The organism is Bacillus cereus group sp. N6 (assembly GCF_016483705.1).
Lineage (GTDB): Bacteria > Bacillota > Bacilli > Bacillales > Bacillaceae_G > Bacillus_A > Bacillus_A wiedmannii.
Genome location: NZ_JAEHBI010000032.1, coordinates 1 through 57,671, shown reverse-complemented (window position 1 = coordinate 57,671; position 57,671 = coordinate 1). Strand labels below are relative to the sequence as shown.

Sequence of the window (57,671 nt, the reverse complement as noted above, 5' to 3'; positions counted from 1 at the left end):
GATTACTTCAGCGTGCATATCAGTTAAATGTTGACGAATTGCACTGGAATGCTCGTCATGTGCGTCAATTAATAAGCAGGTTGGATGATCGTTTAAAATATTTAATAAGTCTCCTGTAAAAATCTTTGGAGAACCGAATTCGAAAATATGTTTTTTATCTTCATCAATTTCACGAACATACACATCGTCCATTACTTCAGCATATATATTTTTTACACCAAAATCAAAGCAAGCTCGGACAATTTCTTGGGCTGTTGCTAGCTCAAGGGGAGAGTGATGTGTTCCCCACTTTGAATCAAGAGGATGATGTACGTAAGCACCATTAAAGTTTACGATTGGTGTATTAAGACCGAGTTCTTTGTAGTAATCAAAACTAGCACGGAAGGGACGTCCCGTTGAAATAACGACAATATGTCCTTGCTCCTTTGCTTTTGCAATTGTATGTTTTGTTCGAGTGGAAATTATTTTGTTGTCTGTTAATAAAGTGCCGTCTAAGTCTAATGCGATTAAATGCTGTTTATTCATAATTTCACCTCTTATAATATTTTTTTGTTTCTATCTGTATTTCCGTTTTTAATATGCAGAAATAAGAGGTTAAACTGGGTGAGAAAACCAAAGATGGAAAGTTCACTATATATCCATCTTACGTCGCAAAGTACTGCGGTGTCTACTATTTCTCGCTGGAAATTAAGAAAAGTCAACGTCTTTTTAGAAAGTTCAAACAATGTTTCTTTCATTATGTACAAATTGTGAAAAGGGTTACATTGCTCGTATGATGAGGCTTATAATGAACATGTAATCTTCTCGTATATGTTTGACTCTCCTTTGAAGCTAGCCTATAGTAGGTTGGTTTCTTTTTTTTCTACAAATAGGAAAGAAATCCCTTCCTAAGCTTGTGTCATTCATGTATATGTACAAGAACGAAATGTAGTACTTGTTTCCTAAACATGACAGAAAAGCTTTCTTTTAAAATGGATATACTAATGAGGCAAAGACGTCATGGAAGGAGAATGGAAATGGGACAAAATCGCAGGTTTCGTTCTGGACAAAAAGCGCCAAACGATGGTATTTACGTAGAAATTGGTGAAACAGGAAGTATGGTAAAAGATCCGCAAATGGTGAAATTAACTGCGGGTGAAAAATTTCCAGATAACGCGAATCATAACCGTCAGTGGACATATAAAAGAAAACCGTAACAGGAGCCGCAATCATTATTGCGGCTTTTTTGTCGTTACGCATTGCGTATATTTTTTCAGTTGTATAATGAATGTTCCCTTTTTCTTTTTCCAATAATAAGTTTGAAAATACATAAGCAAAATTATTGTATAAAAAAGTCAGTTGGCGTATAATCAAATCAAAGGTCAAAGAAAGTCAAACATTTGGAGGACTGTAAAGATGGACTTAAATCAAATGACAACAAAAACACAAGAGGCGATTATGAGTGCCCAATCTTTAGCGGTATCTCATCATCATCAAGAAGTAGATACTGTTCATCTCTTGTTTACATTATTAGAAGAGCAAGATGGATTAGCAGTGCGTATTTTTCAAAAAATGAATGTCGATATAGAAGCGTTAAAGCAAGGCGCCGAAAGTTTAATTAAGAAAAAACCTTCTGTAACGGGAAGCGGTGCAGAAGTAGGAAAATTATATATAACAGGTGCTCTGCAACAACTACTTGTAAGAGCAGGAAAAGAAGCAGAGAAATTGCAAGATGAATACATTTCAGTTGAACATGTATTGCTTGCTTTTTCAGAAGAAAAAGGCGATATAAATCAATTACTTACAAGATTTCACATTACGAAAGATAACTTATTACAGTCTTTAATGACAGTTCGGGGGAATCAAAGAGTGACTAGTCAAAATCCAGAAGCAACTTATGAAGCGTTGGAAAAATATGGTCGTGATTTAGTGGCGGAAGTGAGAGCAGGGAAAATTGATCCTGTTATCGGTCGCGATAGTGAAATTCGACGTGTAATCCGCATTCTTTCACGTAAAACGAAAAACAACCCGGTTTTAATTGGTGAACCCGGTGTTGGTAAAACAGCAATCGTTGAAGGATTAGCACAGCGTATTGTGAAGAAGGATGTACCAGAAGGATTAAAAGATAGAACAATCTTCGCATTAGATATGAGTGCGCTTGTAGCTGGAGCGAAATTCCGTGGTGAGTTTGAAGAGCGTCTGCAAGCTGTATTAAATGAAATTAAAAAGAGTGAAGGTCGCATTTTATTATTCATTGATGAACTTCACACAATCGTCGGCGCTGGTAAAACAGAAGGTGCGATGGACGCAGGAAATATGTTAAAACCGATGCTTGCGCGTGGTGAACTGCATTGTATCGGGGCGACAACGTTAGATGAGTATCGTAAATATATTGAGAAAGATCCAGCGCTAGAAAGACGTTTCCAACAAGTATTAGCAGAAGAACCAACTGTTGAAGATACAATTTCCATTTTACGTGGTTTAAAAGAGCGTTTTGAAATTTATCATGGTGTAAATATTCATGACCGCGCGATTGTAGCAGCATCCGTTTTATCAGATCGATATATTTCGGATCGTTTCTTACCAGATAAAGCGATCGATCTTGTTGACGAAGCGTGTGCAACAATTCGAACAGAGATTGATTCTATGCCAACAGAATTAGATGAAGTAACGCGCCGCATTATGCAGCTGGAAATTGAAGAAGCGGCTCTTGGAAAAGAGAAGGACTTTGGTAGCCAAGAACGCCTGAAAACGTTGCAACGTGAATTATCGGATTTAAAAGAAGTTGCAAGTGGTATGAGAGCGAAATGGGAAAAAGAAAAAGAAGATATTCATAAAGTGCGTGACTTACGTGAACATTTAGAGCGTCTGCGCCGTGAATTAGAAGAAGCAGAAGGTAATTACGATTTAAATAAAGCAGCGGAACTTCGTCACGGGAAAATTCCTGCAATTGAAAAAGAGTTAAAAGAAGCAGAAGAAATGGGTGCACATAATAAACAAGAGAATCGCTTATTACGTGAGGAAGTAAGTGAAGAAGAGATTGCTGATATTGTTTCACGCTGGACTGGTATTCCTGTCGCAAAACTCGTTGAAGGTGAACGCGAGAAATTATTACGCTTAGAGCAAATTTTATCAGAGCGTGTCATCGGACAAGAGGAAGCGGTAAGCTTAGTATCAGACGCAGTTCTTCGTGCACGCGCTGGTATTAAAGACCCGAACCGTCCAATTGGTTCCTTCATCTTCTTAGGACCGACAGGTGTTGGTAAAACAGAACTTGCAAAAACGTTAGCGCAGTCTTTATTCGATAGTGAAGAGCAAATGATTCGTATCGACATGTCTGAGTATATGGAGAAACATGCTGTGTCACGCTTAATTGGTGCGCCTCCTGGATATGTTGGATATGAAGAGGGCGGTCAATTAACAGAAGCGGTAAGACGTAAACCGTATTCAGTTATTTTGTTAGACGAAATTGAAAAAGCACATCCAGAAGTATTCAACATTTTATTACAAATGTTAGATGATGGACGCATTACAGATTCTCAAGGACGTACAGTAGACTTTAAAAACACGGTTATTATTATGACTTCAAATATTGGATCTGCTCATTTGTTAGATGGATTAGAAGCAGATGGCTCAATTAAAGAGGAATCAAGAGAACTTGTAATGGGGCAATTAAGAGGACATTTCCGACCAGAGTTTTTAAATCGTGTCGATGAAATTATTTTATTCAAACCTCTTACAACGAATGAAATTAAAGGTATTGTTGATAAAATTGTAAAAGAATTACAAGGTCGTTTAGCTGACCGTCATATTACAGTAGAATTAACAGACGCAGCGAGAGAATTTGTTGTAGAAGCTGGCTTTGATCCGATGTACGGAGCTCGTCCATTAAAACGATATGTACAGCGTCAAGTTGAGACGAAATTAGCGAGAGAATTAATTGCAGGAACAATTACTGATAACAGTCACGTAGTTGTTGATGTAGAAAATAACGAATTAGTCGTTCATGTAAAGTAAAATAAAAAAGAGTTCGGATAAAATCCGGACTCTTTTTTTAGTGTTGTTCTACTGGCTCGTTTGGAATTGTAGCTGAAATTGCTAGTACTAATACCGCAAGAACAACTGAGAAAATAGACGCTTGGTTAAAATCGTATGTACCGCCAGTCATAGAGCCGATTACGTAGCTCATCATATGTACAAGCGCGAACGACCAAATTAATGCCCAAATGAAACGCATATTTTACACCTCTATTCGTTCAATCTGTCCTTATTGTAACACAATTGAAAAAAGAATATAGAAAAATATTTGTAGATTTTTCAACGCAAATTTGCATTCCGTTCATACATTATAGAAGAGTACTTTTATACGTTTAGAAAATAAGGCGGGGGAAAAATGAGTATTACGGAACGTTTTTTTTATTTAGAAAAAGAACCATGTGTCATTTATTTACCGGAGAAGCCAAATGGATTTTCTGTTATGCTTCTCGGTGATTATAACTACTTTATTGAGAATGGTACAAGTTTATGGACACAGCATGCAGGTAGATCTTATTTTTTACATGGCCTTATTGAGGAAGGCTACACGGTCTTTTCCTCTAATTTATACGGAAGACATTGGGGAAACGACCAATCTGTTCGTCTAGCAAAACGTTTATATGACGTTGTTTTGAGAAAAGAGACATTAAATGCGAAAATGCACATTATGGCAGATGGTATGGGTGCACTTGTAGCACTTGAAATGATGAACAAATACCCTGAATGTATACGCTCTGTCATTATGTTAAATCCATGTTTAGATTTACCAGAATATGTGGAGTTTGAAAAAGAGCATAAGTTTTTTTACAAAAGATTAGTGAAGGAATTAAGTTTGGCGTATGATTCCAAAGAAGAAGAATTAGAATCCAAAATAAATAAGAAATCATTTACGCTTCTTCCGTCTTGTGTACCTGTTAAAGTTTTCGTATCAACACAAGAAAAAAGAGGAAGAAAACAGTTGTTACGTAAATATGAGAAAATGAGGCAATTCAATCAATGCGATACTTCTGTCTTATTCCATCTGCAAGATGTGAAATATAAAATGGTTAGGCAAACGACTGATTTCTTTAAAAAATATGAAGAAGAATTGTAAAGCTCCCATATACATAAATGAGGAGCTATTTGTTTCAAGGAGAAAGGGTTGGTGGTATGGAGCGCGTGCTAATTATAGGTGCACTTACGTTTGTAGGTTATCACCTTGTGAATAAAATGATTGCAGAAGAAGTAGAAGTGTACGGTCTTGATTTTGATGAATTCGAGAATATGAAAAAAATTAATGAAGAGAAGTTATTGTTGATTGGACGAAATGCGTTATTTACGTATTATTCGATAAGAGATGAAGATGGATGGAGATCAGTAGAAGGAGAGAAGTTCGATACGGTTTACTTTTGCTTGTATGAGCCAAATCAACAAAGTGGTTTTCGGAATGAAAGAGTTATATTACAGTATTTAAAGCGGATTATAAGACTGTGTGCAGAGCAGAAAGTGAAGTTAAATCTAATTTCTTCTATTGAAGTAGGAAACGCAGATGAATCTGAAAATAAACGTTTATTTTTGAAAGTGGAAGAAGGATTGAAAAAAGGAGAGGCACCATATAGTGTATTTCGAGTTCCTACATTATATGGGCCATGGCAACCATCTTTTATGATGTATCATCAGCTCATTTTATCAGAACTGGATGAGAAAGAGTGCTATTATGCGAGCGAGGAAAATGGAAGTGATCTATTGTACGTGGAAGATGTATGTGAATACTTATGGGAAAATGGAATGAACGAGGAGCATCTCGGCATATACAATTTACTTAGTGGTAAAAAGTCATTATGGAAAAAAGGTATGAGCCTTTTACGTGCAGCGGATAAAGTGAATAAAAAGAATGAGGAAGAACGAAATGATGCTGTCGAGGTTATTTCGATAAAAAGAAATACCCCGTTAGAATACGGTTTAAATAAACAATTGGCACATATGAAAAAATATAAAGAGTTATACGAAGGATAGCGAGCGTGTTACACTATGTATGTGAAAGTTTTAATGGAGAGGAAGAACATAATATGAATGAGAAAAGCATGCAATTTTTACAAATCGCAATGAAGCATTTACCAGAAGCAAAGGCCATCTTAGATTCGAATGGAATTGCGCTTGATATGGAGAAAGCACAACCAGTATTAGAGTTATTGATGAAAGTTATGAACGAAGCATATGAGCTTGGGAAAGCAGATAAAGAATAAAACCTTCTTTTTTGGAAGGGAAGAGAGGCTCGAACCGTGGATAGAAGCGGTTCGGGCCTTTTTATATTTCAAAAGAAACAGGAAAGGTATGTTTCTGTTTCTTTTAATAAACAATAAAGTGAATAATGCTGGATTTATGTTTTAGCTGAAATATATTCTAGACAAAAATACATTTATGTTTTAAAATTAGTACCAAGTCATAATAATTGATATAAAACGGAGGGCTGCGATGTGAACGTGGGCATTTTAGGGATCGGAAGATATGTGCCAGAAAAAGTAGTCACAAATCACGATTTAGAGAAAATCGTAGATACATCTGATGAATGGATTCGTACGAGAACGGGAATTGCAGAAAGACGCATTGCCGATGATACAATAGATACTTCATATATGGCGGTAGAGGCTTCTAAAAAAGCACTTGAAGATGCCGGGATTAGCGGAGAGGATATCGACCTGATTTTAGTGGCAACAGTAACACCAGATCGCGCATTTCCAGCAGTAGCTTGTGTCATTCAAGAAGCCATTGGCGCAAAACACGCAGCCGCAATGGATTTAAGTGCAGCGTGTGCTGGTTTTATGTACGGAATGATTACAGCGCAGCAATTTATTCAAACGGGAACTTATAAAAATGTATTAGTAGTTGGTAGTGATAAACTATCTAAAATTGTAGACTGGAATGATCGAAATACAGCAGTACTATTTGGAGACGGAGCTGGCGCTATTGTAATGGGGGCTGTTTCAGAAGGAAGAGGCGTTCTATCTTTCGAATTAGGAGCAGACGGAAGCGGCGGTAAGCATCTTTATCAAGACGAGTATGTTATGATGAACGGCAGAGAAGTCTTTAAATTTGCTGTTCGCCAACTTGGTGATTCCTGTCTTCGCGTGTTAGAAAAAGCGGGACTTACGAAAGAGGATGTGGATTTTTTAGTACCACATCAAGCGAATATTCGTATTATGGAATCTGCAAGAGAGAGATTAAATTTACCACAAGAAAAAATGAGTATGACAATTGAAAAGTTTGGTAATACATCAGCTTCTTCAATTCCAATTGCAATGGTAGAGGAATTGCAAAATGGACGTATTCAAGATGGTGATTTAATTATACTTGTTGGTTTCGGCGGCGGATTAACATGGGGAGCAGTTGCTCTTCGTTGGGGTAAATAAGGACTGAGAGAAAAAAAGGAGTGTATTTTGTATGGAGAAAAAGAGGGTCGTAATTACAGGACTAGGAGCTGTTACACCGATCGGAACAGATGTTGAAACAGCGTGGGAAAACATTAAAAAGGGTGTATCTGGAATCGGACGACTTACAAGAATTGATCCGGAACTGTTTCCAGCAAAAGTAGCAGCAGAAATTAACGACTTTGAAGTCGAGAAATATATTGATAAAAAAGAAGCGCGCCGTATGGATCGCTTTACACAATATGCAGTAGCAGCAGCGAAAATGGCAGTTGCAGATGCAAAGCTTGAAATTACAGAAGAAAACGGACCTCGAATTGGTGTATGGATTGGTTCTGGTATTGGCGGTATGGAAACATACGAAGAACAATTTAAGATTTTTACTGAGAAAGGTCCGCGCCGCGTGAGCCCATTCTTCGTACCAATGATGATCCCAGATATGGCAGCAGGTCAAGTATCGATCGCAACAGGAGCAAAAGGAATTAACACTTGTTCTGTAACGGCTTGTGCATCTGGTGCAAACTCAATTGGTGATGCATTTAAAGCAATTCAACGCGGTGATGCTGATGCAATGATAACAGGCGGAGCAGAAGCGCCGTTAACAAGTATGGCATTTGCAGGATTTAGTTCAGCGAAAGCATTAACATTTAATGAAGATCCAGCAACAGCTTGCCGTCCATTTGATAAAAACCGTAGTGGTTTCGTAATGGGTGAAGGTTCAGGTATTTTAATTCTCGAAGAATTAGAGCACGCATTAGCTCGTGGTGCTCACATTTATGCGGAAATCGCTGGTTACGGTGCAACTGGTGATGCATTCCATATTACAATGCCGGCTCCTGGCGGTGAAGGCGGCGTGCGTGCAATGCGTCAAGCTTTAGCAGATGCAGGTCTACAGCCAGAAGATATTGATTACATTAATGCGCACGGTACAAGTACGGATGCGAATGAAAAGTATGAAACGATGGCAATTAAAGAAACGTTCGGTGAGCATGCGTACAAAGTAGCAATTAGCTCAACGAAATCAATGACAGGTCACTTATTAGGAGCAGCTGGTGCTGTTGAAGCGATCTTTTCAATTAAATCAATTACAGACGGAGTAATCCCTCCAACAATTAACTATGAAACACCAGATCCAGAATGTGACTTAGATTACGTACCGAATAAAGCGAGACAACAAGAAGTAAATGCAGTATTAAGTAACTCACTAGGATTCGGTGGTCATAACGCAGTATTAGTATTTAAATCGTATAAATAATAGATGAGATAAGGAGTTTTTTCGCACTATATTGCGAAAAAACTCCTTATTTATTTTTACGCCTTTTTCTCCTTTTGCATATACATAAGAAAAAGGAGGGATAAAGATGGGGATTGTTGAAACTGCTGAGTGGTTACATCTATATTATGGACGGCCAGAAAAGCTGTGTGAAAAGTTTACGAAGTATATCCCGCTGCCAAAAGAAAGGTTGTATCGCTTTTTAATTTCTAAAGGTATGTACCGCCCAGTTATACGAGGAGAACAAGAAGTAAAAGAGTTAGAGGAAAAGGAAGTTTGGAAAGAGTTACGTACGGAGTATGAGAAACTGAAAACCTGGTTACAAGGTCCAGATGTCCCTGTCTTTATTTTATTATCAGATTCCTATAATCGAACTGTACAAGAAGAGTATAACGGTAGGGCGGGATTATCTATGCGTCACGTTATTTTCTTATTCGTATGTGGACGGAATTCGGTGGAAGAATTAAAGGTGTTATTGGCGCATGAATATCATCACATATGCAGGTTACATCAAATTGAGACGAAAGAAACAGAATATACATTACTTGATACGATGATTATGGAAGGGCTAGCTGAGCAAGCGGTAACGGAAAGATATTCAGAAAAAAACAATGCACCGTGGACGATGTATCTTTCAAAAGAAGAGGCTATTTATTATTGGAAAAATGTTGTACATGAAAGAATAAGTATAAAACGAGGAACAAGGGAGCACGACATCTTATTAAATGGATTTCACTCTTATCCAAAGATGCTGGGCTATGCGCTTGGATTTCATATTGTCAAAGATTGCGTAACATTGGAAGGAGAAGATACACTTTCTTTATTATCTATAGATGCAAAAGAAATATTGAATAAAGCAAATACATTTCATATATAAAAAACAGGAGCTCTATTTCCTGTTTTTTTTAGTATTAATAGAAGAAAAAATAATAATTAGAATATATTTCCTTAGGTGGAATAAAGTTAAGAAAAATTGAACATAATGATTGATACAAACAGTAGTGAAGTGAGGGGTAGTGAATGTTATATCTACATGATGTATGGGTAAATTGGTTTGAAGGTGAAGAGAATGGGTATAACGTTTGTCATTTTTACGAATGGCGGAAAGATGATACGATTGAGCTATTAGATCAAGTGCCATTATTAAAAGTAGATGCCACATTATATCATTACATCGAGGACGAATTGTTAGAGCTTCCGCAAAAATTGTTGGAAGACGTACATCATAAGGCATATATTCGTAAAAATCATGAACGTTTGCAGCAAGAGTATTGCTTTGTTGTTACAGATGGAAAAGGAATTATTGCGATTGACACAATTGGTTACAATGTACCAATTCGAAAGAGCAGACTTATACCGCGCCAAGAGCAGATGGTATATGAGATGGTAGAAAACGTACAAGCAGAAAAGTATGAGTTCCAAGTAGAAGAAATGGAAAAAGAACATCATATTTTATCACCATCACCTTTCATTATGAATGGCTTAACTCGTAAAGAAAGACAGCTGAAACAATTATTATTTATGGCGTTAGATCAATTACATACAACGAAAAACACAGCAGAAATTCGCTATTGGTTCACAGAGTGGGATCCATCAGCATACGGAATGGTTCAACATATGGAATTTGAAGATATTTGGGCTAAACTGTATGATGAAGCGAAAACAGGCTGGTCTGAGAAGCACGAACAATTATGCGAGCGTCTCGTAAAAGGACAGCCATTTTTTGAAAAGTTATGGGAAATGGAAAACGAGCAAAAGGTAAATTAAAAAAACCGCCAATTGGCGGTTTTTTTAATTTGTTGTAACTTAGCTCCAGCGGCAAGAATGTTCGGTGGCTTCGCGCCTTCCTGCGAGGCAAAAAGCGCCTCTACGTCAGGAGCTCCATCCCCTCACATTCTAAGCGAGCCGCTTCCGCTTTATAAGAAATCCAGCTCCGGCTCCTAGCCCTTCGCGTCTAAGAACCTTCCCCACGAGAAGGTAAAAAGCACCTTCTGTGGGAAAGAACCTTAGCCGTCAGGGCTAAACAGTCGCTTCCGCTTTATAAGTTACCTACGTTTTCTGCTTAGTCCCATTGCGTTTTCTACTTTGCGTAGTTGTTTGAATGCAACGCGGTTTGCTTTTTCTGCACCTTTGTCTAGAATTTCGTCTAGTTCTGGTGAGTTGATTAGTTCGTTATATTTGTCTTGGATTGGACGAATTGCTTCTACGACTACTGCTGCTAGGTTGCCTTTGAAGTCTCCGTATCCTTTTCCTTCGTACATTGCTTCTATTTCTTCAACTGTTTTTCCAGAGAATGAAGAGTAGATTGTTAATAAGTTAGAGATTCCAGGTTTGTTTTCTTTATCAAATTTCACGATACCTTCAGAATCAGTTACAGCACTTTTAATTTTCTTTTCAATTGTTTTTGGTTCATCAAGCATACTGATCATTGCTTTTGGATTCGGATCAGATTTACTCATTTTTTTCGTAGGTTCTGTTAATGACATAACGCGAGCTCCTACTTTTGGAATACGAATTTCAGGAACAGTGAACACTTCACGGAAGCGTTTGTTGAAACGCTCTGCTAGGTCGCGTGTTAATTCCATATGTTGTTTTTGATCATCACCAACAGGTACGATTTCAGTGTTGTAAAGTAAAATATCAGCCGCCATTAATGGTGGATACGTTAGTAATCCAGCTGGAACTGAATCTCTACCAGAAGATTTATCTTTATATTGCGTCATACGCTCTAATTCTCCAACGTAAGCAACTGATTGCATAATCCATCCTAGTTGAGCGTGTGCTGGTACTTCTGATTGTACAAATAAAGTAGCTTTTTCAGGATCGATGCCGCATGCTACATAAAGTGCAGCAAGACTGCGAATGTTTTTACGAAGTTGTACGGGATCTTGAGGTACTGTAATCGCATGTTGGTTTACAATACAGAAATAACAGTCGTGTTCATTTTGAAGCTCTGTAAATTGCTTCATAGCTCCTAAATAGTTTCCAAGTGTAATCGTTCCACTCGGCTGAATACCAGAAAAGATAACTGACATAAGTAATTCCTCCTAAATTTGAATGCGTGATGGGGAAGAGAAGGCAAACAAAAAAGCCCATTCATCCCAAAAACTATAGGGACGAATGGACCGCGGTACCACCCTAATTATTTCACTACTGTGAAATCTCTCTAATCCATAATAACGTTTGGATATAACGCCAAAGCCTACTACTTTCGGTTCGGTTTGGTGCTCAAAAGCCCATTCCATACTGCGCAATTACTTGTTCACACCAGCCACAAGCTCTCTGAAATTGCATCAATATGTACTCTTCTTTATCATCGCATACATATAAATTTATTTATTGTTACCTAAGCTCTTTTAATATGAAAGAACTAAAGTTTTATAACAAAATGTTTTGCTGATTATTATATCATATGGGATAGTGTTTGCAAACTACATCAAAATAGTAAAACTAATGAGGGTCGAGAACAACCCAAGAACGATACCGGTAATGCAAATTGGATACGTCCATTTGAATGAATATGTTTTATAAATACGTTCTTTCTTATCGACAGGTTCCTCTACTTCTTCAATTAAAGACTCAATTTTTTTGTTCGTACCAAATACTCTTTGGAAGGCGTAAATGGTTACGTTAAAAAATCCATTTTGAAATATGAATAAAAAACCGCCTATAAGAATAAAAAATAGTGCGACATAAAACGATATATTGACAAAATTCAACAAAAATTGCGATGAAACGAGGAATGCGCCAATACTAGAAGCGATTATCGCTATGAAAATTAGTATACAAGTATGAAAAAAAACTTTATTCAAAATGTTCCCCTCCGTCAAAATATTACTAGAATTATTATACTATAAAAGCTATAATATGTACTAGAATTAATTTTTTGAAAATTATACGCAATTAAAGGTCTGATTTTAAGATGATGGTAGCAATGTTAACGTATCCCTTTACAAAAAAATAAAAAAATAAACATTTTATTAAAAATTTTAACAAAAAAACAAAAAACTATATTCACAATTGTTATATTATATGTATAATGAAAATTGTAGAAACTTGGAGATTATTCTTTCAATTCTACTTTTTTACAAGTGAGGGTACAGGAAGTGCAATTAGGGGAGGCAACACAACATGAAGAAAAAGATACCGTTATTACTTGCATCGACGTTGACTGTCAGTATGTTAGGAGCTTGTAGTTACCAAAAAGAGGATAATAAAGCAGGCGCAAAAGAAAAATCCTCAAACAAGCAAGTGTTAAATCTAACCGAGACAGCTGAAATCCCAACTATGGATACGACGTTATCAACAGATGCAGCATCTTCTAACATCATGAATAACACAATGGAAGGATTATATCGTCTGGGGAAAGACGATAAGCTTGTTCCAGGTATCGCTAAATCTTATGAGAAATCAGAAGATGGCAAAAAATATGTATTTAAGTTACGTGAAGATGCGAAATGGTCTAATGGTGAACCTGTAACAGCGAAAGACTTCGTTTATTCTTGGCGAAGAGCTGTAGATTCAAACACGGGTGCCAAGTTTGCTTACATACTATTTGATGTTAAAAATGCGGAGAAAGTTAACAAAAAAGAATTACCAGTTGAAGAACTTGGTGTAAAGGCAATTGATGATCATACACTTGAAGTGGAATTAGATAACCCTGTTCCTTATTTTGTAAGTTTAACAGTCTATCCAACATTGTATCCTTTGAGTGAGAAGTTTGTAACAGAACAAGGAGCAAAATTTGGATTAGAATCCAATACGACACTTTATAATGGTCCATTCGTATTAAATGAATGGAAGCATGAACAAAGTTTCCAACTTAAGAAAAATCCAACGTATTGGGAAAATAAAGAAGTAAAACTTGAGGAAATAAACTTCAATATTGTTAAGGATCGTTCAACTGCTATAAATTTATATGAAACGAAAGCAATTGATCGTGTAGTCTTAACATCAGAGTTTGTAGACAAATACAAATCAGATGCTGACTTTAAAACGATTAAGAGACCATCTACACAATTTATTTGCTTAAATGAAAAGAATAAATTTTTAGCAAATAAAAATATCCGAAAAGCAATTGCAATGTCCTTTGAGCGTGAAAATATCGGGAAAGTTATCTTAAACGATGGTTCAGAGGGGATATATGGTTTTGTTCCGAAAGGCTTAGCAAAAGGTCCGAATGGAAAAGACTTCCGTGAAGAAAACGGAAAGCTTATAAAAGAGGATATTAAAGAAGCTCAAAAATACTGGGAAGCTGGTAAAAAAGAACTTGGTGTAGACAAAGTAGAGTTAGAGCTATTAAACTTTGATACTGATGATGCTAAAAAAATCGGAGAGTATTTAAAAGGCCAATTTGAAAAGAACTTACCAGGTTTAACAGTTTCAACAAAAATGCAGCCATTTGCACAAAAATTAAAACTTGAAGCAAGTGGAGATTACGCAATGTCATACGCGGGATGGAGTCCAGATTATATGGATCCAATGTCATTCCTTGAAATGTATACGACAGGTAATGCGCAAAACAAAGTAAATTATGCAAATGCAGCGTATGATGATTTAATTAAAAAAGCGAAAACAGAAGTTGATGTACAAGCTCGCTGGGATGCATTATTACAAGCAGAAAAACAACTGCTTGAAGATGCAGCGATTGCTCCAGTATATCAACCAGGAAAAGCTTATTTACAACGTGGCTCAATTACTGGCCTATTAGAACATAAATATGGCGGAGAATTTAGCTATAAGTGGGTTGAACTAAAAAACTAAAAATGGTTTCCATCATGAATAAGGGTATATGCCTATGATGGGCGTATGCTCTTATTTTAAAAAAATAAAAGTAAGAATATTTTAAACTATCTTATTGCTTTTGAGAAAAACGGGGAGGTGCTTGACTATGGGACGTTATGTATTAAAACGTTTCGTGTACATGGCTTTGACATTATTTTTAATTACTACACTGACTTTCTTTTTGATGAAATTACTTCCGGGTTCTCCGCTTAAAAACCAGGAGAAACTATCACCGGCACAAAAAGAAATCATTCTTGAAAAATATGGCTTAAATGATCCAGTACCAGTTCAATATGCACGTTACTTAGGTAACTTAGCAAAAGGTGATCTAGGGGTATCATTCCAATATGATAACCGTCCAGTAACAGATATGATTGTGGATCGCATTGGACCATCAGCACAACTTGGTTTACAAGCGATTATATTAGGAACATTTATCGGTTTAATTTTAGGAATCGTTGCGGCACTTCGTAACAATACGTGGGTCGATTATGGGGCGACAATTATTTCCGTACTCGGGATGTCGGTACCATCGTTCGTATTCGCCGCATTACTACAATATTTCGTAGGGGTAAAACTTGGGTGGTTCCCAGTAGCATTCTGGAAAGGACCAGAGTTTACCGTAATGCCTACAATCGCTTTATCGATGGCAGTTATCGCAACAATCGCACGTTTTGCTCGTGCAGAGTTAATTGAAGTTATGCAAGCTGATTACATTTTAACAGCGAAAGCGAAAGGAATTAGCCAAGGCGTTATCATTATTAAACACGCACTTCGTAACGCGTTAATTCCAGTAGTAACAATTTTAGGACCAATGGTTGCAGGTTTAATTACAGGGACATTAGTTATTGAGCAAATTTATGCTGTACCAGGACTAGGGGAACAGTTCGTTAAATCTATTACAGTGAATGACTATACAGTTATTATGGGAACTACAATTTTCTATAGTGCGATTTTCATCTTAGTTATTTTCATTGTCGATATTTTATACGGAATTATTGATCCTCGTATTCGTTTAGCGGGAGGGAAAAAATGATGAAAGATGTACAAAAATTATCTCCAGATTTATTTCAACAAGCCAATCAAAATAATGTTGATAATGAAGTCATTGCCCGTCCAAGCTTAACGTTTTGGCAAGATGTAAGAAGACGTTTGTTCCAACATAAAGGAGCAATGTTCGGTTTCGTTTTATTAGCGCTTATTATATTACTAGCAATCTTAGGACCGATGGTAAGTAAGCATTCTTATAAAGAGCAAGACTTAGGTCGTGCGAAATTACCACCGAAAATTCCTGTTATTGAAAATGTTCATTGGCTACCATTTGACGGTACGGATCAATATGGTGTTGACCAATATGAAAAACGTGATATTAAAGAGTATTTCTGGTTTGGTACAGATGATCTTGGCCGCGATTTATGGACAAGAACATGGGAAGGTACGCGTGTATCATTATATATCGCTCTTTTAGCAGCGGCGATTGACTTAGTAATTGGGGTTGCTTATGGAGGTATTTCAGCGTTCTATGGCGGTAGAGTAGATAATATTATGCAACGTGTTATGGAGATTATTAACGGTATTCCATACTTAATCATCGTTATTTTAATGGTAATCATTATGGGATCTGGTATATGGTCAATTACACTAGCAATGGCGATTACAGGTTGGATAGGGATGTCACGTATCGTTCGTGGACAAATCCTGAAATTAAAAAATCAAGAATATGTATTAGCATCTCGTACATTAGGTGCAACAAATACACAATTAATTGTAAAACACTTAATCCCGAACGTAATGGGACCAATTATCGTAATGACAATGTTTACAATTCCAACAGCAGTGTTTGGTGAGGCGTTCTTAAGCTTCATCGGTTTAGGTATTCAGCCACCATTCGCATCACTTGGTTCTCTTGTAAATGACGGCTATAAATCAATTCAAACGTATCCACATATGATGTTCATCCCAGCGGTTGTCATCAGTATGTTAATCTTAGCATTCAACTTAATGGCAGACGGATTACGCGACGCGTTAGATCCAAAAATGCGTAAGTAAAAGAGGGGAGAAGTAAAAATGAAAACATTGCTAGAGGTAAAAGATTTGCAAGTCTCCTTTGATACACATGCAGGTGAAGTACAAGCTGTACGCGGTGTTACTTTTGATTTAAAAAAAGGAGAAACATTAGCGATTGTAGGAGAATCTGGTTCTGGTAAATCAGTTACTTCTAAAGCGTTAATGGGATTAATTCCGAATCCTCCAGGGCGTATTAAAAACGGTGAAATCGTATTTGAAGGTCGTGACTTAACGAAACTGACAGAAAAAGAAATGCAGCAAGTGCGCGGGAAAGATATCGCGATGATTTTCCAAGATCCAATGACATCATTAAATCCAACGATGACAATTGGGAATCAAATTATGGAAGGTCTTATTAAACACCAAGGGATGAGTAAAGCAGACGCACGTAAAGTTGCGTTAGAATTAATCGACCTTGTAGGTATTCCGAATCCAGAAGCGCGTTTAAAACAATATCCTCACCAATTCTCAGGTGGTATGAGACAGCGTGTAGTTATTGCGATGGCGTTAGCTTGTAACCCGAAATTATTAATTGCCGATGAGCCGACAACAGCGCTAGACGTTACAATTCAGGCGCAAATTTTAGAGCTTATGAAGGACATTCAGCAAAAAACAGAAGCGGCAATCATTTTCATTACACATGACTTAGGTGTAGTGGCAAACGTTGCGGACCGCGTAGCAGTTATGTACGCAGGTAAAGTTGTTGAAATTGGAACGGTTGATGAAATTTTCTACAATCCAAAACATCCATACACTTGGGGCTTAATCGCATCTATGCCAAGTTTAGATGGTTCAGAAGAAGAGTTATACGCAATCCCTGGAACGCCTCCAGATTTATTAAAGCCGCCAAAGGGAGATGCTTTTGCACCACGTAATCCACAGGCATTGAAAATTGATTTTGAAATGGACCCACCTTTATTTAAAGTAAGTGATACACACTATGCGGCAACTTGGTTACTTCACGAGCAAGCTCCAGAAGTAAAACCACCGGCAGTCGTTGAAAAACGCATTCTTCAAATGAAAGCAGGTGAACAACATGACTAAACAACGTGAGAAATTAATTGAAGTAAAAAATGTAAAACAGCACTTCGACGTGAGTGGTGGTGTTGTCAAAGCGGTTAATGATATTTCATTTGATATTTACCGCGGAGAAACATTTGGTCTTGTAGGAGAATCAGGTTGTGGTAAATCGACAACTGGAAGAACGATTATTCGTTTATATGATGCAACTGCTGGTGAAGTGTTGTTCGATGGTGAAAATGTACATGGTAAAAAATCACGTGCAGAGCTGAAGAAATTCAACCGTAAAATGCAAATGATTTTCCAAGATCCATATGCATCATTAAACCCTCGTATGACAGTAGGGGATATTATTGCAGAAGGTATTGATATTCACGGACTAGCAAAAGGCAAAAAAGAGCGTATGGACCGTGTTCATGAATTATTAATCACAGTTGGTTTAAATAAAGAGCACGCAAACCGTTTCCCGCATGAATTCTCAGGGGGACAACGTCAACGTATCGGTATCGCTCGCGCACTTGCTGTAGAGCCTGAATTTATCATTGCCGATGAGCCAATCTCAGCACTTGACGTATCAATCCAGGCGCAAGTTGTAAACTTACTGAAAAAGTTACAAAAGGAAAAAGGTTTAACATACTTATTCATTGCCCATGATTTATCGATGGTAAAATACATTAGTGATCGCATCGGCGTAATGTACCGTGGTCAAATCGTTGAGCTAACAACAAGTGAAGAGTTATATGCGAATCCAATTCATCCATATACGAAATCACTATTATCAGCAATTCCGCTTCCAGATCCAGATTATGAGCGCAATCGTAAACGTATCGTATACGATCCATCTCAGCATGATTATGCTAGTGAAGCACCAACAATGCGTGAAATTCGCCCAGGACATTTCGTATTATGTTCTGAAGCAGAGTATAAGAAATATAAAGAGATTTATCAATAATAAAAAAGCCAATCTTCCGTTAAGAAGATTGGCTTTTTTCTACTATATAATAGATTTGTCAACATTTCTCGGTAAGTCGATATATTTAAAGAATCGCAGATATAAGTTTCCTTTACGAATGACTACACCTTAATTAAACGAGTGTTACTGTGCTTGAACAGAAACAATTTCCTCTTGTTCTTCAGGTTTAACGAGTGCATAACGTTCCCACGCCCTACTTTTCCAGCGGAAGAACATAATAATGGCACGTGTCCATTCATCAATAGCAATCGCTAACCAAATACCAACGAGCCCCATATCTAAATGGAAGGCGAAAAAGTAACCGAGTGGTAAACTCATTAACACCATAGAGAATGCTCCGATCAAAACTGGGTACTTTGCATCACCAGCTGCGCGAAGTGAATTGATAATGACGATATTCATCGTACGTCCCGTTTCAAGTAGCACACTTAGTAAAAGAACTGACGCACCTAACGTAATAATGTGCGGATTATCTGTAAATAGTCCCATTAATTGTGTACGGAATGTAACGACGAGAGCGACCATACATAAAGTGACGCCAATTGCCCATTTTACACTTTTCCATACGCGTTCATACGCTTCATCTTTTTCACCACCGCCAACGAGGCGTCCGATAATAATGGCTGTTCCCATACCGATCGCAATCGCGAATAAATAAGTGAACATAGAAATGTTCGTAGCGTATTGTCTAGCCGCTAATGATTCCGTTCCTAAGTATGTTGCATAGTATAAGAAGACAATTTGGCAAGCTTGATACATAACCTGCTCAAATGCAGATGGAATCCCGATTTTTAAAATTTTTCCGATGTATTCCTTTGATAAGGTGAAGTAATATTGTAATTTCACACGGTATTCCATAACGCGGTACAGTAACCAGAAGAAAACGATAAGTGCGATAAGTCGGCTGACAGCAGAAGAAATGGCAGCCCCTTGTACACCGAGTTCTGGGAAACCAAATTTCCCGAAAATGAGTACGTAGTTTCCAGCGATATGAATAATATTCATTCCAAGTGAAATAAACATCGCTTGCTTTGTGAAGCCGTGTACGCGGATAATTGCGGCTAATGAATTAATAATAGCTTGAAGGAAAATAGCGCCTCCGACGATGGATAAATAGTTTTGCGCATACATGAGTACATCGCCTTGTAAGTTCATTGCCATCATCACATGTTTTGAAAATAAAAGAAAACCAGCGCTTATAATGAGTCCGACCACTAAATTTAATGTGACGGCTAAAGCTGATATTTTAGATGCTTCCATAAAACGTTTGGAACCGAGGTATTGAGATACGACGATAGCTGCGCCGTTCCCGATGACTTCTAGTACCAAAATAGCGATATGGAGATATTGATTCGCTGCACCAACCCCAGATACAGCATCGTCTGATAATGCACTTAACATGAAAGTATCAGCGATCCCCATTAACATAAATAGAAAAACTTCTAGAAAAATAGGCCATGTTAATAAGAATAAACTTAATTTCTCTGTCGGCCCGTTTTTTGCCTGAATTGCTGCCATGTCCGTCCCCTCTTTACCGATATCTATTTTTAGCAAGGTGTATCGTAACATACTTTCTTATCCTTTGCACTCATTTTAACCTACATATCTTTATTATGAAGGGAGCGCTATTTTATGATAAAAAGAGAAGGATAATTATGCACAAAGTATTATGGGATATAAAAATTATTTTTCTCTGATAATTTAGAAAAATATAAAAACATTCATTTTCAACACTTTAGTAAGGATAATCAGCAATATGAAACGTTTACAAAGGTTTATTTTTAAACAGAAAATTTTAATAAAATAGAAATATAAATATACAAAAATATATTTGTGTGTATAATATGAATTGTTAGAACATATATATATTTCTTTTTGTTTGAAAATGAAAGGGCTAACATTTTTGTGGAGGGTGGAAGAATGAAAAAAAAGATGCCAGTTTTTGTAGTATCAACAGTAGCGATGAGCATGATGTTAGGGGCATGTAGCTACCAAAAAGATGAACCGCAAGCGAACGCAAAAGGGGATAGCGGGAAAAGCGGTGCGAAGCAAGTTATTAATCTAATTGAAACGCAAGAAATTCCAACGATGGATCCAGCGTTATCAGCTGATGCGGTTTCTTCAAGAGTAATGACTAATACGATGGAAGGCTTATACAGTTTAGGAAAAGATGATAAGCTAGTTCCTGGTGTAGCGAAGGAATTCCAAAAGTCAGAAGACGGTAAAAAATATACATTTAAATTACGTGAAGACGCAAAATGGTCAAATGGTGAGCCTGTGACGGCGAAAGATTTCGTATACGCATGGCAAAGAGCAATTAACCCAGATACAGCTGCGAAATCAGCGTACATTATGTATGATATAAAAAATGCAGAGAAAATTAATAAAAAAGAGATGAGTCCGGATCAATTAGGTGTAAAAGCGATTGATGATCATACATTAGAAGTGGAATTAGACAATTCAATTCCATACCTTGTAGATTTAATGGTATATCCAATCTTCTATCCTGTGAATGAAAAGTTTGTAAAAGAACAAGGTACGAAGTTTGGTTTGGAAGCGAATACAACACTTTATAACGGACCATTTACATTAAGTGATTGGCAACATGAACGTAGCTTTAAAATGACAAAGAGCGCGTCATATTGGGACAATAAAGAAGTGAAGATTGAGGAAGTAAACTTTAATATTGTTAAAGATACGTCTACACCAATTAATTTATATGAAACAAACGCAGTCGATCGAGCGACGTTATTAGCGGAGTTCATCGATAAATATAAAGGAAAACCAGATTTCCAAACAGTAGAAGATACATCTGTATTCTTCCTTCGTTTAAATCAAAAAGATCCAGCGTTAGCAAATAAAAATATTCGTAAAGCAATTTCACTTGCTTTTGAACGTAAACCGTTCGTTGATACATTATTAAATAACGGTTCTAAGCCAGCGACAGGATTAATTCCTGATAATTTCATTAAAGGGCCGGATAAAAAAGACTTCCGTGCTGTAAATGGAGATATTGTAAAACCAAACGTGAAAGAAGCGAAGAAATATTGGGAAGCTGGTAAAAAAGAGCTTGGTAAAAATGAAATTGAATTAGAGCTATTAAATGAAGATGTTGAATTATCGAAGAAAACAGGTGAATATTTAAAAGGTGAGTTAGAAAAGAATTTACCAGGTTTAACAGTGAAAATTAAACAACAACCATTTGCGCAAAAACTAAAACTAGAAGATGCAGGCGATTTTGTCATGTCATTCTCTGGATGGAGTGCAGACTTCCCAGATCCAGTTACATACCTTGATATGTTTGTGACGGACGGATCGCAAAATAAAATGAAATACTCTAATCCGAAATATGATGAAATTATCATGAAAGCGAAGAAAGATGGAAGTGATGTAAATGCCCGTTGGAAAAACTTACTAGAAGCAGAGAAAATGTTACTTGATGACGCTGCGATTGTTCCAGTATATCAACGTGGTAGAGCATATATACAAAGAGAATCAATTAAAAATATGTACAACCATAAATATGGCGGTGATTTAAGCTTTAAATGGGCGTCAGTAGAGAAATAAGAAAAAAGCAGGTGATTGCCTGCTTTTTTTTTAATACGTACGTTTCTTATAAATACCTTTCCCGCCAACTTGGTTCCAGCCGGATTGTACATCCAAACTTTTATTAACAAACTTCATCTTTTCTTTACCGCCAAAGAGTTTTTCACCAATGCTATTTGTAATGACACCAATCAATGCTGTGATTCCGATGATGAGGGCAGCAACAGTGACAAAATCAATAAAAAAAGCAATCATTTGCAAATTCCCCCCTTTGCCTGTCTGTATGTTTATTGTATGAGATAAAAGATAAAAAAGAAAGAAATGTCAGAAAAATTATTGATTTATTTTAGAAATCGTATAGACATGGATGAGGATGTTTGTTAAAATGAGAACAAATGTTCCTTTGGATTCTCACTTGTATAGTCTTACATTTCTTAATTGATTTATGAAGAAAAGGTAAGAAAACGTTCTCTTTTTCATAGAGAAGATTATGGGGAAATAACTGTATATCACATGAAAAATCTATGACAAGCCAGTATTAAGAGGGTTGAAGGTTATTGTTAAATTACAGCTGAAGTGAGTGTGATCATGTTACATAGCAGTGGAATACACGGAAGAGTTTTCTCAATTAGAAGGAAATTTACTGTATATTTCTTGCAAAATCTATTGTATAATGATTATAGAAGTTACTTATTAAAAGTAATTGTTGTTTGCTCAAAGTTGTTGCTTACATGAAATGAGATTTTTTGCACTTTGTTATAAGACAAGGTATCGTAAAAAATTGCTGAATTTAGAAATTTAAACTGTAATTAGTACAGAATTTGTACTCTTTAAGGAGAGTGAGCTTTGTATGGTAACATTATATAGTTCTCCAAGCTGTACGTCTTGTAGAAAGGCGAAATTATGGCTAGAGGAAAATCATATTCCTTATACAGAACGTAATATTTTCTCAGATCCATTAACGATTGAGGAAATTAAAGAGATTTTACGTATGACAGAAAGCGGAACGGATGAGATTATTTCTACTCGTTCGAAAGTTTTCCAAGAATTAAATGTAAACTTAGAGTCTTTACCACTTCAAGATTTATATAAGATGATTCGTGACTATCCAGGGATTTTACGTCGTCCAATTATGATTGACGAGAAGCGCCTTCAAGTAGGTTACAATGAAGACGAAATCCGCCGTTTCTTACCACGTACAGTAAGAACGTTTCAATTACGTGAAGCACAGCGTCTTGTAAATTAATTATAATAATATGAAAACCTTCTACCTATTATATAGTAGAAGGTTTTTTTTAATGTTTCACATTTCGTAATCGAACTTGTTGCACGATAATACCGATGCATAGAACAGTGAAAATGAATAAGAAAGGCATGCTTGTGGTGAAATTTGGATTATTATGAAAGAACGTTGCAAGCCTGTCTTCATGTGTAACCATTTTTCCTGCTGTATAGGCGAGAATCGCTGCTCCGCAATAAATGAGGAATGGAAAGCGTTCCATAAGTATTAAAATAAGTTTGCTGCCCCAAATTATAATCGGGATAGAAATGAGTAAGCCGATTATTACGAGTAAAAATCTTCCGTGAGCTGCACCTGCAATGGCAATAACGTTGTCAAACCCCATAACGAGATCCGCGAATACAATTGTACGCACAGCTTGAAATAAAGTTGTTTTCCCCTGAATAGCAGAAAGATCGTTGCTATTATCAGTTAGTAAATTTACTGCAATTAATGTAAGTAAAACGCCCCCGATAAGTTGTAGAAATGGAATGTCGAGTAAATAGACAGCTAGTATAGTAAGGATAATTCTTAGAACGATTGCTAAAAGAGTACCAAGCAAAATGGCTTTATTTCGTTTCGATTCAGGTAAATTTCGGCTAGCTAGTGCGATGACGATTGCGTTGTCACCACCTAATACAACATCGATACCGACAATCATTAGTACAGATGTTAAAAACTCTAAGTCCATTCGTCTGCCTCCATTTATGATGTTTTAATAAGCGAACTGTATGTATGTGGTGAAGAGAGAGACTAAATCACCGTCTCTAATAAAAGTTTCACTTTATTACAGTGTACGGGGGAGGGTGGAAATGTATGTCCAAATTTTTCATGAGTGAGAAATCGCTATAATGATATATTTGTGTAGATGGTCGAATAAAGATAGGCATATAACTATTTTTGTAAAATAAATCGATTTTATTTCCATTCTGGAGAATCTTATCATAAAATGAGAGTACAAGAATCTATTGATTTGTCATATGAGTGGGGAATCCCTTCATAACAATTCTAAGCAGGAAGGGAGAGTTGTATTTTGGATATTGAAAGAATTAATGACCATACGATGAAATTTTTTATTACGTACATTGATATAGAGGATAGAGGGTTTAATCGTGAAGAAATTTGGTATGACCGCGAACGAAGTGAAGAGCTCTTTTGGGAGATGATGGACGAAGCTCGTGATCATGATGATTTCTTTATTGATGGACCGTTATGGATTCAAGTGCAAGCAGTCGATAAAGGGATTGAAGTACTTGTAACGAAAGCAGAGCTTTCAAAGGATGGACAAAAGCTAGAACTACCAATAGGTGTAGATAAAATTATAGACATTCCTCTAGATGAAGGCATTGAATCATTATTCCAGCAAGAATTAGTGGAAGAGGTAGAGGAACAAGCAGGAACAAACTTTAACGAAGATGGTACGTTTGGATTTTTAATTAAATTTAATGATTTTGAAGATGTCATTTCATTAAGCCACCGTCTTATCTTTGAAGATATAAAAGATGAGCTGTATTCATTTGAGAACCGCTATTATGTATATGTGGAATTCGATGAAGTGCTACATGATGAAGAAGAAATTGATCGTATTTTAAGTATTGTTTTAGAATACGGAGAAGAATCAACTTTAACAATTCATCGTGTAAGTGAGTATGGGAAACAAATTGTGAAAGAGCATGCGCTTGAAACAATTCGCAATAATTTTCCTGCTAAAACGTAGGCCGATTTCTGTAGTATGAAATCGGCTTTTTATATGAAGAATAGGAAAGCTTTCTTAGTAAGGAGGTAAGAGATGAAAAATACGTTAAAGTTGATTTTCTTTGTTTTACTATTGTTCGCGTTATTTGTTTCGTTACGTATGTTTATTGATGTAGCATTTTATTCGGATGTAATTGGTATAAAAGATGTTTCGATTTTAGGTATTATTAGTATTTTATTTACGGTATCTGCATTTTTAATTGGCTGCGTTATTTTCTTAGAGAATCGTCATCCGTCTAAAACACTTACATGGCTCATTGTGTTAGGCATTTTTCCGGTATTTGGATTCTTCGCTTATTTATTATTTGGACAGAACTTTCGGAGGAAGAGAATGTTCCAAAAGAAGGCGTTGCTCGATGAACAAGCATTTTTACAATATAAAGGGCATGAAGATTACGAAGAACGGATTTTGCGCAATCATAAGCACCAAGAGCTGTTATTTCGTTTAGCGGACCGCTTAGGCGCTTTAAATATTTCATTTCAAACTGAAACGAGAACATTAACAAATGGAGATGAAACGTTTCAGGCTATTTTAGATGGATTAAAACGAGCGAAACACCACATTCATATGGAATATTACATTGTGCGTGATGATAAGCTTGGAACAGAAATTAAAGATATTTTAATACAGAAATCAAAAGAAGGTGTTGTCGTTCGTTTTTTATATGATGCGGTTGGAAGTTTTAGATTATCGAATTCATATATTGAAGAATTGAATGATGCAGGAGTAGAAATGATTCCGTTTTTCCCTGTGCGCTTTCCGATTTTAAACGATAAGATTAATTATCGAAACCACCGGAAAATCGTTATTATTGATGGAAATGAAGGATTTGTCGGTGGATTAAATATTGGTGATGAATATTTAGGGAAGGATAAATATTTCGGTTTTTGGCGAGACACGCATTTATATTTGCGTGGTGAAGCTGTTCAAAGCTTGCAACTTATTTTCCTTCAAGATTGGTTTTATATGACTGGTGAGGCTGTGCTGGCCCCTGAATATTTACAAGCGAAAGCAGTTGAGGGTGATCATTGGGGAGGCGTACAGCTCGTTGCAGGTGGACCAGATAATAAATGGGAAACAATTAAACATTTATACTTTGCCATGATTTCATCTGCACGGAAATCAATTTGGATTGCGACGCCGTATTTCATTCCAGATGATGATATTTTATCCGCATTAAAGGTAGCTGCACTTGCTGGTATTGATGTCCGTTTGTTAATGCCGAGTAAGCCTGATAAGCGCACCGTCTTTTACGCATCGAGATCGTACTTCCCAGAGCTTTTAGATGCAGGGGTAAAGATATATGAATACGAAAAAGGCTTTCTTCATAGTAAAGTTGTCATTGTCGATTCTGATTTAGCTTCAATTGGGACTGCTAATATGGATATGAGAAGTTTTCATTTGAACTTTGAAGTAAATGCCTTTTTATATGATACAGACAGCATTCGAAAACTTGTTCAAGATTATAAAGAGGATATAGAAGAATCAAGTGAAATTCATGTCGATCGTTTTCATAAAAGGCGTCTTCATAGACGAATTGTTGAATCGACGTATCGATTATTATCACCTTTATTATAAAAAGAGATGTCCGAAATTGGGACATCTCTTTTTTAAAAGGAATTTGTAATAAATTGTAGAATATAAGGAGCTGAAAGGGTGTGATTCCGATGTTTATCGCCACAAGAGAAAACGGAGAAAAAATCTACTCTATCATCATGATGAAGAGCTTTTACATCGTATGCGTAAAAAGGAAAGCTTCTTTTGCATAGCTTGCGGGAAGGAAGTGCAAATGAAATTAGGGAAACAAAAAAGTTGGCATTTTGCTCATAAGAAAATGGACGCGTGTCTTGCCTTTTATGAAGCAGAATCTATGTATCATATGCACGGTAAAGAATTGTTATATAGGTGGTTCAAACGTCAAAACTTTCCTGTGTATATAGAGCACTATCTTCCAGAAATTCAGCAACGACCAGATATTTTCATAGAGAGAGCAGGGAGAACAATTGCGATTGAATACCAATGCGCCAATCTCTCTATAGAGCAGCTGTACAAACGAACCTATTCGTATTGGCGAGCTGGTATACAGGTCATTTGGATCATTGGTGGAAATCAATTGAAAAGGCAATCAGCATATTGGATGAAATTCTCCTCACTTATGGCTTTCTCCTTACAATCTTATCCTCAGCCATTTCTTATTTTCTTCTGTTCGAAACAAAAATCATTTATGAAATGCGCGTTTCTCACTTCATTTTCTACAAGCGTCTCTTTCTCACATATTATCTATTTACCAACTGAAACGACTACTTTTGAAATGCTCTTTTCTCCCGTCTCTTTCCGAAAAGAAACATTAGGTGAGGAATGGAAAAAGCGAAAGAGCTATTTTCGGCAAAATGCTCTGCCGATTTGGAATTACAATCATAAGTCACTATTACGCCTTTTATATCAATGTAAATGTACCCCAGCAAATTTTCCTTCTGAAATCGGTGTGCCACTCCCGTCCTCATTTGCTTTTCAAACAAATCCATTTATATGGCAAGCTTTTCTATATATAAAATGTATAGGTGAGCTTACGGTAGGGGAATGTATTTCCCTTCAATATGTATGTAGTTATGTGAAAACGTATACGAAAAGGCGCATGCTCCCGTACTTTTCACGGCATATATGGAAAGTAGCAGTTGCTGAATATATGACATTTTTATGTTATGCAGGTGTATTGCAGAAAGTAGGGACTTATAAGTACCGGAAAAAAAGAGAAGTAGTTATGTTAAAAACAGAGGAGGAAGTTATAAAATATGATGAAATTTGCTTAACGTATGCCTTATCTTTATTTGAGGCAAAGTACAACATGAGAGAAGGAAAAGGGGATATAATAAAGACTGATCGTGAAGGAATTACATAAGAAAAATCGAATTGTATGTAAGTAGAGATATTTAAAGGAGGGCTTAAAGGATGTCTGAACAAAACACAGCAAAAACATTACCAGATCGCAAAGAGATTGAAGAATCAAGTACGTGGCGACTAGAAGATATTTTCCAAACAGATGCAGAATGGGAAAAAGAATTCCAAGCCATTAAAGAGCTATTACCGAAGTTAACTGAATTTAAAGGGAAACTTGGTGACTCTGCGAACAATTTACTTGAAGCATTGCAATATGAAGACGAAATTTCAATGCGATTAGGTAAGCTATATACATATGCGCATATGCGTTACGATCAAGATACAACAAACTCTGTGTATCAAGCATTAAATGACCGCGCAACAAATTTATATTCACAAGTATCTAGTAGCACAGCATATATTGTGCCTGAGATTTTATCGATTTCAGAAGATACACTGCAAACATTCTTGACAGAAAATAGAGACTTAAGTGTATATGAACATGCATTAGAAGAAATTACGCGTCAACGCCCGCATGTATTATCTGAAGCGGAAGAGGCTCTATTAGCAGAAGCATCTGAAGTAATGAGTGCGTCAAGTAATACATTTGGTATGTTGAATAATGCGGATTTGAAATTCCCATCTATTAAAGGTGAGGATGGAGAAGAAGTGGAAATTACACATGGTCGTTACATTCAGTTTTTAGAAAGTGATGATCGTCGTGTGCGCGAAGATGCATTCAAAGCTGTATATGAAACGTACGGGAAATATAAGAACACATTTGCAAGCACGTTAAGCGGAGCTGTGAAACGTAATAATTTCAATGCGCGTGTTCGTAAATACGATTCTGCACGTCAAGCGGCATTAAGTAATAATAATATTCCTGAAGCGGTGTATGATCAACTTGTTGAATCTGTAAATGATAATTTACACTTGCTACATCGTTACATTGATATTCGTAAGCGTGCACTAGGACTTGATGAGCTTCATATGTATGATTTATATACACCACTTGTACCAGAAGTGAAAATGAACGTGAAGTATGAAGAAGCACAAGACATGTTATTAAAGTCTTTAAACGTACTTGGTGATGAGTATGTTGACATTTTAAAAGAAGCATATGAAAATCGCTGGGTAGATGTGTATGAGAATAAAGGAAAGCGAAGCGGAGCATATTCATCTGGTGCATATGGAACAAATCCGTATATTTTAATGAACTGGCATGATAATGTAAATAATTTATATACACTTGCTCATGAGTTCGGTCATTCCGTGCATAGTTACTATACAAGAAAGACGCAGCCGCACGTATACGGTGATTATTCAATCTTCGTTGCGGAAGTAGCATCAACTTGTAATGAAGCACTTCTAAACGATTATTTATTAAAAACGACAGAAGATAAGAAAGAGCGTCTATACTTATTAAATCATTATTTAGAAGGATTCCGTGGTACTGTATTCCGTCAAACGATGTTCGCAGAGTTTGAGCATATTATTCATAAGAAAGTACAAGAAGGACATGCGGTTACGCCAGACATGTTAACGAAGATCTACTATGATTTAAATAAGAAATATTTCGGTGATGCTTTAGTAATCGATGAAGAAATTGGTTTAGAGTGGTCGCGTATTCCGCACTTCTACTACAACTATTACGTATACCAATACGCAACAGGATTTAGTGCAGCAACGGCTTTATCTAAACAAATTTTAGAAGAGGGGCAACCAGCAGTAGAACGTTACATTAATGAGTTCTTAAAAGCAGGAAGCTCAGATTATCCAATTGAAGTGCTGAAAAAAGCTGGAGTAGATATGGCATCTCCAGAACCGGTAAAAGAAGCGCTACAAGTATTTGAAGAGAAATTAAATGAATTAGAAGCATTATTATTTGAAGAGAAGTAATTGTAAAGACGAGGAATTTACCTCGTCTTTTTTGTTTTTAATATTTTTTGTCGGTATTTGTCGAAGGAATAAGGTGAATTTCTTTCTTTTTTCTAAATTAGAAGGCAGTTTTACAGGTGATTTTTGTAGTTAAAACCCTTTAAATCGTTTTTTATGGTTGAAATAAGAGAGAGCGATGACAATGACTCCAAATAAAAGAGGGAAGGCAATAATTTTAGGAAAAGCTTGTAGTAGAGAGAGGATGTACAAGAAAAAAGAAACGATGACAGCTAGTAAGATAAGTAAAATATACGTTTTTTTCATACGGAACACCTCCAAAATAGCTTTTTTATAGCTTATTCAGAAATGAAAACGTTTAGAATGTGACAAAAGTGTGAAATTCGACAAAAGGGGTTGTCATCTGACGTCGAATCTTGTAATATAATAAGCGTGAACGAATTCACATACAAACATATACCCCTTTGTTTGAACGTGAAAATTTCTCCCATCCCCTTTAATATTTTTATAAGCCGTAAAGAAAAAGACCTGGTGTTTTACACCAGGTCTTTTTCTTTTGCTATCCATTTCCAATAACGCTCACATTTTACGTCAATCATTTGTACTTTTCGTTTCAGTTGTAATTTTTTCAGTTCACGCTCGATCTCTTGCTGCGAGCAGTCATATATAAATGCTACTTCTTTTGAAGATATAAATTGCGTTGCTTCTAGTAACACTTCTAAAGGTGGTAATGGTTCTGGCTCGATTTCACATTTTACAAGTTCTTTCAATAATTGTACGTATACGTCGTAGGAATAAGTTCCAGCGATTTTAATACCTTCTTCATCTGAATTCGCATGAAAGAATACGAGAGAAGGTATTTCTGTAATGTGCATCTCATTTGTAAATTTTAAGTCACATTGGAAAGCTTTTTTTGCGCTAGCGGAATGTAGGTCTTTTTTAAATTCTTCTACATCAATATCGCTATCTCTTGCACATGCAAGTAATAATTCGCAGTCAGGGTTTGATACATTTTCAAGGAAAATGTATTCTTGGAGTTTTCGCAAAAACTTCAAACCTGCTTTTCGGCCCTGTAACTCCGCTGCCTTAATTGCCATCGAAACTAAATATGGTGTTGACGATGATTCTTGCATATGTACCTTTCCATCACATGAAAAACCTTGTAAACTTGTTGTCTTTTCCCACACAAATCGAATATTAGCAGGTTTATTCCATTTGTGTGAGGAAGTGTTCGTTCCATCCACTTTTCCTGTTACGATATGACGAATAGAGAAGTATTTCCCGTATTCAAGCCATAGTTTAATAATAAAGGGCTCAATTTCCCAGCAATCTTTGCAAAGTGGATCAATAAATAAATATGCTTCTACAGACTTATGCTCACATGCGGAAGGAGATGGCATATTTATATGCATTGCTTCCTGCTTATCCATTACACTTCACCTGTTTCGTTTGGAGTATTAACCATATGCTGAGCAGTTAGCGCTAAACGTTCAAAAACGAACTCTCTTATATGACCGTGCACTCCTGTGTCATCCATTGCTTGCTCCATACATGATAGCCAAGCCTCTGCTCGTTTTGGAGTAATCTCAAACGGAAGATGGCGTGCTCTTAACATAGGATGACCATGTTCTTCAGTGTACAAATTAGGACCACCTAAATATTGCGTTAAAAATTGTTTCTGCTTCCTAGCGGTTTCTGTTAAATCATCCGGGAAGATGGGAGATAGGTCAGGGTGTTTACTGACATAGGAATAAAACGTGTCTACTAATATTGCAATGCATTGTTCACCGCCAATTGCTTCAAATGGTGTCATCGGTTGCTTGCTCATCCTTTATAAACTCCTTTTTCCATGAAATGTATATCTATTGTAGCAATGGAATGTTCTAGAGGGCAAATAAACAGCCTTCATAACGTTCTTTGCTTATTTTTCAAATGTAAAAGAATCTTTTCCTTTTAAAAAGTGAGATATATCCACTAGTAGAACGTATTCACTAGTGGAATTTTCACTTTAGCGTGCTTTGTTTTGTTTGGCAAGGAAAAAGCGTTTTACTTTATTATTTGTATGACGGATTGGTATGTCGTGCTGTTTTAATAAATGAATAAATGCAGCTTTTCCTGTTTCTTCATCTTGCACTTCAAATTCAATTTCATAATCATCGTGATTGTAATAGAAACTATGATCAAAGACAAGCGTTCCGCCTTCAAATAGTGTTTCGGCTCTTTCAGTTGTTAAACTACCCATATAAGTTAAAGTGGAAACAGGAATTTGTAATTTGTGTAGTTGATTCATTACAGCCCCTGGAATGATTCCGTTTGTTTCCATCATCATTCTTGCTTCGTCTTCTGTTACGACTTGATGTGTTTCTAACAAGCCGATTTCTGCAGGTTGTTTCAATGTTAATGTATAAGTTTCTCCTTTATGACGAATACGAAGTGCAGAGCCAGCTTCTTTTAACGAGAAGCCCGGTGTTTCAAAGTAGTGATTCACCTGTTTCGTAAATACCTCAATAGAGAATGATTTACATAATGTATTGAATTCTTCTTCTGTAACAATATTTTTAAATTCAATTTCAATTTCTTGTGTCATTGTATGCGCGCTCCTTTTAAAAAATAATTCTTTACACATTATCGCTTTTTCATAAATTTGGTTCAATGTTTTATTTGTTTGCGTCCATGTTATGATACAATAATACTGTTAAGTAAGACAGGAAGTTGAGATGGAGGAGTTAGAGCATGCAAAATAAAATTCAAGTTAAGAGCGTAGAAAAGAGAGAGAATGCGCTTATTTTTTGTGCGGAAAATAATGAAATAGAGGTAAAGGAGTTAAGTGCGCGTAATCACGTACTTGTAGACTCAGACAATTTATCATTTTTATATATTTTAGAAAACGAATCATCTTTCATTTATGTAAGTATTCCGCACACATGCTGGGAAGCAATGCATGAAGCGATGAATAACGATATAGTAATGTTCGTTCGTGTGAATGACGTTGAAATGGAATTAGAAAATTTAAAAGAAGAAGTAGAATATTTAGTTGAAAATATTGAAGGTAATGCAAATTACGGAGAAGAACTAGTAACTGCTGTAGAAAAAGTATTTCTATAAGCAAATGGATTGATTTTGGTGGTGGTTGAAATGAATCGAAATTGGGAAGAATTTTTAGCACCTTACCATCAAGCGGTGGCAGAGCTGAAAGTGAAACTAAAAGGAATGCGTACTCAATTTGCAATGTTAACAGAGCATTCTCCAATTGAGTTTGTAACAGGAAGGGTAAAGTCGGTTGCTAGTATTATTGATAAAGCGGAGAAGAGAAATGTACCGCTAGATCGGCTGAGAGAAGATATGCAAGACATCGCGGGCCTTCGAATGATGTGTCAATTTGTTGATGAGATTAAGCCTGTTGTAGAATATCTTCGAAAACGAAATGACTTTGAAATCGTGGAAGAACGTGATTATGTCACGCAAAAGAAAGATAGTGGCTATCGCTCTTATCACGTTGTCATTAGTTACCCCGTTCAAACGATTCAGGGAGAAAAAAAAGTATTGGTAGAAATCCAAATACGCACGTTAGCAATGAATTTTTGGGCAACAATTGAGCATTCTTTAAATTATAAATATAGTGGACGTTTTCCTGAAGATATTAAAATACGCTTGCAACGCGCAGCGGAAGCGGCGTTTTTATTAGATGAAGAAATGTCTTCTATTCGTCTTGAGATTCAAGAAGCGCAGAAAGCTTTTTCAAGAAAACAAGAAACGAAAGATTCCGAATCATAAACTAAAGGGTGTTGGGCGATGAAATTTACAATTATGTCAAAGGGAGATCAATCATCAGATACACTGGCAAGCACGATGAAAGAATACTTGCTAGATTTTGGATTTATAATGGATGAAAAGGAACCCGATATTGTAATTTCTGTTGGGGGAGATGGAACGCTTTTATATGCATTTCATCGTTATTATAATCGATTGGATGAAACAGCATTTGTTGGTGTACATACAGGGCATTTAGGTTTCTATGCAGATTGGTTACCGACAGAAGTAGAGAAATTAGTAATTGCAATTGCTAAAACACCATTCCAAGTGGTGGAATATCCGCTTTTAGAAGTGATTATTCGCTATGTGAATGGGAGTAAAGAGTCACAGTATTTGGCGATGAATGAAGCAACTGTTAAAAGTGCGGAAGGTACATTAGTAACAGAAGTGGAAATACGCGGAGAGTACTTTGAAACGTTCCGCGGGGATGGCCTTTGTATTTCTACTCCTTCGGGAAGTACTGCGTATAATAAGGCGCTTGGCGGAGCTATTATTCACCCTTCTATTGAAGCGATTCAAATTGCAGAAATGGCATCTATTAATAACCGTGTGTTTCGTACTGTAGGCTCGCCACTCGTATTGCCGAAGCATCATACATGTGTGTTGAAGCCGGCTGCAGGAATGAACTTACAAATTACGGTGGACCATTTAACGATGGTTCATCAAGATGTGAAATCAATCCAGTATCGCGTTGCAAACGAGAAAGTACGATTTGTTCGTTTCCGTCCGTTCCCGTTCTGGAAACGAGTTCGTGACTCGTTTGTTGCAGATAAATAGAAAGGGTTTATATATTTGAACAGATTTACATTGAAATGGGATATAGAATCGGCTGAAGAGGGAACTTTAGTTAGAGAATTTTTAAAAACAAAAGGGATTTCTAAAGCCGCCTTAACGGATATAAAATTTCGCGGCGGAGCTATTGAAGTAAATAATCAACATGCCAGTGTTCGTCATCAGTTGCAAGCTGGTGAAGAATTACGTGTCTTTTTTCCAGTGGAAGAAAGAAGTGAAGGGATGATTAAAGAAGATATCCCTTTATGTATTGTATATGAAGATGATGCGGTTCTTGTCATAAACAAAGAGGCGAACATGTCAACGATTCCGTCTAGAGAACATCCGGCAGGTAGTGTTGCGAATGCGCTCTTATCTCATTATGATAAGCAGCATCTTGCAAGTACGGTGCATATCGTAACAAGATTAGATCGTGATACTTCAGGGCTTATGCTTATTGCAAAAAATCGTTTCGTGCATCATCTTTTATCGAAACAGCATCAACAAAAAGCTGTGAAAAGAACATATGAAGCAATTGTTCACGGTGAGATGATAGAACGAGAAGGAACGATTGATGCACCGATTGGACGAAAATCGGATAGCATTATTGAGCGAACCGTTTGTGAAAATGGGCAAAGAGCAGTTACTCATTTTAGAGTGATGGATAGCGCCAATCATAAGACGCATGTATCACTTGAGCTTGAGACCGGAAGAACGCATCAAATTCGTGTACATATGGCTCATATAGGCCACCCGTTACTTGGTGATGATTTATATGGAGGAAGAAGAGATGTGATAAAACGTCAAGCACTTCATAGTACATCTTTGACGTTTTATCATCCTATTTTAGAGAAGGAAATGTCTTTCACTACAACGATTCCAAGCGATATGGAAGAGGTATTAAGGTATACTTAAAAAGGGAACAAAATTCTTCGTTACATAAGAATTTTGTTCCCTTTTTTCTTAGCGGAATAATATTAAAATTTGATTTTCACCCGTGCGCTTTATAACGAAAAAGCCACTTTCGGATTTTGTAGCAATGCCATCGTTATTTGGACGACAATATCCATGCGTTTCGCAAGTGCCGTCATCGCGTACTAACATTTGTCCAATTAATCCGACAGGAAGCCACTCGGTACGATCTTTTCTTGCTATATATTTGCAAGTTGGATCCCATTCTGTATTTAAAAGAGGTTGTATGTCTTGCGATTCCGTACGTACATATTGGCGTTTTCCAAAGTTATCTGTTTTATAGCGTTTTTGCCAACTTAAAGCACCGCTATTTCCTATAAGGGCGGGGGTTGCACTAGATATTCCTAAAATGAATGAATCGTTTGAAGTAGCGATCCGAATTTTTTCTTCGCTACTAAATGTAACGAAATAACCTACATCAATAAAATTATTGTCTGTTGTTTCAAACATTTGTGCAAAATCAGTTCCACTTGCATTGTAAGAAGCGCCATCAATATACATTTCCCCATTATGAGCAAGCCACTTTGCACCGATATTATGATCGGTTTCATTTGTGCCGTTTGCAATAAACCAAGAATAAGATTCTTCTGCTATGCCGAAGCGCCCCATAATATGGCTACCTGCAAAATGAGCTGTTGATGTATGATTACCTTCCGCATGAGAAGAGAATCCGTTAGCGATAGTCGCGGTTCCTTCTGCATGTGCTGCTTCGCCTAAAGCGATTGTATGTTTACCTTCCGCATGAGAATAAGAGCCACCTGCTGTCGTTTCACTTCCTTCACTATGGGAACTATGTCCAGTTGCTTTCGTTTTTGATCCTTCCGCATGAGAGAAAGAAGCTTTTGCGTGTGTAAGAAGTCCTTCTGCATGTGAAGCTGTACCCTCTGCATTAGAGTGAAGCCCCTCTGCATGTGCATATCGTCCCCCTTTTTTTACTTTTGTATTTTCAGGTGTAGGAGTTTGAATTATGATCGTTTTTTCTGTTTGTATATCATTGGATGGTGCTAATGCTTCTCTTATTTTTTTCACTTGATTTATAATAGCAGCTGGAATTTCTGATTCTGCTTTTTTATTTATTGCGACAGGGATGTCTTCTTCTGTATTTTTCTCTGTTTGCTCAGAAGGCACAACCTGTTCAGTGTGAGTAGAGAGAGGTTTATTTTTTTGCTGCATCTTTGTTTTTCTATTATCGATTATGCGGCTCATTACAGTATTTTCTAAAGAGACATATTTTGGTTTAGCTTTGTTTTTGGGGGAAGCCCCTTGTCCGTTCGGTTCTTCTAAAGCTGCAGCTCGAATGCTGCACCAGTTGTTAATTCCGTACATGGGCAGATAAAAAGGCGGGCATTTTCTTTTTTGTTTAGAAGATTTTTTCTTCATTCTGTCACCTCCTGCGACAGTATATGCCGTGTAATTAAAAAAAGATGCACTTTATTGCATCTTTTTTTAATTACTTTACCCAGTTTTATAGGAGAGCCGCCTAAATGATAAGGTAATCCTCGTAATTTGTGAATGGTATCTGAAATAAGGATAGTTATGAAATTGGGCGAAATTTCTCAGGGACAAAAGACAGGGAGGAAGGGACGGAAACGGTCTCCATCTCAGGATAACGTAGTCCGGTTAGTTTGCCACCAAATACAGCGCCAGTGTCAATATTGACTGTATGATTTACGAAGCGAGGTTCTTTAACGGGTGTATGTCCATATACAATCCAAGATTTTCCTTTATATTCTTGTGCCCAGTCGCGACGGACAGGAGAGCCGTCAGCATGTTTTTCCCCTGTAATATCGCCATATAATACAAAGGTTTGTACTTTTTTATCTTGTCTTCCTATGTAATCTTGCCGAATTCCAGCGTGACATACAATTAACCTTTTCTCATCGAGTACGTGATATAAAGGGGATTGCTCATAAAGTGTGATGAATTTTTCTTTTATAATGTTTTGTTTATGAGAAGGCAGTGCTTCATATTCGGCAACAGTTGTTTCGAGTCCATGAGCGATTGTCACATTACGCCCGAGGAAAAAACGGTATAGTTTATTACAGTGATTTCCCGGAGCGTAATAAGCTACTTTTTTATTTATGACAAGTTCCCATACAATTTCAATCATACGTAATGAATGAGGGCCGCGATCTGTAATATCACCAACAAAAGCAAGCCTACGTTGGTCAGGGTGAAACGGCAGGTCACTATTCCAGTTGTATCCGAGTTTCGTCGTTAAATCTTGAAACTCTTGAAAGCATCCATGAATATCCCCTATAATGTCAAATTTCATATTTAAACCTCCACCATATTTTTCATTAGTATATCTAAAAAAGGATAGAGATAAAAATATACTGTTTTTGCTCGTCATTTAAACATAAAGATTTTCGTTCTTGAGCGAACGTTTAAAACGAATCCAATCGCTATCATGTATGTGAGTAAGGAACTTCCTCCGTAGCTCATAAGGGGTAATGTAATTCCCGTAATAGGTAGTAATCCGATGGTCATCCCGATATTTTGAAATACTTGAAAGGTAAACATTCCGATTGTACCAGCACAGATGTAACTACCGAAAGGGTCATTACTTTCTAAAGCGATATGAATCATGCGGAAAATAAGTAGGAAAAAAAGTGAAATAATGACACTTGCACCTAAAAAGCCGAATTGCTCAGCGACATTGGTGAAAATAAAATCCGTATGTGGTTCTGGAAAGTATACTTGTCCATTTTCCCAACCTTTTCCTTGCATTTCCCCTGATCCAGTAGCTAAGAAAGCTTGTCTTAATTGATAGCCTTGCGCATCATATTTGTATGGCGCTAACCAGCCGTAGAAGCGATTTAGTTGATATTCTTGTAAAATGTGTGCTTTAAAGAATTTTGTATGAGTAAAAAAAATATACGTTAATGTAACGCCAGCTACAAAAATACCAGAAACTAATCCGAAAATAAAACGCCAACGTATACCAGAAACTAGTATCATTGCTGCGAGCATAGCTGAAATTACCATTGTATTTCCTAAATCAGGTTCCTTTGCAATAAGTAGTAGGGGTGGCAAACTTGTTGCACATATTTTTCCGAGTAATAAAAAATCGCCGTGTATTGTTCGGAAAAAATATTTCTCATTGTGATTTGCTATAATTCGTCCGGTGACGATAATTAAAAACAATTTCATAATTTCAGAAGGCTGGAAATTTCCGATACCTGGAAGCCTGTACCAAGCGGTCGCACCTTTTATTGTAACGGCACCTGGTACTTGAAGTTCTAGTCCAATTAGTAGTACCAATGCAAAGCTATATAAATACCAAGCAATTTTTTGATAACGATCGAAATCGATAATCATAATAAAACCGATGGCTATAAATCCAATGAAGTACCATTGGATTTGCTTTAATACAAAATTTACATTTTGCAAAAATGGTGGTAAAGAGGCTTGTGCACTTGCAATTGCAAAGCAACTAACAGTCCCAATGGCAAATAAGATGAATAGTAATACGTAGTCTATTTGATATTGAGAATTTGGATCTTTCAATGTATGTATTCCTTTCTATCGCCTAGTAAGTATATGGATCATGTCATGATAAAAATAATATACAAGCAGACTATGCATACATTTATTCCACTATTTGTGGGAAGTCATACATCACGAGGAAGGAATAGCTCCTCCCTTGTGATGGACTATATTGCACGGAGCTTTTTTGTAATGATATTTAAACAATAAGAAAGTCGTGCATGTGTATTTTTATCTGGAATGAGGTTTGGAAATAAATCGTAAAATTTGGTCGCATTTTTATACCATCCGTAAGCTCTTATTAAACCTTTTTTATAATATTTGGCGTCTTGTAAGAAACCATACTTTTTCGAGGTTAAAACGAGGTGAGAAAAATCTTCACAGCCCTCAAGGAATTTGTGACGTACTTGCTGTCCAGTATGAAGACGGAATGAACTTAAGGGCTCAGTTATATACATCGCATCACCTTTTGAAAGTAAACTTATCCAAGAGGCCATATCAACACTACAACCATATTTTCTGCCATTTAAAGTGCCGAAAGGTTCCGGTAATAGGCTTTTTCTAAAGAGTACGATTGTAGGCTCACCGATAATATTTTGTCCGGCCATAAGCATACGGTTTCCAAAATCTTTCCCATTTAGTAGAGTATCTTCATCATATAATTTTTTCATGGAGGGATGTTGTTCAATTATATCTCCATTATCATCAATCCAAGTGCGATAGGATGTGATAAGCGCGAGATCTTTATTTAAGTCTTGTTGGAAATGAGACATCATTTTTTCGATTTTATTATTATAAAATATATCATCGTCCATTAAGAAATTTATGTACTCTCCATTTGATTTTTCTAAGAGCATAAGGGCGTTATGAAATTGTCCTAGAGTAGAGGCATTTCGAATGTACGTTATATGTTTATGCTTATGTAAATAATGTCTGTAGATTAATTTTTCTGTTTCATTATTTGTGCTATCGTCTCCTACAATAATTTCAATATTTGAATACGTTTGCGCTAGTGCACTTTCTAGAGCAATTTTAAAATAATGTGGTCGATTATAGGTGGGAATAAGGATGGAAACAAGAGGTGGATTTTTTATATTATTCATATACAACTACCTTTCAGAAATTTTTTGTGTAAGAATAATATCTTGATAACTTGTGTGTTCAGTTCTACAACACCATGAACCATAATGGGGGGGAGTCTGTACTTCTAGCCCATACTTATTTAATAGGGTACGAATATCTTCCTCAGGATAGGCAACTGCGAAATTAGGGATATCTTTATTTAGAACATAACAATTGTCAATTTGATGATAAAAACCTAACGTACTTAGTCCTGCATTTAAGTAATAGGATGATTCAGGGTTAATTAAAAAGAAAGTAATAAAACATCTCCCATCTTTTTTCAGAACTCGTGCAATCTCGCATACGTAATGTTCTAATTCTTTCGGAAGGAGATGGGTAAATACTGAAGTTAAAAAAATAAAATCAAATGATTCATCTTCATATGGAAACTTGTATTGGGAAGCATCTTCTTTTCCATCGGGATTGTAGAATTGATTATATATATCGACATGTTCAAAATGGAAATTGTTACGGCGTGTAGAAATGTTATTTTTGCACCATGTAATTCCCGCATTGAATAAGTCAAATCCATAATAAGTACCTTCATCGCTTAAATAATTCATTAATGGAACCGCCATTCGGCCAATGCCACAGCCTACATCTAACACTGTTTCATTTGATTTTAAATTGCCAATTTCAATAAAATACTGCATAAACTCTTTTCCAACTTCTTCAAAATCACCACCTACATATTGAACGAGTTCTGGGGGTGGAATTAATGTGATTTTTTTCTCGTTTTCGTTCATACATTCACTCCGTCCTTGTAGTAAAGTAGGGGATTTCTATTGTATATATAAGTTAATCATTTATAGTGAGGGGAACTTTACACAATTAGTTCTTATGAATAAGTAGTGTAATAGAACCCCTCAAAAAATAAAATCATATTCTATTCTTTTCGCCAATAAATACCGAAATCATCAATTTTAGTAATAGGAGCTTTTAAATTTCTTTCATTTCTGAAATCTGTTACAGCTTCTGCACATGTTACTAATCCGTAGTCATCAATAATAATAAAGCCACTTGTTGAAACTTTGTCGTATAAGTTTACAAGACTATCCATCGTTGATTCATACATATCACCATCGAGGCGAGCAATTGCAATTTTTTCTATCGGTGCTGAAGGCAATGTATCTTTAAACCAACCCTTTAAAAATTTCACCTGGTCATTTAATAAATCGTATTTTCTAAAGTTTTCTTGCACTGTTTCTAAAGAAACTCGTAAGTAATCGAATGTGTGCAAATAATCACCATAATCTTTTGGATATTGTTCTAAGTTAGGTGCGGGCAGACCTTCAAATGAATCGGCAACCCATACAGTACGATCCTTAATGTTGTTTGCTTGTAAAAATCCATTCATAAAAATGCATGATCCTCCGCGCCATACACCAGTTTCAATAAAATCGCCTTCTATATTTTCCCTGACTACAGTTTCCATAGCCTCTTGTAATTGATTCATACGCTTTCGACCAACCATACTGTGTGCAGCTCTTGGCCAATCCTTGCCACCTTGACGCTCATTGTTTGAAACGTTAGGATTAACGATTTTTAAATTGTGATTTTCTACATACTGCTTAAGAAATAAAGGAAGTGGAACCGTAACTGGTTCATATGATAGTTCTTTAGATATATGTAACGAAGCAGGTAAGTATGGTTCGTATTCTAACCATATTTCAAATAAAATTGTTTTCTTTAATAACTCAAGATAAAGCTGGACAGCCGATTTATTTTCCATATAAGTGCCTCCTGCGGAATGTCATACAACATTATGACTATGTAGAAAAGGAAGATTTAATGATTGAATTTAAAAATGAAAAAGCAGTAAAACTGATATCAGTTTTACTGCTAAGTAAAAAATTAAGCAACTTTTTCAATAATAATAGATGCACTCGTACCAAGAGCTAATGATAGCCCAAGCCCTGTAACAATTACTTCAACTAATGATGGAGTTGTCGTAATTTGCGTAATTGCTTGAATAACGATAGGTGCTCCAAGTGAGATTAAACTTGATCCAGTACCTGGTACAGGTACTCCATTCACTTGGATTGTAAGACCTCCTAATGCACTGACTGTTGCAGTATTAGCGATAACAGTAATTTTATAGAATCCAGTTTCACTAATTACGAAAGTATCAGCATCTAATTGAGAAATTGCTGTACCAAACTGAGATCCAACAGTATTAAATGGTAGTGGATCATTAATTCCTAGATCTAAAGAAATTCCACCGGAGTTAAATGCATATAATCCTGCTGGAAGTCCTAGTCCGGATGGCCCAGTTGGTCCAGTCGGTCCAGTTGGCCCAGTCGGTCCGGTAGCACCAGTTGGTCCAGTAGCGCCAGTGTCACCAGTTGGCCCAGTTGGTCCAGTAGCACCAGTGTCACCAGTCGGTCCAGTCGGTCCAGTTGGTCCAGTTGGCCCAGTTGGTCCAGTCGGCCCAGTTGGTCCAGTCGGCCCAGTTGGTACAGTTGGCCCAGTCGGCCCAGTTGGTCCAGTCGGCCCAGTTGGTCCGGTAGGAAGGGTAAACGGTGGTATTGGTGGTAATGTTGGTCCTACAAGATTAGGGTCAAATGCACTAGCTGATAAAGATTCATCGGGATTCAATCCATCTGAATAATTATTATTTGACATAAATTCACCTCCATAAAGCGTTCATTATATAGTAGATGCAAAACCGGAAGAAAATGACACGGACATTTGAATTATTGAAAAGAAATCTTAAAATGCTTGTGCAAGTTAAAAAAGTGGAAAGTTTATTGTATGTATAACATATGATTGATTTGGAAGAGGGTGATTATGTTGAACAAGCAAGGAATTACAATTAGTTTATGTATGATTGTTCGAGATGAGGAAGATACAATAGGTCGATGTTTAGATGCAGTCGAAAAAATTGTTGATGAAATTATTATAGTTGATACAGGTTCCATTGATCGAACGAAAGAAATTGTAGCTCAATATACCTCTAACATATATGACTTTCCATGGATTAATGATTTTGCAGCAGCAAGAAATTTTTCTTTTTCAAAAGCAACGCAAGAGTATATATTGTGGCTAGATGCAGATGACGTATTATTAGAAGATGCTCAAGAAGCATTGAAACTCTTAAAAAGAGAATTAGATCCTAAAATTGATGCTGTTTCGATGCCTTATCATCTTGCATTGGATTCTAGCGGGAAACCTTTATATTGTACAAAAAGAAATCGACTTGTAAAGCGTGAAAAACAATTTCAATGGTTTGGAAAGGTTCATGAGTATTTAGCTATTTCTGGTGAAACTTTTAGTAGTAATGTTGCTATTACACATAAAAAAGAAAAAAAGGTAACAAATCGTAATTTGAAAATTTTTCAAAATGCTGTAGCTGCAGGAGAAGAATTGAGTCCGAGAGATTTATTTTATTACGCAAATGAATCTATGGATAACCAAAAATATGATGATGCAGTTATGCTATATGAAACATTCCTTAATCAAGACGAAGGATGGTATGAAGAGAAAATTTATGCATGTGGTAAGTTAGGGGATTGCTATGCAAAGCTTGGATCACGGGAAAAGGCAATTGAATCTTGCGTGAAGTCGTTTCGATATGATGTTCCTAGAGGAGAGAATTGTACAAGAATAGGATATATATATATGGAACAACAAAAATATAACGAAGCGATATTTTGGTTTAAACTTGCAACGGAAGTACCAATGGCGACGGAGAGTCCGTTTCATAGTCCAGCGAGCTACACATGGCTTCCCTATTTACAAATGTGTATTTGTTATAGCAAGTTAGGAGAGCAAGACAAGGCTTATTATTACAATGAATTAGCAGCTGCTTATGTTCCAAATAATGCTGCAATCGAATATAACCGCAAATATTTTCGGGATGTTTTTGATAAACAATATAAAGTGTAATAAGTTTCGTTTTGTTAGAAATGGTTTATCGTTATTCTAACTCTAATAGATTGGTTATATATTAGTGTATCAGTAATGGAACCAATATTAGGTGAATGAGATTTATATTTCAAATTCAATTTGCATAAGGAGTGTGTAAAATGAATCGTGAAAAAAGTTCTCTATATGAAGAAAAGTCCGAGCATTATTACAATGCAGCGAATCCGAATTTATTAAAGCACATAAAAAAGGAATGGAAAGAAGTTCTTGATATTGGTTGCTCGGGCGGTGCATTGGGAGCAGCTATAAAAGAAAATGGCACACGTGTATCTGGAATTGAGGCATTCCCAGTGGCGGCAGAAAAAGCAAAAGAAAGACTTGATCATGTGATTTTAGGGGATATAGAAAAAATAGATCTTCCTTATGAGGAGGAGCAATTTGATTGCGTCATATTTGGGGATGTATTAGAGCATTTATTTGATCCTTGGGCTGTAATAGAAAAAGTAAAGCCATATATAAAAGAAAATGGTGTAATTTTAGCAAGTATACCAAACGTTGCTCATATTTCAGTATTAGCGCCGTTACTTGCTGGGAATTGGACGTATACAGAATATGGTTTATTAGATAAAACGCATATTCGTTTCTTTACATTTAATGAAATGCTCCGAATGTTTTTAAAAGCAGGATATTCGATTAGTAAAGTAGATCGTGTATATATTGATCATAAAATGTATGAACCGTTAATTGAGGAGTTATATGGAATTTGTAAGAAATATCGTCTTGGAAGTGGCTTCATGGCTGAGACGGTCGTATTTCAGTATATTATTGAAGCAGAAAAATTGCAGTTATGAGTGCTGCTGAAAAAACAATATTATTTGTTACGTGTATAAATGATCGGAAAATGTATGCACAGTGCGTGCGGCATATATTGAGATTGGGAGTGCCTCCAGGATATATTGTACAATTTATGCCAATTCGGAATGCGAAAAGTATGACGAGCGGATATAATCAAGCGCTTTCGCATCCAGCGAAATATAAAGTATATATACACCAAGATGTTTTCATTATGAATGTGGCATTTTTATATGGATTACTTCAATTATTTAACGAACATGAACATCTTGGAATGATTGGAATGATTGGAGCCCAATATGTTCCTCCAAACGGGATATGGAATGAAGGCAGAGGAGTTGTTGGGAAAGTAATTGGTTATATGAACGATTTATTTTATATGGCAACTCAAGAACAGCCGTACCATGAGTCAAAAACATTTATGCCTGTGGAATGTATCGACGGTTTATTGATGGCAACGCAATACGATATTCCGTGGCGAGAAGACTTGTTTGATGGGTTTGACTATTATGATGTATCTCAGTCATTTGAATTTAGAAAAGCTGGCTATACAGTTGGGGTTCCTGTACAACGTGATGCGTGGTGCATTCACTATCATATTGATGTGAATATGACCAACTATGACAAGTATAGAAAGATATTTGTGGAGAACTATATGTCAGATGTAAATCAAGACGAATAGAGGGGCTACAAAATGAAGGATCGTACAATATTAGTTGTTGTTTGTGTAAATAATGAAGAGCTATTTGAACAATGCGAGAGACAAATAAGAAACCTTTTTGTTCCCCCTGATTATGTCGTACAAATTTTTCCGATACGAGATGCAAAAAGTATGGCAAGTGCATATAACCGAGCACTTTCATATCCCGCGAAGTATAAGGTTTATATACATCAGGATACTTATCTTATTAATCGAGAGATGTTTTATACACTTATTTCTCTTTTTAAAGATAACGAAAAACTTGGTTTAATTGGGGTAGCTGGTGCACAGTTTTTACCGAGTAATGGGATATGGTGGGAAGGGAAAAATTTAGTAGGAAAAGTGATTGAGCATAGAAGACGGAATTATCAATTATTAAATTTAGATCAGGGGTTTTATGGAAGCCAATCTTTTATGTCGGTGCAGGCAATTGATGGCTTATTAATGGCAACGCAGTATGATATTCCATGGCGAGAAGATTTGTTTCAAGGGTTCCACTTTTATGATGTATCACAGTCTTTAGAGTTTCAAAGGGCTGGTTATTTAATTGGTATCCCAAATCAATCAAATTTATGGTGTATTCATTATAACGGAGATGAATTTGATGCGGATACATATGAGAAAGATCGAAAAGTGTTTGTAGAACAGTATAAAGATATATTATCTCCATCATAAGGGAGAGATGCGGAGTGAAAGGGATTATTTTAGCAGGCGGTACTGGATCAAGGCTATATCCAATAACGAAAGTAACGAATAAACATTTGCTTCCTGTTGGACGTTATCCAATGATTTATCATGCAGTATATAAGCTAAAACAATGCGAAATTACAGATATTATGATTATTACAGGTAAAGAGCATATGGGAGATGTTGTTAGTTTTTTAGGAAGCGGTCAAGAGTTTGGCGTGTCCTTTACGTATCGTGTGCAAGATAAGGCTGGCGGAATTGCACAAGCATTAGGGCTTTGTGAAGATTTCGTTGGGAATGATCGTATGGTAGTTATATTAGGGGATAATATCTTTTCAGATGACATTCGTCCGTACGTGGAAGAGTTTGCAAATCAAAAAGAAGGTGCGAAAGTACTGCTGCAATCTGTAGATGATCCGGAGAGATTTGGTGTAGCAAATATTCAAAATCGTAAAATAATTGAAATTGAAGAAAAGCCGAAAGAGCCGCAAAGTTCCTATGCAGTCACAGGAATTTATTTATATGACCCGAAAGTCTTTTCTTATATAAAAGAATTAAAACCTTCCGCAAGGGGAGAGCTTGAAATTACAGATATCAATAATTGGTATTTAAAACGAGGGGTACTTACTTATAATGAAATGAGCGGTTGGTGGACTGATGCAGGAACTCATGTTTCTCTTCAAAGGGCGAATACGTTAGCGCGGGATATAAACTTTGGTAAACAGTTTAACGGAGAATAGGTGAGAATATGAAAGTTATAGAAACAAACTTTACCGACGCGAAATTGTTAGAACCGAGGTTATTTGGAGATGAGCGTGGCTTTTTTACTGAAAGTTATAATAAGAAGGTGCTAGAAACATTGGGAGTTACGTATTCATTTGTACAGGATAATGTTTCGTATTCGGCAGAAGCGGGAACGATTCGGGGATTACACTTTCAAAAAAATCCGAAAGCACAAACGAAACTTATTCAAGTTATGCAAGGAGCAATTTATGATGTTATCGTTGATTTGCGAAAAAATTCACCAACGTTTAAACAGTGGAGAGGATATATTTTAAGCGCGGATAATCATCGGCAATTATTAGTGCCAAAAGGATTTGCACATGGTTTTTGTACACTTGTCCCGCATACTATTGTTATGTATAAAGTAGATGAGTATTATAGTGCTAATCATGACTCAGGGGTACTTTGGGACGATAAAGACTTAGCAATTCCATGGCCGGTAACAAGCCCTATTTTGTCTGATAAAGATCGAATATTACCGTTACTTCAGGAATATGAAGATAGTTTTTGAGTAGGAGAGTTGTGTATGAATATATTAGTAACAGGTGGGGCCGGATTTATTGGAAGTAATTTTGTGCATTATATGTTACAAAGCTATGAAACATATAAAATTATTAATTTCGATGCATTAACATATAGTGGAAACTTAAATAATGTAAAGTCTATTCAAGATCATCCGAATTACTATTTTGTAAAAGGTGAAATTCAAAATGGAGAGCTGCTGGAGCATGTTATTAAGGAACGTGATGTGCAAGTAATTGTCAATTTCGCAGCTGAATCACATGTGGACCGTAGTATTGAGAATCCGATCCCTTTTTATGATACAAATGTAATTGGGACAGTCACCTTATTAGAATTAGTAAAAAAATATCCACATATTAAACTCGTGCAAGTATCAACAGATGAGGTGTACGGCTCGTTAGGTAAGATAGGTAGATTTACCGAGAAAACCCCGTTAGCTCCAAATAGTCCATATTCTTCAAGCAAAGCGAGCGCCGACATGATAGCTTTATCTTATTATAAAACATATCAATTACCAGTTATAGTAACGCGTTGCTCCAATAACTATGGGCCGTATCAATATCCTGAAAAGTTAATTCCGTTAATGGTTACGAATGCGCTGGAAGGAAAAAAACTACCGTTATATGGCGATGGATTAAATGTAAGAGATTGGTTACATGTAACGGATCATTGTAGTGCGATTGACGTTATTCTGCATAAGGGACGTATAGGAGAAGTATATAATATAGGTGGAAATAATGAAAAAAACAATGTAGATGTTGTGGAACAAATTATCTCTCTCTTAGGAAAAACGAAAGAAGATATTGCGTATGTTACAGACCGTTTAGGGCATGATCGTCGTTATGCGATTGATGCACAAAAGATGAAGAATGAGCTCGGGTGGGAACCACAGTATACGTTTGAACAGGGGCTAAAAGAAACGGTGGAATGGTATGAAAATCATATAGAATGGTGGAAACCACTAAAAGAAAAATAAGGGGCATATAAATGAAAGAACGGATTATCATAACGGGAGCAAATGGTCAATTGGGAAAGCAACTACAAGAAGAGTTAAATGCTGAAGAATATGACATATATCCATTTGATAAAAAGTTACTAGATATAACAAATATATCCCGAATGCAGCAAGTGGTACAAGAAATAAGGCCACACATAATTATTCATTGTGCAGCGTATACGAAGGTTGATCATGCTGAGAAAGAACAAGACCTTGCTTATGTAATAAATGCAATAGGAGCTCGAAATGTAGCGGTTGCTTCACAATTAGTAGGGGCGAAATTAGTTTATATTAGTACCGATTATGTATTTCAAGGTGACAGACCAGATGGCTATCATGAGTTTCATAATCCATCACCGATAAATGTATACGGGGCTTCTAAGTATGCGGGAGAGCAGTTTGTCAAAGAGTTACATAATAAATATTTTATCGTTCGAACATCGTGGTTATATGGTAAGTATGGAAACAATTTTGTGAAAACGATGATGCGGTTAGGAAAAGAAAGAGCAGAATTATCTGTTGTAGCGGATCAAATTGGTTCTCCTACTTATGTGGCGGATTTAAATGTGATGATTAATAAGCTCATTCACACTTCTTTATACGGTACGTATCATGTATCAAATAGAGGCTCATGTTCTTGGTTTGAATTTGCCAAAAAAATATTCTCGGATGCAAATATGAAAGTGAATGTATTACCTGTTTCAACCGAAGAATTTGGATCGGCGGCAGCTAGACCGAAATATTCTGTTTTCCAACATAACATGCTACGATTAAATGGTTTTTCACAAATGCCTTCTTGGGAAGAAGGATTAGAGCGGTTTTTTATAGAAACAAAAAGTCATTAACAAAATTTAAGTTAATGACTTTTTTGTTTGCCTTTAAGAGGTTTTATGGTACTATAATTATAGTATCAGGTACTAATAACAAGTATAAGTAATTCTGGGAGGATATATCATGGAACTATTACAAGGGAAAACATTTGTTGTTATGGGCGTTGCGAACCAAAGAAGTATTGCGTGGGGAATTGCTCGCTCTTTGCATAATGCAGGTGCAAAATTAATATTCACATATGCAGGAGAACGTTTAGAAAGAAACGTTCGTGAATTAGCGGACACATTAGAAGGACAAGAATCACTTGTATTACCTTGTGATGTAACAAATGATGAAGAACTTACAGCTTGCTTTGAAACAATCAAGCAAGAGGTTGGTACAATTCACGGTGTTGCACACTGTATTGCTTTTGCAAATCGTGATGATTTAAAAGGTGAATTTGTAGATACTTCTCGCGATGGATTTTTACTTGCACAAAATATTAGTGCATTCTCTTTAACAGCTGTAGCAAGAGAAGCGAAGAAAGTAATGACAGAAGGCGGAAATATTTTAACGTTAACATACCTTGGCGGCGAGCGCGTTGTGAAAAACTATAACGTTATGGGTGTTGCGAAAGCTTCATTAGAAGCGAGCGTAAAATATTTAGCTAACGATTTAGGCCAACACGGCATTCGCGTTAACGCTATTTCTGCAGGACCAATTCGTACGTTATCTGCAAAAGGTGTAGGCGACTTTAACTCAATTTTAAGAGAAATTGAGGAGCGCGCACCACTTCGTCGTACAACAACTCCAGAAGAAGTTGGGGATACAGCAGTATTCTTATTCAGTGATTTAGCACGCGGCGTAACAGGAGAAAACATTCATGTTGATTCAGGGTATCATATCCTAGGATAAATATAATATTAATTTTTAAAGGACAATCTCTAAATGTTGAGATTGTCCTTTTTATTTGTTCTTAGAAAGAACGATTTTTAACGAAAGTTCTTACCACGTTATGAATATAACTATAATAGTACACTATTTATTCAGCTACGTATGGAAGTGGGAGGGACGAGTGTGAAGAATAAAAATAAAAGTTCAACAGTTGGAAAACCGTTGTTATATATTGCACAAGTAAATTTGGAACTTGCTGCACCGAAAATAAAAAGAATTATCTTAACAAACTTTGAAAATGAAGATCGAAAAGAGGAAAGTGATCGAAAAGAGGAAAGTAATAGAAACGAAAATATTGTAAGTAGTGCTGTGGAAGAGGTAATAGAGCAACAAGAAGAGCAACAAGTAGAAGAAAAAATAGAAGAAGAGGAACAAGTACAAGAGCAGCAAGAACAACAAGAGCCAGTGAGAACTGTCCCGTATAATAAATCATTTAAGGATATGAATAATAAAGAGAAGATTCATTTTTTATTAAACCGCCCTCATTACATTCCGAAAATAAGGTGCAGAATAAAAACAGCTACAGTCTCATATGTTGGATCAATCATGTCGTATCGTAATGGAATTGTAGCTATTATGCCGCCAAATAGTATGCGAGATATTAAGTTGTCTATAGATGATATCCAATCGATTAGTATGGCTGGCTTTTAAATATGTAAAGGTGGTAGAAAATCTTCTACCACCCCAATAGTTTTTTAGTTTACTTAACTTATTAGATAGAAACGTCGCGTAAGCACTGAATCGCACAGAAACAGCTTAAATCTACAGTGATACAAGTAGATGTCGATACTAGTCTTGCATTTGGTACAGCTAAAAACGTACAAATTGGATCGTCACCAGGCGGTACAGGAGAACCGTCACCTAATACTACAGTTAACACACGTAAGACAGCACAGCTATCGTCATCTACACTTTCCACACGGAAAATTGGAGATCGGCAGCTAGTAAGGCTTGCAGATGGTGCAAATGCTTCAAATGGTGTGCCAGCTTTTGTGTATAAAATAAAAGGGCGTGTATTTGCTACTGATGCAGTGTTGTGTGCACCTAAAAATGGAATTTCACAACCAGATCCACACGTTGTTGTAGAACAATCTTGTAATTCATTGATGAATTTTACAACGTCAACTACACAATGAGAAGAGCTATGGTGTTTATTTTCGTTACAACTCATTAATGTCACTCCTTATCTTCTTGTTTGTATTTACATTAATAAGATATTGGAGTCGAGGAGATTTGGTCACAATCTCAAGACCTTTTTTTTTAAATAGGCGAAAGAAGATAAGGGAAGGTGGAATCATGCTGTTTACAAGCTGGCTTTTATTTTTTATTTTTGCGTTAGCTGCCTTTAGGCTCACTCGTTTAATTGTTTATGATAAAATTACAGCCTTTTTGCGAAGACCGTTTATTAATGAGTTAGAGATTACAGAGCCAGATGGAAGTGTATCAACTTTTACAAAAGTAAAAGGTAAAGGATTAAGAAAGTGGGTTGGCGAATTATTAAGCTGTTATTGGTGTACAGGTGTATGGGTTAGTGCTTTTTTATTAGTTTTATATAATTGGATTCCTATCGTTGCAGAGCCGTTACTTGCATTATTAGCTATTGCAGGAGCAGCGGCAATTATTGAAACGATTACAGGATATTTTATGGGAGAATAATATATTTTCATAATACGAGAAAAAGCGGAGTTTAAAAGAATGAGGGAACGGAAATAAAGAGTTGTTCATATAGTAAATAGACAGAATTGACAGTAGAGGAGATGTTTGCTGTGAGTAATAGTCCAAGGCAAAATTCATATGACCTGCAGCAATGGTATCATATACAGCAACAACACCAAGCACAACAACAGGCATACCAAGAACAATTACAACAACAAGGATTTGTGAAGAAAAAGGGATGTAATTGCGGGAAAAAGAAGAACACAATAAAACATTATGAAGAATGAAACACTCATATTACTGTGAGTGTTTTTTATTATAAATATAAAAAGCGGTATTTCTAATGAAGAAATACCGCTTTTTACTAGCTAATTTGTGCAACTGTTAATGCTGCAGCACGGATGTCTACAGTTCCAATTAACTCAACTGGTACAATTTGAATTAAATCACCAGGGTTTAAGTTAATAAGAATAACACCACTGGATACGTCTACTTCACCAGTACCAATAATGTTAGAACGAACTGCTGTACCTGATCCAGGAATAATGTTAGCTGGCGTACCTAATGATAAGAAGAAACGACCAGCTTCTGGTGCAACAGGTGAGTTATCAAGACTAATTGTTAATGTATAACTGATTTGATAAATACCAGCTCGTAGAATTCGAATGCCATCTCCAACACTTACTGTATCATTTATTACAGGAACAGTAATATTTGGGTTTGGACTTACGCTAGGTAATAGTAGTGGTGTGAATAGTGAAGCGAACTGAGGTGCAGACGCGTTGAAAGCAAAACCAAAGGCAGGTAGTGTACTAGCTGGTTTCGCCTCGCAATCGATTTTAGTAAATTCGCAATCAGAAGAGAACATGTTTTTCACTCCTTTATCTGTTTCTACTTTCAGTTAATGAAAAGGACAGGTTCTATGTTCTAGACAAGTTCCCAATTTTATGAAAAATACATAATAATAGCTTTTAAGCATGGATTGGGTGGCAGAAAACTCTGCCACCCAATCCATGCTTAAATTAATATTTAGTTTTATATAGAAACATCTCGTAAGCATTGAATAGCGCAGAAGCAACTTAAATCAACAGTAATGCAAGTGGAGGTTGATATTAGTCTTGCATTTGGTACAGCTAAAAACGTACAGATTGGGTCGTCACCAGGTGGTACAGCGGTACCATCACCTAAAACTACAGTTAATACACGGAGTACAGCACAGTCATCATCATCTATACTTTCTACGCGGAAAATGGGAGATCGGCAACTAGTAAGGCTTGAAGATGGTGCAAATGCTTCAAAAGGTTCTCCAGTCTTTGTGTATAAAATAAAAGGACGTGTATTCGCTACTGATGCATTGTTATGTGCACCTAAAAATGGAACTTCGCAACCGGATCCACATGTTGTAGTTGCGCACTCTTGTAATTCATGTATAAAACGAACGACATTCGATACACAGTTGAAATCACAATCATGGTGATGATGGTCTTCGTTACAATTGCAGCTCATTATGTTCACTCCTTATCGTGAGTTCTGACATACACTATTACAATATGAATGAGATATGGTTGATATTACGTTAATTCTTACGATAAAAGCAGGGAATTTATATAGTAGGGATGTACATAATGCAATATAAAAAAAGACATCCTTATTTAGTGGATGTCTTTTCAGGTAAATCTTTTCGCGCAGTATATAAAAAACGAGATATATCTAATTTTTTTCCTCTAAAAAATTGCGGAGAGGAAATGTAAAGTTCTTCTTTCGCACGTGTAATGGCGACATAAAGTAGTCGGCGTTCTTCTTCTAAAGCTTCAGAAGTCTCTGTAACACGATCATTTGCATCTTTTAAAGAAGAAGTATGGGGCAGAATACCATCGCTCGCTCCAAGTAAAAAGACGCATGGAAATTCAAGGCCTTTTGCGTTATGAATAGACATAAGCGAAACAGCATTTTTTTCCGGCATTGTTTTTAATGCTTCCATTTCTTTTTGACCTTGAATTGCTTCATCAATAAATTGTAAATAAGCTGGAATATCGGTGAAACGAGTTGCGGACTCCATTAATTCTTCTAACATTTCTTCTTGTATATCTTTATGCATCGTAAAGGAAGAACGATCGTTACTTTGTAAGTACTCTAAATACTTTCCTTTACCATGAATAATTTCTTTTAATGCTTTTTTCGGTTCTAATTCTTTTATAAATTTAATAAAATCGATACGCTCATTTATCTTTTTTACTTGAAAAGGTTTTAAGCTCGGATTTAATAATAAGAAATGAAGAAGAGAAGGGAACCGCCCCTCACCATATTTCCATTGTTCACGTTCAATAAATGAAATACAATCATCACGCCCGATATACATAGTTGGCAATATATTTGAAAGTGATTCTAGTCGAAACGGTTCAATCACCAGTCTTAAATGATCTAATACAGGCTTAATTAAAGAATGTTCATAAAATGATTGACTCGCCCCGTGCTTAATAAATGGGATTTTGTGAATTGTAAGCTGATCAAGTAACGAACGGCTTACAGAATGTGTGCGATACAGTAAACAAAAATCTTTATATTTGCGTTCGCCGCTATCTACTTTTTCTTGAATGAGCTGCAAAATTTGAATTGCTTCATCAAGAGTCGTAGCAGGTCTTGCGTAAAAAGGTTGTACACCTTCTTCACGCACAGAATATAGCTCTTTATCAAAACGCTCCTGATTTAGTTTGATAACTTCATTTCCAAGTCCGACGATAAAAGGATTGGATCGATAATTCGTATTAAGTGCGATAATCGTAGTGTTATCAAATTCTTTTGGAAAAGATAAAATAATTTGGTGACTTGCTCCTCGCCAGCCATATATCGCCTGGTCGTCATCACCCGCGATAAATAAATTATTTCTTGGCGTGGCTAACAATTTTACAATTTCATATTGTGCATACGATGTATCTTGGAACTCATCTACTTCAATATAGTGGAAACGTTGTTGTAATTGGGTAAGCAAAGGAGCGTTATTTTCTAACATATAATATGTTTCTAATAAGATGTCATCGAAATCAATATAATTATATCGTTGTTTCACTTCTTCAAAACGCTCGTATACTTCTTTAAATTCTTGTTCAACGGGTGTTTTTGCTTTTACATCTTTCGGACGATTCAATTTGTTTTTCTCAAGTGAAATCATAGCGAGCATTGTTTCAGCATCATAATCGTCTTTTAGACGCAATTCTTTCAAGATTTTCTTTATCATAATTTGTTTATGTTTTTCATTTGCTAAAATTTGCTGATTATATCCTTGACTACGAAGCAATTTTAAAAAGACAGAGTGGAATGTACCAGCAACAACGTAGCTACTTGCAGCACGATTCATACCTGGTAAATTTGCTACACGGTTTCGGATTTCTTCAGCTGCTTTTTGTGTAAATGTAAGCAATAAAATATTTCGTGGATGAACTTGTTTTACATTTACTAAATAACCTACGCGGGTTGTTAAAACAGATGTTTTCCCGCTTCCAGCACCAGCCAATGTAAGGACAGGGCCTTCTGTCGTTCGCACAGCCTCTAATTGTTTTTCATTTAAAAAAACATTTTGTTGTTCGAGAGCGCGAAAATACGCCGCATCTGCATCTTCTTCCATAATTAAATGGGTAGATGTTTTCGGAATATGATATGTTGCACGCGGAATGTCAGCGTGCGTTAATGATTTTTGTGAAAATTTTTCTTGTGTCATATATTCACCTTCAAAACTATAGCATCAACATTTAACTGTAGCGGAAGAAAAAGAAAATAGCAATGTAAAAAACAGGAGGGGATACCTCCTGTTTTCAAATTACAATTCTTTTATCATAACGATGTGAGGAATATTTGCTTCCATGAATACATCAGAATGCGTTACATATCCAAGCTTCTTATAGAAATCTTCAGCATGTGTTTGGGCATGCAGCTTTAATTTTGGTAGCGAGTTTTCATTCGCATACGCTTCAAGTACATCCATAACAATTTTTCCAATGCCTTTTTTACGATGGGAAGCTAGTACGCAAATGCGTTCCATTTTTCCTATTCCATCCAGTATGCGAAAACGACCAGCACCAACTGGAACATCATTATCATATATAACAACGTGTGTTGAAGTTTCTTCAAACTCATCATACTCTTCGTCAGCAGAAACTTGTTGCTCATTCACAAATACTTGCTTACGTACAGAGAATGCATCTCTTAGTTGTTCGTCCGTTTGTACGATCTGTGCGTGCAAATTAGTTGTTCCCCTTTCCAAGGTGGAATGTTTCGTATACAGTCCACGTTCCGTTTTCTAATTGATATAGAAGATGGAAGCGATCAATTGGTTGTTCATAATAGAAATCTTTCATACGTAATCGACCTAATACATCAGCATGCTCTGCATCGGATAAGCCTTGTCCGATTGTTAAATGAGGTACGAAAGCGTACTCGCGTTCTTGTATAAAGAATTCGCTATGCATTTCCTCATTTAAGAAAGTAAGTTCAGGTGTTTTTTCTACTTTAAAATAAAGAACATTATTAACAGGTGCGAATGAACCAACTTTTCCGACATGAAGGGTGAAAGGGTTCGTTTTACTTGCGATTGTATGTAACTCTTTTACAATCGATTCTAATTGTTCATCTTGCGTCTCAAAGGGTGTTTTCAATGTAATATGTGGCGGAACTAATGCGTAGTGCGGATCATAACGTTTACGCAATCCGTTCGCTTTATCTTGAATCATTTTAGATGGAAAAATTACAATGCCTAATTTCATGTTCCAATTCCTCCCTTTGTAAGTCTAGTTAGATTTTGAGAAAATAACTCTCTTAATCTATTATATCAAATTATTCTGAATACTGCTCTCTATTATTTCATTGATAGAATATGAGAGAAAGCTTTCGGTAAATCAGTTTGCCAATATTTCCACGTGTGGTTACCTTCAAATTCTTCGTAATGCGTGATGAAATTTCTATCTGTCAGAAGCGTATTGAGCTCACGGTTCGGCCCAACGAAATCGGATACTTGTCCATCAGTGCGTTTTACAGCTGTTTCTTCTGTCCCAATGACGTGATAAAGGTCTAGCGCCTCCGGATTTTTAAAGTCTTTTGCTAAGTTCATCACTGTTTCATCCACAAATGGTGATTGCATAACGACTTTACCGAATGTATGCGGATACATAAGTGCAGTCATGAAGGAAACTGTCCCGCCAAGAGAATCACCAATTAACACACGACCTTTTCCCATTTGGTACGTTGGATAGTTTTCATCGATATATGGTGCAAGTTCATGAGCAAGGAAACGAATATACGCAGCGTTTTTCACTTCATTTGGGAAATATTTTTCTTTACGATCGTGTACATTTTTATATGGAATACCGACAATAATTGTACGGTCAATTTCTTCAGTTTCACGAAGGCGCTCAATTACACGGTGCGCTTTACCAAGCTGAAAATAATCTCTACCATCTTGTGCAATTACAACTGTATGTTTGTGCAGTGGTGTGTAATTTACCGGTAAGTAAACGAGAAGTGTAACATCTTCTTGAAGTGATGCGCTATAAAATGAAATTTCTTCAATTCTCCCTATTGTTTGATTCATGTAGATCCCCCTAAATAAAAATTTACTGTAATGATTGTAAGAGCGACACTTGTAGTGAAAAAGAAATATTCACTAATAGGTGCTTTCGTTTCTATTTTACCATAATGGTACGAAGAATCTAAAAAATTAGGTAACTACTCAGCTTTTTCAGACAAAAAAGCAGGCCAAATACATGTTTCCGATTTGAAAACATGAAAAAAAATACT

At 36.4% G+C, this 57,671-nt stretch carries 60 protein-coding genes, 1 pseudogene and 1 other annotated feature (1 of these 62 running past the window's edge); of the genes and pseudogenes, 36 read left to right on the top strand and 25 right to left on the bottom strand.

What is annotated here, in order from left to right; translation table 11 throughout:
- Positions 1 to 525, bottom strand: the 5' portion of a protein-coding gene (locus JDS99_RS20540) for a Cof-type HAD-IIB family hydrolase (RefSeq protein WP_048545178.1). Its footprint begins 285 nt before the window's first position; only the first 525 of its 810 coding nucleotides appear in the window; its start codon is at positions 523 to 525; its stop codon lies off the left edge, out of view.
- Between the two features lie 491 nt (positions 526 to 1,016).
- Between JDS99_RS20540 and JDS99_RS20535 the strand changes: the two genes are divergently transcribed.
- Together JDS99_RS20535 and clpB are read left to right on the top strand one after the other, a co-directional pair.
- Positions 1,017 to 1,196: a YjzC family protein gene (locus JDS99_RS20535; protein ID WP_000531420.1), complete on the top strand. Its 180-nt coding sequence runs from the start codon at positions 1,017 to 1,019 to the stop codon at positions 1,194 to 1,196.
- A 199-nt stretch (positions 1,197 to 1,395) separates the two neighbouring features.
- The gene (gene clpB, locus JDS99_RS20530) at positions 1,396 to 3,996 is read left to right on the top strand and encodes an ATP-dependent chaperone ClpB (protein ID WP_088062459.1); all 2,601 of its coding nucleotides are present in this window, start codon (positions 1,396 to 1,398) and stop codon (positions 3,994 to 3,996) included.
- A 37-nt stretch (positions 3,997 to 4,033) separates the two neighbouring features.
- On the opposite strand, the gene JDS99_RS20525 is transcribed toward clpB, so the two are convergent.
- On the bottom strand, positions 4,034 to 4,216 hold the full coding sequence (locus tag JDS99_RS20525; protein WP_001211113.1) for a YjzD family protein: 183 nt from the start codon (positions 4,214 to 4,216) through the stop codon (positions 4,034 to 4,036).
- Positions 4,217 to 4,372: 156 nt separating this feature from the next.
- On the opposite strand from JDS99_RS20525, the gene JDS99_RS20520 reads away from it, so the two are divergent.
- The 7 genes from JDS99_RS20520 to JDS99_RS20490 all read left to right on the top strand — a co-directional run bounded on the left by JDS99_RS20520 (position 4,373) and on the right by JDS99_RS20490 (position 10,458).
- Complete coding sequence (locus JDS99_RS20520) at positions 4,373 to 5,107, top strand: lipase family protein (RefSeq protein ID WP_048545174.1); 735 nt, start codon at positions 4,373 to 4,375, stop codon at positions 5,105 to 5,107.
- Between the two features lie 29 nt (positions 5,108 to 5,136).
- Complete coding sequence (locus JDS99_RS20515; RefSeq protein WP_199695614.1) at positions 5,137 to 6,009, top strand: NAD-dependent epimerase/dehydratase family protein; 873 nt, start codon at positions 5,137 to 5,139, stop codon at positions 6,007 to 6,009.
- A 53-nt stretch (positions 6,010 to 6,062) separates the two neighbouring features.
- Positions 6,063 to 6,239: a ComZ family protein gene (locus JDS99_RS20510; RefSeq protein ID WP_001003337.1), complete on the top strand. Its 177-nt coding sequence runs from the start codon at positions 6,063 to 6,065 to the stop codon at positions 6,237 to 6,239.
- A gap of 231 nt (positions 6,240 to 6,470) precedes the next feature.
- The gene (gene fabH / locus JDS99_RS20505) at positions 6,471 to 7,403 is read left to right on the top strand and encodes a beta-ketoacyl-ACP synthase III (protein ID WP_001100551.1); all 933 of its coding nucleotides are present in this window, start codon (positions 6,471 to 6,473) and stop codon (positions 7,401 to 7,403) included.
- A 31-nt stretch (positions 7,404 to 7,434) separates the two neighbouring features.
- A complete protein-coding gene (fabF, locus tag JDS99_RS20500; protein ID WP_000412643.1) occupies positions 7,435 to 8,673 on the top strand; it encodes a beta-ketoacyl-ACP synthase II in 1,239 nt (412 codons plus the stop codon).
- 106 nt (positions 8,674 to 8,779) lie between these two features.
- Positions 8,780 to 9,568, top strand: a complete 789-nt coding sequence (locus tag JDS99_RS20495; protein WP_097906727.1) for a DUF2268 domain-containing putative Zn-dependent protease — start codon at positions 8,780 to 8,782, stop codon at positions 9,566 to 9,568.
- Between the two features lie 143 nt (positions 9,569 to 9,711).
- Positions 9,712 to 10,458 (top strand): YjbA family protein, encoded by a 747-nt coding sequence (locus JDS99_RS20490; protein ID WP_000966116.1) that lies wholly within the window; start codon positions 9,712 to 9,714, stop codon positions 10,456 to 10,458.
- A 278-nt stretch (positions 10,459 to 10,736) separates the two neighbouring features.
- On the opposite strand, the gene trpS is transcribed toward JDS99_RS20490, so the two are convergent.
- Together trpS and JDS99_RS20480 are read right to left on the bottom strand one after the other, a co-directional pair.
- Positions 10,737 to 11,726, bottom strand: coding sequence for a tryptophan--tRNA ligase (trpS, locus tag JDS99_RS20485; protein ID WP_199695613.1), 990 nt, complete (start codon positions 11,724 to 11,726; stop codon positions 10,737 to 10,739).
- A 74-nt stretch (positions 11,727 to 11,800) separates the two neighbouring features.
- Positions 11,801 to 12,017 (bottom strand) — a binding site (T-box leader).
- Between the two features lie 105 nt (positions 12,018 to 12,122).
- On the bottom strand, positions 12,123 to 12,503 hold the full coding sequence (locus JDS99_RS20480) for a DUF3899 domain-containing protein (RefSeq protein WP_001044992.1): 381 nt from the start codon (positions 12,501 to 12,503) through the stop codon (positions 12,123 to 12,125).
- A 319-nt stretch (positions 12,504 to 12,822) separates the two neighbouring features.
- On the opposite strand from JDS99_RS20480, the gene JDS99_RS20475 reads away from it, so the two are divergent.
- The 5 genes from JDS99_RS20475 (at position 12,823) to JDS99_RS20455 (ending at position 18,514) form a co-directional block, all read left to right on the top strand.
- Entirely contained in the window at positions 12,823 to 14,454 is a 1,632-nt protein-coding gene (locus JDS99_RS20475; RefSeq protein ID WP_199695612.1) for a peptide ABC transporter substrate-binding protein, read from the top strand.
- 127 nt (positions 14,455 to 14,581) lie between these two features.
- Complete coding sequence (gene opp3b / locus JDS99_RS20470) at positions 14,582 to 15,511, top strand: oligopeptide ABC transporter permease (protein WP_000534165.1); 930 nt, start codon at positions 14,582 to 14,584, stop codon at positions 15,509 to 15,511.
- Positions 15,508 to 16,524 (top strand): oligopeptide ABC transporter permease, encoded by a 1,017-nt coding sequence (opp3C, locus tag JDS99_RS20465; RefSeq protein WP_000974096.1) that lies wholly within the window; start codon positions 15,508 to 15,510, stop codon positions 16,522 to 16,524. The genes opp3b and opp3C overlap by 4 nt, the downstream gene beginning before the upstream one ends.
- Positions 16,525 to 16,542: 18 nt before the next feature.
- Positions 16,543 to 17,586, top strand: coding sequence for an ABC transporter ATP-binding protein (locus tag JDS99_RS20460; RefSeq protein ID WP_000854346.1), 1,044 nt, complete (start codon positions 16,543 to 16,545; stop codon positions 17,584 to 17,586).
- A complete protein-coding gene (locus tag JDS99_RS20455; RefSeq protein WP_000166340.1) occupies positions 17,579 to 18,514 on the top strand; it encodes an ABC transporter ATP-binding protein in 936 nt (311 codons plus the stop codon). Before JDS99_RS20460 ends, JDS99_RS20455 begins: the two co-directional genes overlap by 8 nt.
- A 144-nt stretch (positions 18,515 to 18,658) precedes the next feature.
- Here JDS99_RS20455 and JDS99_RS20450 read toward each other — a convergent pair whose 3' ends face one another.
- Positions 18,659 to 20,104, bottom strand: coding sequence for an MATE family efflux transporter (locus JDS99_RS20450; protein WP_199695611.1), 1,446 nt, complete (start codon positions 20,102 to 20,104; stop codon positions 18,659 to 18,661).
- A 351-nt stretch (positions 20,105 to 20,455) separates the two neighbouring features.
- Here JDS99_RS20450 and JDS99_RS20445 point away from each other — a divergent pair, with 351 nt between their 5' ends.
- A complete protein-coding gene (locus tag JDS99_RS20445) occupies positions 20,456 to 22,102 on the top strand; it encodes a peptide ABC transporter substrate-binding protein (protein ID WP_088062468.1) in 1,647 nt (548 codons plus the stop codon).
- Between the two features lie 30 nt (positions 22,103 to 22,132).
- On the opposite strand, the gene JDS99_RS20440 is transcribed toward JDS99_RS20445, so the two are convergent.
- Positions 22,133 to 22,336 carry a hypothetical protein gene (locus JDS99_RS20440; RefSeq protein WP_000559978.1) on the bottom strand — a complete coding sequence of 68 codons (204 nt, stop codon included), beginning with the start codon at positions 22,334 to 22,336 and terminating at the stop codon, positions 22,133 to 22,135.
- A gap of 595 nt (positions 22,337 to 22,931) precedes the next feature.
- On the opposite strand from JDS99_RS20440, the gene spx reads away from it, so the two are divergent.
- Entirely contained in the window at positions 22,932 to 23,327 is a 396-nt protein-coding gene (gene spx, locus JDS99_RS20435; RefSeq protein ID WP_000258267.1) for a transcriptional regulator Spx, read from the top strand.
- Between the two features lie 49 nt (positions 23,328 to 23,376).
- On the opposite strand, the gene JDS99_RS20430 is transcribed toward spx, so the two are convergent.
- Complete coding sequence (locus JDS99_RS20430) at positions 23,377 to 24,051, bottom strand: TerC family protein (protein ID WP_199695610.1); 675 nt, start codon at positions 24,049 to 24,051, stop codon at positions 23,377 to 23,379.
- Positions 24,052 to 24,393: 342 nt separating this feature from the next.
- Between JDS99_RS20430 and mecA the strand changes: the two genes are divergently transcribed.
- From mecA to pepF, 4 genes and pseudogenes are all read left to right on the top strand, one after another.
- A complete protein-coding gene (mecA, locus tag JDS99_RS20425) occupies positions 24,394 to 25,077 on the top strand; it encodes an adaptor protein MecA (protein WP_000350711.1) in 684 nt (227 codons plus the stop codon).
- Between the two features lie 72 nt (positions 25,078 to 25,149).
- Positions 25,150 to 26,694 carry a cardiolipin synthase gene (locus JDS99_RS20420; RefSeq protein WP_000799209.1) on the top strand — a complete coding sequence of 515 codons (1,545 nt, stop codon included), beginning with the start codon at positions 25,150 to 25,152 and terminating at the stop codon, positions 26,692 to 26,694.
- Between the two features lie 80 nt (positions 26,695 to 26,774).
- Positions 26,775 to 28,015 (top strand): annotated as a pseudogene (locus JDS99_RS20415) (competence protein CoiA).
- A 50-nt stretch (positions 28,016 to 28,065) separates the two neighbouring features.
- The gene (gene pepF, locus JDS99_RS20410; protein ID WP_087984733.1) at positions 28,066 to 29,892 is read left to right on the top strand and encodes an oligoendopeptidase F; all 1,827 of its coding nucleotides are present in this window, start codon (positions 28,066 to 28,068) and stop codon (positions 29,890 to 29,892) included.
- 129 nt (positions 29,893 to 30,021) lie between these two features.
- On the opposite strand, the gene JDS99_RS20405 is transcribed toward pepF, so the two are convergent.
- The 4 genes from JDS99_RS20405 to JDS99_RS20390 form a co-directional block, all read right to left on the bottom strand.
- Entirely contained in the window at positions 30,022 to 30,195 is a 174-nt protein-coding gene (locus JDS99_RS20405) for a hypothetical protein (RefSeq protein ID WP_046957017.1), read from the bottom strand.
- Positions 30,196 to 30,425: 230 nt separating this feature from the next.
- Complete coding sequence (locus tag JDS99_RS20400; protein ID WP_199695609.1) at positions 30,426 to 31,319, bottom strand: ClpXP adapter SpxH family protein; 894 nt, start codon at positions 31,317 to 31,319, stop codon at positions 30,426 to 30,428.
- A complete protein-coding gene (locus JDS99_RS20395; RefSeq protein WP_000043382.1) occupies positions 31,319 to 31,717 on the bottom strand; it encodes a globin domain-containing protein in 399 nt (132 codons plus the stop codon). The genes JDS99_RS20400 and JDS99_RS20395 overlap by 1 nt, the downstream gene beginning before the upstream one ends.
- A 180-nt stretch (positions 31,718 to 31,897) precedes the next feature.
- Positions 31,898 to 32,476: a CYTH domain-containing protein gene (locus tag JDS99_RS20390; RefSeq protein ID WP_199695608.1), complete on the bottom strand. Its 579-nt coding sequence runs from the start codon at positions 32,474 to 32,476 to the stop codon at positions 31,898 to 31,900.
- A 146-nt stretch (positions 32,477 to 32,622) separates the two neighbouring features.
- On the opposite strand from JDS99_RS20390, the gene JDS99_RS20385 reads away from it, so the two are divergent.
- The 4 genes from JDS99_RS20385 to JDS99_RS20370 are packed head-to-tail and all read left to right on the top strand — an operon-like array spanning position 32,623 to position 35,388.
- Positions 32,623 to 32,994, top strand: coding sequence for a UPF0738 family protein (locus tag JDS99_RS20385; protein ID WP_001179996.1), 372 nt, complete (start codon positions 32,623 to 32,625; stop codon positions 32,992 to 32,994).
- Positions 32,995 to 33,024: 30 nt separating this feature from the next.
- Entirely contained in the window at positions 33,025 to 33,663 is a 639-nt protein-coding gene (yjbM, locus tag JDS99_RS20380; protein ID WP_001081480.1) for a GTP diphosphokinase, read from the top strand.
- Positions 33,664 to 33,681: 18 nt separating this feature from the next.
- The gene (locus tag JDS99_RS20375) at positions 33,682 to 34,479 is read left to right on the top strand and encodes an NAD kinase (RefSeq protein ID WP_000673190.1); all 798 of its coding nucleotides are present in this window, start codon (positions 33,682 to 33,684) and stop codon (positions 34,477 to 34,479) included.
- A gap of 15 nt (positions 34,480 to 34,494) precedes the next feature.
- A complete protein-coding gene (locus JDS99_RS20370; protein ID WP_087984736.1) occupies positions 34,495 to 35,388 on the top strand; it encodes an RluA family pseudouridine synthase in 894 nt (297 codons plus the stop codon).
- 48 nt (positions 35,389 to 35,436) lie between these two features.
- Here the strand turns inward: JDS99_RS20370 and JDS99_RS20365 are convergent, their stop codons facing one another.
- The 7 genes from JDS99_RS20365 to JDS99_RS20335 form a co-directional block, all read right to left on the bottom strand.
- The gene (locus JDS99_RS20365) at positions 35,437 to 36,825 is read right to left on the bottom strand and encodes a peptidase G2 autoproteolytic cleavage domain-containing protein (RefSeq protein WP_199695607.1); all 1,389 of its coding nucleotides are present in this window, start codon (positions 36,823 to 36,825) and stop codon (positions 35,437 to 35,439) included.
- A 154-nt stretch (positions 36,826 to 36,979) separates the two neighbouring features.
- On the bottom strand, positions 36,980 to 37,720 hold the full coding sequence (gene prpE / locus JDS99_RS20360; protein ID WP_199695606.1) for a bis(5'-nucleosyl)-tetraphosphatase PrpE: 741 nt from the start codon (positions 37,718 to 37,720) through the stop codon (positions 36,980 to 36,982).
- 74 nt (positions 37,721 to 37,794) lie between these two features.
- Positions 37,795 to 38,955, bottom strand: a complete 1,161-nt coding sequence (locus JDS99_RS20355; protein ID WP_060489343.1) for an FtsW/RodA/SpoVE family cell cycle protein — start codon at positions 38,953 to 38,955, stop codon at positions 37,795 to 37,797.
- A 146-nt stretch (positions 38,956 to 39,101) separates the two neighbouring features.
- Complete coding sequence (locus tag JDS99_RS20350; protein WP_199695605.1) at positions 39,102 to 40,037, bottom strand: glycosyltransferase family 2 protein; 936 nt, start codon at positions 40,035 to 40,037, stop codon at positions 39,102 to 39,104.
- Positions 40,038 to 40,043: 6 nt separating this feature from the next.
- On the bottom strand, positions 40,044 to 40,802 hold the full coding sequence (locus JDS99_RS20345) for a class I SAM-dependent methyltransferase (protein ID WP_199695604.1): 759 nt from the start codon (positions 40,800 to 40,802) through the stop codon (positions 40,044 to 40,046).
- A gap of 140 nt (positions 40,803 to 40,942) precedes the next feature.
- Positions 40,943 to 41,788, bottom strand: a complete 846-nt coding sequence (locus tag JDS99_RS20340) for a TylF/MycF family methyltransferase (protein WP_199695603.1) — start codon at positions 41,786 to 41,788, stop codon at positions 40,943 to 40,945.
- Between the two features lie 122 nt (positions 41,789 to 41,910).
- Entirely contained in the window at positions 41,911 to 42,681 is a 771-nt protein-coding gene (locus JDS99_RS20335; RefSeq protein WP_199695602.1) for a BclA C-terminal domain-containing protein, read from the bottom strand.
- Between the two features lie 165 nt (positions 42,682 to 42,846).
- Here JDS99_RS20335 and JDS99_RS20330 point away from each other — a divergent pair, with 165 nt between their 5' ends.
- The 10 genes from JDS99_RS20330 (at position 42,847) to JDS99_RS20285 (ending at position 50,879) form a co-directional block, all read left to right on the top strand.
- Positions 42,847 to 43,944 (top strand): glycosyltransferase, encoded by a 1,098-nt coding sequence (locus JDS99_RS20330; RefSeq protein WP_199695601.1) that lies wholly within the window; start codon positions 42,847 to 42,849, stop codon positions 43,942 to 43,944.
- Positions 43,945 to 44,084: 140 nt separating this feature from the next.
- Complete coding sequence (locus JDS99_RS20325) at positions 44,085 to 44,774, top strand: class I SAM-dependent methyltransferase (RefSeq protein ID WP_199695600.1); 690 nt, start codon at positions 44,085 to 44,087, stop codon at positions 44,772 to 44,774.
- Positions 44,771 to 45,457 (top strand): glycosyltransferase family protein, encoded by a 687-nt coding sequence (locus tag JDS99_RS20320; protein WP_001271201.1) that lies wholly within the window; start codon positions 44,771 to 44,773, stop codon positions 45,455 to 45,457. The genes JDS99_RS20325 and JDS99_RS20320 overlap by 4 nt, the downstream gene beginning before the upstream one ends.
- A gap of 12 nt (positions 45,458 to 45,469) precedes the next feature.
- Positions 45,470 to 46,150: a glycosyltransferase family protein gene (locus tag JDS99_RS20315; protein WP_199695599.1), complete on the top strand. Its 681-nt coding sequence runs from the start codon at positions 45,470 to 45,472 to the stop codon at positions 46,148 to 46,150.
- 14 nt (positions 46,151 to 46,164) lie between these two features.
- On the top strand, positions 46,165 to 46,902 hold the full coding sequence (locus tag JDS99_RS20310; RefSeq protein WP_088062492.1) for a sugar phosphate nucleotidyltransferase: 738 nt from the start codon (positions 46,165 to 46,167) through the stop codon (positions 46,900 to 46,902).
- Positions 46,903 to 46,910: 8 nt separating this feature from the next.
- The gene (gene rfbC / locus JDS99_RS20305) at positions 46,911 to 47,456 is read left to right on the top strand and encodes a dTDP-4-dehydrorhamnose 3,5-epimerase (RefSeq protein ID WP_088062494.1); all 546 of its coding nucleotides are present in this window, start codon (positions 46,911 to 46,913) and stop codon (positions 47,454 to 47,456) included.
- Between the two features lie 15 nt (positions 47,457 to 47,471).
- Complete coding sequence (rfbB, locus tag JDS99_RS20300; RefSeq protein ID WP_088062495.1) at positions 47,472 to 48,443, top strand: dTDP-glucose 4,6-dehydratase; 972 nt, start codon at positions 47,472 to 47,474, stop codon at positions 48,441 to 48,443.
- Positions 48,444 to 48,454: 11 nt separating this feature from the next.
- The gene (gene rfbD / locus JDS99_RS20295) at positions 48,455 to 49,309 is read left to right on the top strand and encodes a dTDP-4-dehydrorhamnose reductase (RefSeq protein WP_046958302.1); all 855 of its coding nucleotides are present in this window, start codon (positions 48,455 to 48,457) and stop codon (positions 49,307 to 49,309) included.
- A 109-nt stretch (positions 49,310 to 49,418) separates the two neighbouring features.
- Complete coding sequence (gene fabI / locus JDS99_RS20290) at positions 49,419 to 50,189, top strand: enoyl-ACP reductase FabI (protein WP_000421885.1); 771 nt, start codon at positions 49,419 to 49,421, stop codon at positions 50,187 to 50,189.
- Positions 50,190 to 50,330: 141 nt separating this feature from the next.
- On the top strand, positions 50,331 to 50,879 hold the full coding sequence (locus tag JDS99_RS20285; RefSeq protein WP_199695598.1) for a spore coat CotO family protein: 549 nt from the start codon (positions 50,331 to 50,333) through the stop codon (positions 50,877 to 50,879).
- Between the two features lie 61 nt (positions 50,880 to 50,940).
- Here JDS99_RS20285 and exsY read toward each other — a convergent pair whose 3' ends face one another.
- The gene (exsY, locus tag JDS99_RS20280; protein ID WP_199695597.1) at positions 50,941 to 51,399 is read right to left on the bottom strand and encodes an exosporium assembly protein ExsY; all 459 of its coding nucleotides are present in this window, start codon (positions 51,397 to 51,399) and stop codon (positions 50,941 to 50,943) included.
- 125 nt (positions 51,400 to 51,524) lie between these two features.
- Between exsY and JDS99_RS20275 the strand changes: the two genes are divergently transcribed.
- Together JDS99_RS20275 and JDS99_RS20270 are read left to right on the top strand one after the other, a co-directional pair.
- Positions 51,525 to 51,884: a DUF1360 domain-containing protein gene (locus JDS99_RS20275; protein WP_199695596.1), complete on the top strand. Its 360-nt coding sequence runs from the start codon at positions 51,525 to 51,527 to the stop codon at positions 51,882 to 51,884.
- 101 nt (positions 51,885 to 51,985) lie between these two features.
- Entirely contained in the window at positions 51,986 to 52,171 is a 186-nt protein-coding gene (locus tag JDS99_RS20270) for a hypothetical protein (RefSeq protein WP_033657682.1), read from the top strand.
- Between the two features lie 77 nt (positions 52,172 to 52,248).
- On the opposite strand, the gene exsF is transcribed toward JDS99_RS20270, so the two are convergent.
- The 6 genes from exsF to JDS99_RS20240 all read right to left on the bottom strand — a co-directional run bounded on the left by exsF (position 52,249) and on the right by JDS99_RS20240 (position 57,465).
- On the bottom strand, positions 52,249 to 52,752 hold the full coding sequence (gene exsF / locus JDS99_RS20265; protein ID WP_199695595.1) for an exosporium protein ExsF: 504 nt from the start codon (positions 52,750 to 52,752) through the stop codon (positions 52,249 to 52,251).
- A gap of 167 nt (positions 52,753 to 52,919) precedes the next feature.
- A complete protein-coding gene (gene cotY, locus JDS99_RS20260) occupies positions 52,920 to 53,390 on the bottom strand; it encodes a spore coat protein CotY (protein WP_048545119.1) in 471 nt (156 codons plus the stop codon).
- Positions 53,391 to 53,532: 142 nt separating this feature from the next.
- A complete protein-coding gene (locus JDS99_RS20255) occupies positions 53,533 to 55,599 on the bottom strand; it encodes an ATP-dependent helicase (protein WP_199695594.1) in 2,067 nt (688 codons plus the stop codon).
- Between the two features lie 99 nt (positions 55,600 to 55,698).
- A complete protein-coding gene (locus JDS99_RS20250) occupies positions 55,699 to 56,121 on the bottom strand; it encodes a GNAT family N-acetyltransferase (protein WP_199695593.1) in 423 nt (140 codons plus the stop codon).
- A gap of 1 nt (position 56,122) precedes the next feature.
- Positions 56,123 to 56,641 (bottom strand): YjcG family protein, encoded by a 519-nt coding sequence (locus JDS99_RS20245; protein ID WP_000765870.1) that lies wholly within the window; start codon positions 56,639 to 56,641, stop codon positions 56,123 to 56,125.
- A 92-nt stretch (positions 56,642 to 56,733) separates the two neighbouring features.
- Entirely contained in the window at positions 56,734 to 57,465 is a 732-nt protein-coding gene (locus JDS99_RS20240; RefSeq protein WP_001076844.1) for an alpha/beta hydrolase, read from the bottom strand.
- Between the last annotated feature and the right edge of the window lie 206 nt (positions 57,466 to 57,671).

Bases quoted from the DNA above. Each gene is read 5' to 3' on its own strand.
- JDS99_RS20535 (WP_000531420.1), top strand. From the start codon at position 1,017: ATGGGACAAAATCGCAGGTTTCGTTCTGGACAAAAAGCGCCAAACGAT.
- clpB (WP_088062459.1), top strand. From the start codon at position 1,396: ATGGACTTAAATCAAATGACAACAAAAACACAAGAGGCGATTATGAGT.
- JDS99_RS20525 (WP_001211113.1), bottom strand. From the start codon at position 4,216: ATGCGTTTCATTTGGGCATTAATTTGGTCGTTCGCGCTTGTACATATG.
- JDS99_RS20520 (WP_048545174.1), top strand. From the start codon at position 4,373: ATGAGTATTACGGAACGTTTTTTTTATTTAGAAAAAGAACCATGTGTC.
- JDS99_RS20510 (WP_001003337.1), top strand. From the start codon at position 6,063: ATGAATGAGAAAAGCATGCAATTTTTACAAATCGCAATGAAGCATTTA.
- fabF (WP_000412643.1), top strand. From the start codon at position 7,435: ATGGAGAAAAAGAGGGTCGTAATTACAGGACTAGGAGCTGTTACACCG.
- JDS99_RS20495 (WP_097906727.1), top strand. From the start codon at position 8,780: ATGGGGATTGTTGAAACTGCTGAGTGGTTACATCTATATTATGGACGG.
- JDS99_RS20490 (WP_000966116.1), top strand. From the start codon at position 9,712: ATGTTATATCTACATGATGTATGGGTAAATTGGTTTGAAGGTGAAGAG.
- trpS (WP_199695613.1), bottom strand. From the start codon at position 11,726: ATGTCAGTTATCTTTTCTGGTATTCAGCCGAGTGGAACGATTACACTT.
- JDS99_RS20475 (WP_199695612.1), top strand. From the start codon at position 12,823: ATGAAGAAAAAGATACCGTTATTACTTGCATCGACGTTGACTGTCAGT.
- opp3b (WP_000534165.1), top strand. From the start codon at position 14,582: ATGGGACGTTATGTATTAAAACGTTTCGTGTACATGGCTTTGACATTA.
- opp3C (WP_000974096.1), top strand. From the start codon at position 15,508: ATGATGAAAGATGTACAAAAATTATCTCCAGATTTATTTCAACAAGCC.
- JDS99_RS20460 (WP_000854346.1), top strand. From the start codon at position 16,543: ATGAAAACATTGCTAGAGGTAAAAGATTTGCAAGTCTCCTTTGATACA.
- JDS99_RS20455 (WP_000166340.1), top strand. From the start codon at position 17,579: ATGACTAAACAACGTGAGAAATTAATTGAAGTAAAAAATGTAAAACAG.
- JDS99_RS20450 (WP_199695611.1), bottom strand. From the start codon at position 20,104: ATGTTACGATACACCTTGCTAAAAATAGATATCGGTAAAGAGGGGACG.
- JDS99_RS20445 (WP_088062468.1), top strand. From the start codon at position 20,456: ATGAAAAAAAAGATGCCAGTTTTTGTAGTATCAACAGTAGCGATGAGC.
- JDS99_RS20440 (WP_000559978.1), bottom strand. From the start codon at position 22,336: ATGATTGCTTTTTTTATTGATTTTGTCACTGTTGCTGCCCTCATCATC.
- spx (WP_000258267.1), top strand. From the start codon at position 22,932: ATGGTAACATTATATAGTTCTCCAAGCTGTACGTCTTGTAGAAAGGCG.
- JDS99_RS20430 (WP_199695610.1), bottom strand. From the start codon at position 24,051: ATGGACTTAGAGTTTTTAACATCTGTACTAATGATTGTCGGTATCGAT.
- JDS99_RS20420 (WP_000799209.1), top strand. From the start codon at position 25,150: ATGAAAAATACGTTAAAGTTGATTTTCTTTGTTTTACTATTGTTCGCG.
- pepF (WP_087984733.1), top strand. From the start codon at position 28,066: ATGTCTGAACAAAACACAGCAAAAACATTACCAGATCGCAAAGAGATT.
- JDS99_RS20405 (WP_046957017.1), bottom strand. From the start codon at position 30,195: ATGAAAAAAACGTATATTTTACTTATCTTACTAGCTGTCATCGTTTCT.
- JDS99_RS20400 (WP_199695609.1), bottom strand. From the start codon at position 31,319: ATGGATAAGCAGGAAGCAATGCATATAAATATGCCATCTCCTTCCGCA.
- JDS99_RS20395 (WP_000043382.1), bottom strand. From the start codon at position 31,717: ATGAGCAAGCAACCGATGACACCATTTGAAGCAATTGGCGGTGAACAA.
- JDS99_RS20390 (WP_199695608.1), bottom strand. From the start codon at position 32,476: ATGACACAAGAAATTGAAATTGAATTTAAAAATATTGTTACAGAAGAA.
- JDS99_RS20385 (WP_001179996.1), top strand. From the start codon at position 32,623: ATGCAAAATAAAATTCAAGTTAAGAGCGTAGAAAAGAGAGAGAATGCG.
- yjbM (WP_001081480.1), top strand. From the start codon at position 33,025: ATGAATCGAAATTGGGAAGAATTTTTAGCACCTTACCATCAAGCGGTG.
- JDS99_RS20375 (WP_000673190.1), top strand. From the start codon at position 33,682: ATGAAATTTACAATTATGTCAAAGGGAGATCAATCATCAGATACACTG.
- JDS99_RS20365 (WP_199695607.1), bottom strand. From the start codon at position 36,825: ATGAAGAAAAAATCTTCTAAACAAAAAAGAAAATGCCCGCCTTTTTAT.
- prpE (WP_199695606.1), bottom strand. From the start codon at position 37,720: ATGAAATTTGACATTATAGGGGATATTCATGGATGCTTTCAAGAGTTT.
- JDS99_RS20350 (WP_199695605.1), bottom strand. From the start codon at position 40,037: ATGAATAATATAAAAAATCCACCTCTTGTTTCCATCCTTATTCCCACC.
- JDS99_RS20345 (WP_199695604.1), bottom strand. From the start codon at position 40,802: ATGAACGAAAACGAGAAAAAAATCACATTAATTCCACCCCCAGAACTC.
- JDS99_RS20340 (WP_199695603.1), bottom strand. From the start codon at position 41,788: ATGGAAAATAAATCGGCTGTCCAGCTTTATCTTGAGTTATTAAAGAAA.
- JDS99_RS20335 (WP_199695602.1), bottom strand. From the start codon at position 42,681: ATGTCAAATAATAATTATTCAGATGGATTGAATCCCGATGAATCTTTA.
- JDS99_RS20330 (WP_199695601.1), top strand. From the start codon at position 42,847: ATGTTGAACAAGCAAGGAATTACAATTAGTTTATGTATGATTGTTCGA.
- JDS99_RS20325 (WP_199695600.1), top strand. From the start codon at position 44,085: ATGAATCGTGAAAAAAGTTCTCTATATGAAGAAAAGTCCGAGCATTAT.
- JDS99_RS20320 (WP_001271201.1), top strand. From the start codon at position 44,771: ATGAGTGCTGCTGAAAAAACAATATTATTTGTTACGTGTATAAATGAT.
- JDS99_RS20315 (WP_199695599.1), top strand. From the start codon at position 45,470: ATGAAGGATCGTACAATATTAGTTGTTGTTTGTGTAAATAATGAAGAG.
- rfbC (WP_088062494.1), top strand. From the start codon at position 46,911: ATGAAAGTTATAGAAACAAACTTTACCGACGCGAAATTGTTAGAACCG.
- rfbB (WP_088062495.1), top strand. From the start codon at position 47,472: ATGAATATATTAGTAACAGGTGGGGCCGGATTTATTGGAAGTAATTTT.
- rfbD (WP_046958302.1), top strand. From the start codon at position 48,455: ATGAAAGAACGGATTATCATAACGGGAGCAAATGGTCAATTGGGAAAG.
- fabI (WP_000421885.1), top strand. From the start codon at position 49,419: ATGGAACTATTACAAGGGAAAACATTTGTTGTTATGGGCGTTGCGAAC.
- JDS99_RS20285 (WP_199695598.1), top strand. From the start codon at position 50,331: ATGGAAGTGGGAGGGACGAGTGTGAAGAATAAAAATAAAAGTTCAACA.
- exsY (WP_199695597.1), bottom strand. From the start codon at position 51,399: ATGAGTTGTAACGAAAATAAACACCATAGCTCTTCTCATTGTGTAGTT.
- JDS99_RS20275 (WP_199695596.1), top strand. From the start codon at position 51,525: ATGCTGTTTACAAGCTGGCTTTTATTTTTTATTTTTGCGTTAGCTGCC.
- JDS99_RS20270 (WP_033657682.1), top strand. From the start codon at position 51,986: ATGTTTGCTGTGAGTAATAGTCCAAGGCAAAATTCATATGACCTGCAG.
- exsF (WP_199695595.1), bottom strand. From the start codon at position 52,752: ATGTTCTCTTCTGATTGCGAATTTACTAAAATCGATTGCGAGGCGAAA.
- cotY (WP_048545119.1), bottom strand. From the start codon at position 53,390: ATGAGCTGCAATTGTAACGAAGACCATCATCACCATGATTGTGATTTC.
- JDS99_RS20255 (WP_199695594.1), bottom strand. From the start codon at position 55,599: ATGACACAAGAAAAATTTTCACAAAAATCATTAACGCACGCTGACATT.
- JDS99_RS20245 (WP_000765870.1), bottom strand. From the start codon at position 56,641: ATGAAATTAGGCATTGTAATTTTTCCATCTAAAATGATTCAAGATAAA.
- JDS99_RS20240 (WP_001076844.1), bottom strand. From the start codon at position 57,465: ATGAATCAAACAATAGGGAGAATTGAAGAAATTTCATTTTATAGCGCA.